The organism is Pseudomonas sp. 20-5 (assembly GCF_056782835.1).
Genome location: NZ_CM165584.1, coordinates 4,164,063 through 4,219,508, shown reverse-complemented (window position 1 = coordinate 4,219,508; position 55,446 = coordinate 4,164,063). Strand labels below are relative to the sequence as shown.

The following is a 55,446-nucleotide window of genomic DNA, read 5'->3' as shown; positions in this document are numbered from 1 at the left end:
TCGGACTGATTACCGTTCCGCCATTGTGCATTGATCGAGGCATCAACGGGTCCCAGACGAATACGCCGCCACCGGTTGTAATGCCTGGGCGATGCTCACGAACATGGTACGTATGAGTCGTTTTCCGAGGCGATCCGACGAGATCGGCAAGTGACTCAACTACAACTGCGGACCGGCCGACAACCGCCGCGCCAAGCGCCAGGTCGGTCTCATTGACCAGCTCAGCGCGTAGCGCGCGATCAACCTGGTTCACAAGTAGCGGCTCGTCGGTAGCCCAGTTCCCGCTCAGGCTGACCGGGAAATCTGCTGGCAGTTGAACGCTATACAGGTTCCCGTCACGCTGAATCAGTTGAGTCGGGCGATCAACAATCAGCGGAGAGCCGTCGACATATTCAAGGAAAGCCTGGTTCGAATCCTTGAGCATCCAGCCAGTCTTAGAACTGTTCCGCATATCCTTTCATCGTTGGGCGCATAACGCCGAAACGATCACTCCACGTGGTGTTTACTCGGTCGTTCATCGCCGCGTCGAAGTTCTCGGCGTTATCGTACAGATCAGGCGGGTCTTTGGAGCCAAGCGGGTTACCGGTGGCGTATGTAGTCATGCAAGTTCTCCGGGCATGAGAAAGCCCACTCTATGGCGGGTTATGGTTTTCGTGTGGTGTTCCCCACATGCGTGGGGATGAACCGTAGAAGTACGCTCGCGCAGCGGCATGGATAGAGCAGTCCCATAGGGCGAACGACGCCACCGGCGTCATTCGCCATGGTCGGGTCAACCGGAACGTCGAGCGGCTACCAGGCGCTGCTGCAGGCGCGTCAGGAAGGCCACTTCGAAGGCGGTCTTCTGCATCGGTGTGGGCAGGCTGTCGCGGCCGAAGGCGAAGGCGGTCCAGAGCTGGCCTTCGATCTGGTCGGCAAGCCAGTTCTCGGCCTGGCGGACGCCCTTGTCGATGGCGGGCTGGGCGGGAACCGGCCAGAGCAGGGAGAGACCGGGTTGCCGGTCGGCGGGGGGAATCTCGACCATCAGGTCCTTGTAGCGTTCGATGATTGCGTCGACGTGGGTCTTTTCCTTTTCATCCTTCGTCATGCTGGGTACTCCGTTTCTGAGAGTCACATGACCTGCCGCCTTCGCTGTCAATCGATGGAGGCAGGATCGCGCAGGGTTGACAGACCGGGAAACGGAACCGGCAGACCACGAGGGTCTCCCCACGCGATCCGCCATGAAGGCCCGCAGTTGGAAAACTGCGGTCGAGCCGATGCCTGCAAAAGCATTCGCTGCTTTCGCATGCACCGCTCGGCGCATCGCGCCGTCTCTTCGGGCTGTCAAACCCGGTCACGGATTTGGCCGTGACGGGCGCAGGATAGGGGCAGGCAAGGCGGGGAGCAAGGGCGGGAATGGGTGACGGCAGAGGCTATCGGCAGGCAAGGCGTTGGCTGAAGCGATTCATGGAAATAACCCGGCGTTGGGAGCGCGCCGTTAATCATCGTTTACCAGGAGAAAACAATCCGCCTGGACTGTTCGATTCAATATTTTGTGATGCGCTTCACGCAATAAGAGTATTCCTTATGAGCCACGCAAAAGTGTCATTCGCTTCTTCGAAGAGGGCGCTGCCGAAGTTGCACGCTAGTTGGGCACGCCGCGAGGGCGGCTTGGCACTTTGGTGCATAAGGATATAACCCTTTCTTCATTTCTGATTTTCGTCAGAGTTCGTGCCGGGGCGACCGTCCGTCATTCGATATTAATTAAAAGCGTCAATAATCCGTTTAGGAATCAGGGGCTTGGAAATCCACCTGGCAGAACTGACAGGTCGGTATGCCCAACCAAAGTATTGAACTGATTTAAGTGGTGGTACAAATTTGCCTTTCCCATGTTAGTCCTACTTAACAGGCGAAGCGGTGGAGAGCGCTCTGTTGCGGGCTGCTCGGGATTAAATGGGTTTCGCCCTCGGGGGCTCCTGTCTTCCAATAAAAACAAGTTGTCGCCAGGCCTGATGAACTTTCAGGTACCCGCGTTCCGTTTTCTCGCGGAACTCACTGACTGCGCTTAACCGCGTGACCGGTTCGGTCGGTAAACAGCGACCTGCGCCGGAAACGCGATAACCGAGACAACTCAATCGAGGAACAGAAGATGGGATTATTCAATGCAGCCGCGAACCTGTTCGGCCAGGTCTACGAGCGTGCGACGCAGGTGGCCGCCACCGCCGTCACGGCGGTGGCGGACGTGGCCAGGACATTGGTGGGCTCCACCGTCGACGCCGTGGAGCAGCAGGTGCACGAAGCGCTGACATCGGTGCATGACGCCGTTGCCAGCGTGGAGCAGGCGCTGGAGGGTACGGTCGGCGCGGTGGCCGGCACGCTCGGCGAGATCGCCGGCGACGCCCTCGACACCGTAGGCTCCGCGGTCGGCACGCTGGGCGGGCTGGCCGGCAACTCGCTGGCGATCGCTGACGACTTGTTGCACGGGCGCGTCGAGCCGGAGGATTACCTGAAGCTGGTCGGTGACCTGGGGCAGGGCGTCGGTGCCACCGTCGGCCATGCCTGGGAATTCGGCAGCGACAGCCTGAAGGCCGCCAACGATCTCTACCACGCCGCCTACCAGGGTGGCTCGCTAAGCCTCGGCAATAGCGACGGCCTGCTCGGGGTCAATGTGATCGGCTCGCTGCTCGGCGGCAATCACGACCAGGGCGTGATTCCCGATAGCCGCGGCATCCTCGGCCCGCTGCCGATCAACGTCTCCTTCACCGAGCAAGGCCTGACCTTCGGCGGCGAGACGCCGCTGACTCCGCTGGTCACCGCAGCCCTGGCGCTGAATCCGATCACCGCGCCGCTGGTGCCGGTGCTGGCGCCGCTCAACCTCGGCGGCCTGGGAGTGGTCGGCTCGGTCGACAAGGAAGGCTTCAGCGCCAAGTTCTACGGTATCGCCGGACCCAGCTACAACCTCGGCGTGGCCAATCTCGGCGGCACCCTGGAGCTGGGTAGCTACAACGAGGTCAAGCTGCTGAGCTGGAACGAGGTGACCCTCAAGGACCTGCCCATCGTCGGCGGCATCCTCGGCTACGTGCCGGTGGTCAAGGACATCGGTGTCTCGCTGCCGACGCTGGACCTGCACTTCGACAGCAAGCTGTATGCGCAAACGATTGCCGGTGTCAATGTCGCCGGGGTCGGGCCGAAGGGCCAGATCGAGCTGGTGCATGACCTCGACAATGACCTGTCGATCGTCGCCGGTATCGCCGGGGATACCGCGCACAGCGCACTGGACGGGGCCGGCAAGGTGCTCGCGGCGCTGCTCGGCCACGGCGACGAAGCGGCGCCGCCGACAATCCAGCTGATCGGCGCCGACCCGGCGCCGGAGCATCAGGCCCTGGCCGCCTGACGGCGAGGGAACGCCCGGCACAGGGAGGTGCCATCCGGGCTCATTCGGGATTCCAGCGGCAGTCGTGGCAGAAGTGAGCGCGCTCGATGGCAAGGCTCGGTTCCAGCGTTACCAACGAAATCAAACAGGCCCTGGCGGCCAGCCGCGGCGCATTGCGCAGCGTGGCGGCGTTCTCCGGGGTGATCAACCTGCTGATGCTGGTGCCCTCGCTGTACATGCTGCAGGTGTACGACCGCGTGCTGTCCTCGGCCAACGAAGTCACCCTGTTGATGCTGACCCTGATGGCGCTTGGCGTGTTCGTCTTCATGGGCGCGCTGGAGGCGCTGCGCAGCTTCGTCCTGGTGCGGGTCAGCGAACGCTTCGACGGCCAGTTGCACGGGCGGATCTACGCCGCCGCCTTCGAACGCAACCTGCGCGCCGGCGGCCAGGAGGCCAGCCAGGCGCTGCACGACCTGACCACCCTGCGCCAGTTCATCACCGGCCAGGCGCTGTTCGCCTTCTTCGACGCACCCTGGTTCCCGGTCTACCTGCTGGTGATCTTCCTCTTCGACCCCTGGCTCGGCCTGCTCTCGCTGGTCGGCGCGCTGGCCCTGATGGCCCTCGCCTGGTTCAACGAACGCGCCACCCGTGCGCCGCTGGCCAAGGCCGGCGAGTTGTCGATCAAGTCCGGCCAACTGGCCAGCAACAACCTGCGCAACGCCGAGGTGATCGAGGCGATGGGCATGCTCGGCAGCATGCGCGGGCGCTGGGAACGGCTGCACCAGGCGTTCCTCGACCAGCAGAGCCTGGCCAGCGAGCGCGCGGCGCGGATCAACGCGCTGAGCAAATACCTGCGCATCGCCCTGCAATCCCTGGTGCTCGGCCTCGGCGCCTGGCTGGCGGTGGAGGGACGCATCACCCCGGGGATGATGATCGCCGGCTCGATCCTGATGGGCCGTGCGCTGGGGCCCATCGACCAACTGATCGGCGTGTGGAAGCAGTGGGGCGCGGCGCGCGATGCCTATCGCCGGCTGAGCGGCCTGCTCGACGAATTCCCCGCCCGCGAGCGGCGCATGGAATTGCCCGAGCCGCGTGGCCACCTGCTGCTGGAATCGCTGGACGCGGCGCCGCCCGGCAGCGAGGCGCGCACCCTGCGTGGTCTGACCCTGGCGATCCCGGCCGGCTCGGTGGTCGGCGTGATCGGTCCGTCCGGCTCCGGCAAGTCGAGCCTGGCGCGGGTAGTGCTGGGCATCTGGCCGACCCTGCACGGCAGCGTGCGCCTGGACGGCGCCGAGATCCGCCAGTACGAGCGCGAGACCCTCGGCCCGCGCATCGGCTACCTGCCGCAGGACATCGAACTGTTCGCCGGCACGGTGGCGGAAAACATCGCCCGCTTCGGCGAGGTGCAGGCCGACAAGGTGGTGGAGGCGGCGCGCCTGGCCGGGGTCCATGAACTGGTCCTGCGCCTGCCGCAGGGCTACGACACCGTGCTCGGCGTCGGCGGCGCCGGGCTTTCCGGCGGCCAGCGCCAGCGCATCGCCCTGGCCCGGGCGCTGTACGGCGCGCCGACCCTGGTGGTGCTCGACGAACCCAACTCGAACCTCGACGACAGCGGCGAGCAGGCGCTGCTGGCGGCGATCCAGGCGCTTAAGGCGCGTAGCTGCACGGTGCTGCTGATCACCCACCGGGCCGGCGTGCTGGGTTGCGCCGACCGCCTGCTGGCGCTGAACGCCGGCCAGTTGCACCTGTACGGCGAGCGCGACCAGGTGCTCGCCGCCTTGAACAACCAGCGCGCCGCGTCGGCGTCGCAGCAGCGCGCGGACTACCGGGTGGCCGGCTACGGCGCGCCGCAGGTGGTGGCCGCGCCGCGCCAGGGAGGTGTGGAATGACCCGCACGGTGAAACGCGACGAGAACGCCTATGCGCGACTGGGCTGGCTGCTGGTCCTGTTCGGCTTCGGCGGCGCGCTGCTCTGGGCCGCCTTCGCGCCGCTCGACCAGGGCGTGGCGGTGCCGGCCACGGTGATCATCTCCGGCCAGCGCAAGTCGGTGCAGCATCCGCTGGGCGGGGTGGTCAAGCACATCCTGGTGCGCGACGGCCAGCATGTGGAGGCGGGCGAGCCGCTGATCCGCATGGAACCGACCCAGGCCCGGGCCAACGTCGATTCGCTGCTCAACCGGTACGCCAACGCGCGGCTCAACCAGGCGCGCCTGCAGGCCGAATACGACGGCCGGCGGACCCTGGAGATGCCCGCGGGGCTGGCCGAGCAGGCCCCGCTGCCGACCCTCGGCGAGCGCCTGGAGTTGCAGCGGCAGTTGCTGCACAGCCGCCAGACCGCGCTGGCCAACGAACTCTCCGCATTGCGGGCGAACATCGAGGGGCTGCGCGCCCAGCTCGAAGGGTTGCGCCAGACCGAGGGCAACCAGCGCCTGCAACAACGCCTGTTGAACAGCCAGTTGAGCGGTGCGCGCGACCTCGCCGAGGAAGGCTACATGCCGCGCAACCAGTTGCTCGAACAGGAGCGCCAACTGGCCGAGGTGAACGCCCGGCTATCGGAGAGCAGCGGTCGCTTCGGGCAGATCCGCCAGAGCATCGCCGAGGCGCAGATGCGCATCGCCCAACGCGAGGAGGAGTACCGCAAGGAAGTCAACGGGCAACTGGCGGAAACCCAGGTCAATGCGCGGACGCTCTGGGAGGAGCTGTCCTCGGCGCGCTACGAACTGCGCCACGCCGAGATCCGCGCGCCGGTCAGCGGCTACGTGGCCGGCTTGAAGGTGTTCACCGATGGCGGGGTGATCGGCCCCGGCGAATTGCTGATGTACATCGTGCCCAACAGCGACAGCCTGGAAGTGGAGGGCCAGCTCGCGGTGAACCTGGTCGACCGGATCCACAGCGGGCTGCCGGTGGAGATGCTGTTCACCGCCTTCAACCAGAGCAAGACCCCGCGGGTCACCGGCGAGGTGACCATGGTCAGCGCCGACCGCCTGCTCGACGAGCAGAACAAGCAGCCCTACTACGCGCTGCGCGCCCAGGTCGACGCGGCCGCGATGGGTAAGCTGAAGGGCCTGCAGATCCGCCCGGGGATGGCGGTGCAGGTGTTCGTCCGCACCGGCGAGCGCTCGCTGCTCAATTACCTGTTCAAGCCCCTGTTCGACCGCGCCCACGTGGCGCTGGCGGAGAACTGACCGATGACCATGCGCCGCCTGATGACCTGGCTGTTCGGCGCCTTCCTGTTGCTGCTGCGCGAGGACGCCTTCGCCCTCGGCCTGCTGGACGGCTATCACCTGGCCCTGGAGAACGACCCGCAGTTCCAGGCCGCGATCCAGGAGCACGAGGCCGGCAGGCAATACCGTGCGCTCGGCCGCGCGGCGCTGCTGCCGCGCCTGGTGTACAGCTACAACCGTGGGCGCAGCTGGTCCGATGTGACCCAGACCACCACCCGCGGCGATTTCAAGGAAGACCGCGACTACGACAGCTACGTCTCCACCCTCAGCCTGCAACAGCCGTTGTTCGACTACGAGGCCTTCAGCCGCTACCGCAAGGGCGTGGCCCAGGCGCTGCTGTCCGACGAGCGCTTCCGCAGCCAGAGCCAGGAACTGCTGGTCCGGGTCCTGGAAGCCTATACCGGCGCGCTGCTGGCCCAGGACCAGATCGAACTGGCGCGGGCGCAGAAACGCTCCTACCGCGAGCAGTTCCAGCTCAACCAGCGCCAGTTCGAGCGCGGCAACGGCACCCGCACCGACACCCTGGAGACCCAGGCCCGCTTCAACCTGGCCCAGGCCCAGGAAATCGAGGCGCGGGACAGCCAGGATGCCGCCCTGCGCGAGCTGGAGCGGCTGGTCGGGGCGCCGCTGGAGATCGCCGACCTGGCGCCGCTCGGCGAACGCTTCCAGGTGCGCCCGCTGAGCCCCGCCAGCTACACCGCCTGGCGCGACCTGGCGCTGGCCGAGAATCCCGAGCTGGCCTCGCTGCGCCACGCGGTGGACGTGGCCCGCTACGAGGTCGAGCAGAACCGCGCCGACTTCCTGCCGCGCCTGGGCCTGTACGCCAGCACCGGCAAGTCCAAGTCCGGTTCGGAGAACACCTACAACCAGCGCTACGAGACCGACAGCGTCGGCATCCAGTTGAGCGTTCCGCTGTTCTCCGGCGGCGAGACCCTGGCGGCGACGCGCCAGGCCACGCATCGCATGGAGAAGAGCCATTACGACCTGGACGACAAGGTCCGCGAGACCCTCAACCAGGTGCGCAAGATGTACAACCAGAGCAGCAGCAGCGCGGCGAAGATCCGCGCCTACGAGATGACCGTGGATTCGGCGCGGACGCTGGTGATGGCCACGCGCAAGAGCATCGCCGCCGGGGTGCGGGTCAACCTCGACCTGCTGAACGCCGAGCAGGCGCTGTACAGCGCGATGAACGAGCTGTCCAAGGCCAAGTACGACTACCTCACGGCCTGGGCACGCCTGCGTTTCTACGCCGGGGTGCTGGACGAAGCCGACCTGGAACTGGTGGCGGCGAACTTCGTTTCCGGCGAGACGCCGGCGCGCCGCCGCGACTGCGCGACGACGGATTGCCCGGCGCCGCTGCACACCCTGTCGAAGACCGATACGGAGGAAAACCGGAGCGCGCTCAATTGAGACCGCGAAGGACGTGCAGGCAATTGTTCGCCTGGCGTGAAGTCGATGTCCCGGGCGGGTCGACAGAGGTCGAACAATACGCATGGAATTGTTTTTTCAATAAGGCGCTATTTATATGAAACGGTTTTTATAATATTCCAGTGTCTTCGGTAGTTTATCTTTCCTGCATGATTTCATATATGCGGAATTCGTTCGTGCATATGCTTTAAGTGCAGCTTAATTTTTTTCGTGAAACCTGTGGACATTGGAAAATGAGCTGTGTCAGTTTGGACTTCGGCCTGATCTGGCCGATAACTGCAATTATCCATCCGATAATTGTATCCGAGTTATTTCCTTTACAACTTAAAGGGATATGACAATGTCCAGCAATTCTCTTGCATTGAAAGGTCGTAGCGATGCGTATACCCAGGTAGACAACTTCCTGCATGCCTATGCGCGGGGCGGGGACGAATTGGTCAATGGCCATCCGTCCTATACCGTCGACCAGGCGGCGGAGCAGATCCTCCGCGAACAGGCGTCTTGGCAGAAAGCGCCGGGCGACTCGGTGCTGACCCTGTCCTATTCGTTCCTGACCAAACCGAACGACTTCTTCAATACGCCGTGGAAGTATGTCAGCGATATCTACTCGCTGGGCAAGTTCAGCGCCTTTTCCGCGCAGCAGCAGGCCCAGGCCAAGTTGTCGCTGCAATCCTGGTCGGACGTCACCAATATCCACTTCGTCGATGCCGGCCAGGGCGATCAGGGCGACCTGACCTTCGGCAACTTCAGCAGTAGTGTCGGCGGTGCGGCGTTCGCCTTCCTGCCGGATGTACCGGATGCGCTCAAGGGGCAATCCTGGTACCTGATCAACAGCAGCTACAGCGCCAACGTCAATCCGGCCAACGGCAACTACGGACGCCAGACCCTGACCCACGAGATCGGCCATACCCTGGGCCTGAGCCACCCCGGCGACTACAACGCCGGCGAGGGCGATCCCACCTACGCCGACGCTACCTACGCCGAGGACACCCGCGCCTATTCGGTGATGAGCTACTGGGAAGAGCAGAACACCGGCCAGGACTTCAAGGGCGCCTATTCCTCGGCACCGCTGCTGGACGACATCGCGGCGATCCAGAAGCTCTACGGGGCCAACCTGACCACCCGCACCGGCGACACGGTGTACGGCTTCAACTCCAACACCGAGCGCGACTTCTACAGCGCCACCTCGTCCAGTTCCAAGCTGGTGTTCTCGGTGTGGGACGCCGGCGGCAACGACACCCTGGACTTCTCCGGCTTCAGCCAGAACCAGAAGATCAACCTCAACGAGAAGGCGCTGTCCGATGTCGGCGGGTTGAAGGGCAATGTGTCGATCGCTGCCGGGGTCACCGTGGAAAACGCCATCGGCGGCTCGGGTAGCGACCTGTTGATCGGCAACGACGTGGCCAACGTGCTCAAGGGCGGCGCCGGCAACGACATCCTCTACGGCGGCCTCGGCGCGGACCAGTTGTGGGGCGGCGCGGGGGCCGACACCTTCGTCTACGGCGATATCGCCGAGTCCTCCGCGGCGGCGCCGGATACCCTGCGCGACTTCGTCAGCGGCCAGGACAAGATCGACCTGTCCGGGCTGGATGCCTTCGTCAACGGCGGGCTGGTGCTGCAATACGTCGACGCCTTCGCCGGCAAGGCCGGCCAGGCGATCCTGTCCTACGACGCGGCGAGCAAGGCCGGCAGCCTGGCGATCGACTTCAGCGGGGACGCCCATGCCGATTTCGCGATCAATCTGATCGGCCAGGCGACCCAGGCCGACATCGTCGTCTGACGCGCTGAAGCGGGCGCGGTTCGGTGCGGCGGTACGAACCGCGGCCCTTCGGCCGGCCGGGCACTGTTCGAATTGATAGGTGTCTTCCACAGGAGCGAAGTTGTGAACTGTGGCGCGCCCGTCGGCCGGCGGCCTGGCGGACGAACGGAGGCCCGCGGCGCCTGGCGCGCGCTGGCGTTCGAAGCGAGGATGGCGGGCGGCGTTCGCCGTGTTATCCGATGTTCCAGGCTTGAAGGAGATCTCTCGATGTCGGCAAGCGCGAAGCTCTCCAGGATGGTTTGCTTGCTCTGCGGTTTTTTCAGCACAGGTATCAGTATGGCCAGCAGTCTGATTCTTCTCAGCGCTTCCGATCTCGCCGGGCAATGGACCCTGCAGCAGGACGAGGCGCCCGCGATCTGCCACCTGGAGCTGCGCGACAGCGAAGTGGCGGAAGCCAGTGGCTACGACCTGGGCGGCGATACCGCCTGCCTCACGCGCTGGCTGCCCAGCGAGCCGCGCGCCTGGAGGCCTACCCCGGCCGGGATCGCGCTGCTCGAACGCGGCGGCCTGACCCTGATGCTCCTCGGTCGCCAGGGCGAGGGCGACTACCGGGTGCAGAAGGGCGACGGCGGGCAGTTGGTGCTGCGCCGCGCGACGCCCTAGCTCGCCTGCGGGTCAGACCACGAAGCGACCGATCATGCCCTTGAGGTCGTTGGCCAGGCGCGACAGCTCGTGGCTGGCGCCGCGGGTCTGCTCGGCGCCCTGGGTGGTCTGTACGGCAACGTCGCGGATGTTCACCAGGTTGCGGTCGACCTCGCGGGCGACGTGGGCCTGCTCTTCGGCAGCGCTGGCGATCACCAGGGTGCGCTCGTTGATCCGCGTGGCGTGCTCGGCGATCTCGCCCAGGGCGTGGTCGGCGGCCTCGGCCTCGTCGAGCATCTGCCGGGCGCGCTGGTCGTTCTCGCGCATCGCGGACACCGCGGTGTCGGTGCCCTCGCGGACGCTGGCGATCATGCCTTCGATCTCATGGGTCGATTGCTGGGTGCGGTGGGCGAGGGCGCGCACCTCGTCGGCGACCACCGCGAATCCGCGGCCCTGCTCGCCGGCGCGGGCGGCCTCGATGGCGGCATTGAGGGCGAGGAGGTTGGTCTGCTCGGCGATGGCGCGGATCACGTCGAGCACCTTGCCGATGTCCTGCGCCTGGCTGGCCAGGCCTTCCACCAGGCGCGCGGTCTGGCCGATCTCGGCGTTCATCTGGCGGATCGAGCGGACGGTCTGTCCGACCCGTGCGCGGCCGTTGCCGGCGGCCCGTTCCGAGAGACTGGAGGCCTCGGCGGTGGAGCTGGCGTTGCGCGCGACCTCCTCGACCGCCGCGCTCATTTCGTTGACCGCGGTGGCGGCCATCTCGATCTCATCGTTCTGCCGGGCCAGCGACCGGTTGCCTTCCTCGGTCACCGCGTTCAGTTGCTCGGCAGCGGCGGCCAGCAGCGCGGCGGAATCGCCGATCTGCTCGATGGTGTCGTGCAGGCTGGCCTGCATGCTGCGCATGGCCTTCATCAGTTGCGCCGGCTCGTCGTCGCCCTCGCTGGCGATCTCGCCGGTCAGGTCGCGGGCCGCGATGCGGTCGGCGCAGGACACCGCCTGGCGGATCGGCACGACGATGCTGCGGGTCAGCAGCCAGGCGATCGTCACGCTGGCCGCCAGGGCCACCAGCAGCACCGCGAGGATCGCGGTGGAGGCCCGGGAGTAGACATCGGTGGCTTCGGCGGTGGAGGCGCGGGCGGCCTCGCGGTCGAGGGCGATGAGTTGCTTCAGGGTCCGCTGCACCTGCTCGTAGCGCTGCAACTGGGCCCCGCCCATCAGCACGCTGGCTTCGTCGGTACGGTTGTCACGGGACAGCGCGAGCAGGGCGGCGTGTCCTTCGAGGTATTCCTGCTGGCGCTGGACGAACTGGTCGAGCAACGCGCGCTCCTCGTCCAGGACCAGCAAGGGGCGGTATTCCCTTTCCACCCTGGCGAGGGTAGCGATGACCTCGTCCATCCGTTGTTCCTGCTGGCGCATGCGCGTGGCGTCGTGCAGCAGCACGTGGTTCATCTCGCCGAGGCGCAGTTCGCTCATCAGGCCGCTGAGCTGGGCCGAGGCTTCGACGCTGGGCAGCCAGACCTCGCCGATATCCTTGGCGGCGCGGTTCAGCGAACCCATGCGGTTGTGCGCGAAGAGGCCGAGCGCCACCAGCAGCGAGGCGAGGATGGCGAAGCCGATGACGGCGCGTGGGGTGATGGCGATACGACGAAGAAGCATGGGGTGGTCTCCGACCGGGCTGTGGGAAGGTGCTTGGTCCTGTAGCGGGGCGCGGAAGGGTTTCTTGATGGTCTGCGGGGCTATTTGGAATTGCCTTACATGATTGCTAGGAATTTTCTGTAAGTTTTCGATGTGCTCGAGCCGGTTGTGCCGTTTTCGGCATGCTCCGGGTCGATTGAGGTCAAGAGAAGGCTGTCGCGGCAGGCCACCCTAGGGATTGGTCGAACAAGGAGAAGCCCGTGATCCGAATGACGCTGGACGAGGTCCGCGAGCTGGCCGTGCGCATCCTGCGCCGGCACGCTTTCAGCGAAGCCCATGTACAGGCGGTGGCCGATACCCTGGTGGCGGGGGAGCGTGACGAATGCGCGTCCCACGGTATCTGGCGGTTGCTCGGCTGCATCGCCACCCTGAAGGCCGGCAAGGTATCCGCCGACGCCGAGCCGGAACTGCACGACATCGCTCCCGGCCTGCTGCGGGTCGACGCCCATGGCGGGTTCTCCCAGTGCGCATTCCGGCTGGGGCTGCCGCATCTGCTGGAGAAGGCCCGCAGCCAGGGTATCGCGGCGATGGCGGTAAACCGCTGTGTGCATTTCTCCGCGCTATGGGTTGAGGTCGAGGCACTCACCGAGGCGGGCCTGGTGGCCCTGGCGACCACGCCGAGTCATGCCTGGGTGGCGCCGGCGGGCGGACGCAAGCCGATCTTCGGCACCAACCCGATCGCCTTTGGCTGGCCGCGTCCGGACGGCCCGCCGTTCGTCTTCGACTTCGCCACCAGCGCCGTGGCGCGTGGCGAGATCCAGTTGCACGAACGCGCCGGCAAGCCGATCCCGCTGGGCTGGGGGGTGGACGAGCAGGGCGAGCCGACCACCGATGCCAGCGCCGCGTTGCGAGGCGCCATGCTCACTTTCGGCGGGCACAAGGGCTCGGCCCTGGCGGCGATGGTCGAACTGCTCGCCGGTCCGCTGATCGGCGACCTGACCAGTGCCGAGTCGCTGGCCTACGACGAGGGCAGCCGTTCTTCTCCCTACGGTGGCGAACTGCTGATCGCCATCGATCCGCGGCGCATGCTCGGCGCCTCGGCGGAGGAGCACCTGGCGCGCGCCGAGACGCTGTTCGAAGGCATCGTCGAACAGGGCGCGCGCTTGCCCTCGCAGCGACGCTTCGAAGCGCGCGAACGCAGCGCCAGGGACGGTGTGACGATTCCCGAGGCGTTGCACCGGGAGCTGCTGGCGTTGCTGGAGTGAGCGCAAGGCGAGGGGCCGACCGGACAGCGTGGCGCAACGAGGACGACTGCGTAGGGCGGATAGCGCCAACGGCGCTATCCGCCATCCAGGCTCCCAGGCGTGCTCAATCCAGCGCCTCGCGCGTGCTCCGGCCATCGACCAGGCGCAGCAGGCCCAGCGGGTTGGCGTTCTTCAGGGCGTCCGGGAGCAGGCTGTCGGGGTAGTCCTGGTAGCACAGCGGGCGCAGGAAACGCTCGATGGCCAGGGTTCCCACCGAGGTGCCGCGAGCGTCGGAGGTGGCCGGGTAGGGGCCGCCGTGGACCATGGCGTCGCACACCTCGACGCCGGTCGGATAGCCGTTGAATAGCAGGCGCCCGGCCTTGCGTTCGAGCAGCGGGACCAGCCCGGCGAACGCCGCGAGGTCGTCCGCTTCGCCGATCAGGGTCGCCGACAACTGGCCGTGCAGGTTGTCCAGCGCGCGGGCAAGCTGTTCCTCGTCGGCCGCCTCGACGACCACGGTGGCCGGGCCGAACACCTCTTCCTGGAGCAGTTCGTCGCCTTCCAGCAACAGGCCCACGTCGGCCTTGAACAACTGCGGATGGGCCTGCCGCCCTTCCTGTGGCGCGCCGGCCAGGCGCCGGATGCTGGGGTGGCGCTCCAGGCGTTGCAGTCCTTCGACATAGCTGCGCAAGGTGCCGGCGTTGAGCATGCTCTGTGCCGGCCTGGCGGCCAGTGCCTCGCCCAGGGCCGCGACGAAGGCGTCGAAGCCGGGGGAGCGCAGGCCAAGCACCAGGCCCGGCTTGGTGCAGAACTGGCCGCAGCCGAGCGTCACCGAGGCGGCTAGCTCCTCCGCCACCTGCCGGCCGCGCCGGCGCAGGGCTTCGGGGAGCACCACCAGCGGATTGATGCTGCTCATCTCGGCGAACACCGGGATCGGCTGCGGCCGCGCCGCTGCCAGGTCGCACAGTGCGCGCCCGCCCTTGAGCGAACCGGTGAAGCCGACCGCGCGGATGGCCGGATGGCGCACCAGCGCCTCGCCGACGCCGCTGCCGTAGACCATGTTGAATACCCCGGCCGGCATGCCGCTGTCGGCCGCCGCCTGGAGGATCGCGTCGGCCACGCATTCGGCTGTGGCCATGTGTCCGCCGTGTGCCTTGACCACCACCGGGCAGCCGGCGGCCAGGGCGGCGGCGCTGTCGCCGCCGGCGGTGGAAAAGGCCAGCGGGAAGTTGCTGGCACCGAACACCGCCACCGGGCCGAGACCGATTCGCCACTGGCGCAGGTCGGGGCGCGGCGGGGTACGCCCGGGTTGTCCACGGTCGATGCGCGCGCCGTGGAAGTCGCCACGCCGCAGGACTTCGGCGAACAGCCGCAACTGGTTGGCGGTACGTATCCGTTCGCCCTGGATGCGTGCGGCGGGCAGCGCGGTCTCGCGACGGACCAGGGCGACGAAGTCGTCGCCCAGGGCGTCGAGGCGCGAGGCGATCGCCTCGAGGAATCCGGCGCGGCGCGTGGCGGACAGTTGCCGGTAGTGTGGATAGGCGCGTTCGGCGGCGCGGGCGGCGGCGTCGACCTCCGCCTCGGTGGCCTGGACGAAGGCGTAGGGCAGCGCTTCGCCGCTGTCGGCGTCGAGGCTGCGCAGGATGAGGTTGCCGGCGGCGCTGCGAGCGCCGCCGACATAGTTGTGACCGAGGATGCTGGGCATGGGGCCTCCCAGGGGACGGTGGACGGAATGCTCTGCCGCTGGCCCTCGCCGGCCGCTCCCCGGGGAGCGAGGCGGCGAGGGCGGGGCGTCGGCTACAAGCCGACGTCCGGCAGCGCCGGCCGGCTGGCCAGGGCCTTGGCCATGATCCGCTCGACGTGCTCGCGATCGGCGCCGCGCAGGGCCAGGCGCGGTGGACGGGTGAGGGCGCTGCCGCGACCGGCGAGTTGCTCGCAGAGCTTGATGCACTGCACCAGGTCGGGACGGGCGTCGAGATGGAGGATCGGCATCAGCCACTCGTAGATCGGCATCGCCTCGGCGAAGCGCCCGGCCCTGGCCAGGCGGAAGATGGTCTCGCCTTCCTTCGGGAACACGTTGGACATTCCCGAGATCCAGCCCTGGGCACCCACCGCCACGCTTTCCAGGACCACGTCGTCGAGGCCGGCGAAGAGGATGAAGCGCTCGCCCACCTGGTTGCGTACGTCGATGAAGCGGCGGGTGTCGCCGGAGCTGTCCTTGAAGCAGACGATGTTCTCGCAGTCGGCCAGGGAAACCAGGATGTCCGGGGTGACGTCGTTCCGGTAGATCGGCGGGTTGTTGTAGACCATCACCGGCAGGTCGGTGCCGCTGGCCACGCTGCGGAAATGCTCGGCGGTCTCGTGCGGCTTGGAGGAATAGACCAGCGCCGGCATCACCATGATGCCGTCGACGCCGGCCCGCTCCACCGCCTTGGCCACCTTCGCCGCGCCGGCGCTGGTGAACTCGGCGATCCCGCAGATCACCGGCACGCGGCCGCCGGAGGCATCCTTGGCGACCTCGGTGACGGCCATCTTCTCCTCGATGGTCAGCGAGGTGTTCTCGCCGACGCTGCCGCATACCACCAGCCCGGACACGCCGTCGCGCACCAGGTTGGAGATGACCGTGTGGGTTTCCTCCAGGTTCACCGAGAAATCGGCGTTGAATTGGGTGGTGACCGCGGGGAATACGCCGCTCCAGTTGACGTGCTTGCTCATGGTTTCTCCTTTGTTCGTATTTCGTATACGAATTCAATCGGACCGCTGCGGTCCGAGTCACAGGGCGACGGCAGCGTTCGCCGTCGTGGGCGATCCGGTACGCGCCGGATCGGTTTCCGCCCGGCCGCTGCCTGCGGTCGGGCGGGGTGGTCAGCAGTGGCCGCCGGGCCAGGTGTCGGACAGCCGATAGCCTTGCGGCCAGGGATCGTCCGGGTCGAGCAGGTACTGGTGGATGCCGGTGATCCAGGCCCGCCCGGACAGGCACGGGAGGATCGCCGGACGGCCGCCGAGTTCGGTCAGCGACTCGATGTGGCAGTGGAATTCCGAACCGATGATGGAGCGCCCGACGAAGCGTTCGCCGACCCGCAGCTGGCCTTTCGCCTGGAGCACCGCCATCCGCGCCGAGCAGCCGGTGCCGCAGGGCGAGCGGTCGATCTTGCCGGGGCGGATGACCACCGCGTTGCTCGCGCCGAGGACACCGTCGCGGCGCTCCGGCGGCGCGGCCAGCTGGCAGAAGGACAGATGGTCCCAGTCCGGGTTGGTCGGGTGGCGGAAGCCCAGTTGTTCGTTGGCCGCGTGGGTGATCTTCAAGCCGGTGGCGACCAGCTCGGCGGCCTCGTCGGCGCGCAGGGCGAAGCCCAGGCGCCGGGCGTCGGCGATGACGAAGCTGTCGCCGCCGTAGGCGGTGTCGACCTGTAGCGAGCCGAGGCCCTCGACTTCGATCCAGGCGTCGAGGCGGTCGGCGAACGACGGCACGTTGCGGATTTCCACCCGCTCGGCCTTGCCGTCGCGGCATTCCGCGCGGGCCTCGATCAGCCCGCCCGGCGCTTCCAGCAGCAGCCGGGTCAGCGGTTCGCGCATCGGCAGGATGCCGCTGTCGAGCAGTACGGTGGCCACGCACAGCGAATTGGAACCGGACATCGGCGGGGTGTCGGCCGGCTCCATGATGATCCAGCCCATCTGCGCGCGCGGGTCCTTGGCCGGCACCAGCAGATTGGCGTGGCGGAACACTCCGCCGCGCGGTTCGTTGAGGACGAAGTTGCGCAGGTCCTGGTCTCTGGCGATCCAGCGCGACTGTTCCCAGAGGGTGGCGCCGGGCGGCGCGGCGACGCCGCCGACGATCACGTCGCCGACCTCGCCTTCGGCATGGCAACTGACGATGTGGACGATCCGCTGCGAACGCATGGCTATCTCCTGTGCGGGGGCGGGCTCAGAGCACCGAGCGGAGGAATTCCACCGTCTCCGGCCGCTGCGGGTTGCCGATCACCTGGTCGGGGGTGCCGATCTCGTGGACCAGGCCATTGCGGAAGAACGCCACCCGGTCGGACACGTCGCGGGCGAAGCGGATCTCGTGGGTGACCAGCACCATGGTCATGCCTTCCTCGGCGAGCAGGCGCATGGTGTCCAGCACCTCGCCGACCAACTGCGGGTCGAGCGCCGAGGTGGCTTCGTCGAACAGCATGTAGTCCGGCGACATCGCCAGCGCCCGGGCGATCGCCATGCGCTGTTGCTGGCCGCCGGAAAGGCGCTGGGGGAAGACCTTGAGCTTGTCGCCGAGACCGACGTGGGTGAGTTGCTTCAGCGCCATCGCCTCGGCTTCGGCGCGGCTCTTGCCGAGCACCTTGCGCGGCGCGAGCATGACGTTTTCCAGCACGGTCAGGTGGGGGAAGGCGTTCCACTGCTGGAAGACGATGCCGATCTTCCGCCGCAGGCGGTTGAGGTCGGTACCGCGGGCATGCACGTCGATGCCGTCGACGCGGATGCTGCCGCGCTGGATCGGCTCCAGGCCGTTGATGCACATCAGCAGGGTCGACTTGCCGGAACCGGAGCCGCCGATGATCGACAGCACCTCGCCCTTGTCCACCCTCAGGTCGACACCCTTGACCACCTCGAACTGGCCGTAGGCCTTGTGCACGTCGCTGATCTCGATCATTGCTGCCATCTCCGTTCCAGCCGGGCGCCGAGTCGCGCGATCACCCAGCTCATGAGGTAATAGACGAGCCCCGCGATGCAGAGCACGAAGAGCGGTTCCTGGATGCGCGTGACGATGGTCTGCGAGGCGCGCAGCAGTTCGACGATGCCGATCCAGAGCACCAGCGAGGTGTCCTTCATCACCGACAGGGTCAGGTTGACCCAACCGGGGAAGGCCACCCGGGCGGCCATCGGCAGGACGATGTGGAACAGGTCCTGGCGATAGCTCAGGCCCAGCGAACGCGCCGCCCGGCGCACGCTCGGCGGTACCGAGAGGACGCCGCCGCGGACCACCTCGGTGCAGTAGGCGGCGGCGTACACGCCGAGCACCAGGCAGGCCACGGCGAAGGCGCTCCAGTCGAGGCCGAGGATGCTCTTGAAGGAATTGAGCAGGACGAACTGGATCAGCAGCGGCACGCTGCGGAATACGTCGAGCAGCGCCGCCAGCGGCAGGCTGGCGCGTGGCAGCAGGGCGCGGAGCAGGCCGAAGACGACACCCAGCAGGGTGCCGATCAGCATCGCCATGGCGGTGATGGCGAGGGTGGTCCAGGCGCCTTGCAGGAGGAACAGCAGGTCGTTGGCGGTGAGGCTGGTGGTGAACACGGCATTCCCCTCAGTAACGGAACAGGCGCCAGCCCAGCAGGCGGGCGGCCAGCACCAGCAGCTTGGCCATGGCGAAGTAGAGGACGGCGGCCAGGGCGAAGTATTCGAAGGTGCGGAAGGTCTTGACGTTGAGTGCCTGGGTGACGCCGGTGAGGTCGTCGGTCAGGCCCACCACCACGCCGAGGGAGGTCATCAGCATGGCCCAGACCAACTGGTTGGTCAGCGGGTAGAACACCACCCGCAGCAGCTGCGGGATCACCACCAGGCGATAGGCCTGCGGCGCGCTCATGCCCAGCGAGCGGGCCGCCCGCAACTGGGTCTCGGGCACCGCCTGGAGGCCGCCGCGGAAGGTCTCGGCGAGGTAGCCGGCGTTGTTGAAGGTGACCCCGGCGAGCAGGGCGAACCAGGAACTGACGTGCAGGCCGAAGGAGCCCAGGCCGAAGTAGAGGATGTAGATCTGGAACAGCGCCGGGGTATTCCGCGCGATGGAGATCCAGGCTCCGGCGGCGGCGCGCAGCGGGCGGTTGCCGCCGAGCCGGGCGAAGGCCAGGAGCAGGGCGATGAGGATGCCGAAGAGCATCGACAGCGCGGTGACCTGGAGCGTCACCAGGCTGCCGGCGAGCATCTCCGGCAGGGCGTTGAACGCCGAGCGCCAGTGGAAGGTGTAGTCGAACATCAGCAGTCCTCGCTCAACCAGGCGGGCAGCCCGGCGGGGGCCCGCCCGCCGACGGCGGCCTCGACGCAGCCGGCGAGGCCGGCGAAGCGCACCTGGCGGCCGACCAGTCCGGGGGCGTAGTGGGCATACTTGGCGGAGTTGGTCATCAGGGTGCGCGCGCCCGGCGGCACCAGCGGTTCGTCGAGCATGCACCAGCAGGTGTCGGTGACCAGCCGCGCGCCGAACGCCTGCAGCGTCGCCAGGTGCCCGGCCGCTTCGGCCTGGGCGACGACCTGCCGGCTGCTGGTGATCACCAGCGCTACCTCCGGGTGTCTGCGGCGGCCGTGGCAGAGCGCGGCGAGCTGGGCGAATTCGCTGGCGGAGAAGTGCGGGTTGCCCAGCGCCACCAGGTCGATCCGCGTCTCGCCGGCGCTGTCCAGCTCGCGCCAGGCGTCGCGCAGGCGCTCGCGTCCGACCCGCAGGGTCCGCCGCGGCGCGCGGCCGCCGAAGGCGCTGGCCAGGTCAGGGGCTTCCGGGGTGACGCCGATGACGTGGAACATCGGCACCGAGGAACTGGTGCCCAGCGCCGCGCCGAAGGCCTTGAGCGCGTCGTGGTCCGGCTGCCGCTGCCGCAGGCCGTCGATCGCCGGGATCTGCCCGTCGCAGAGCAGGCCGCAGAGGTAGCCGAGGGTCGGGTAGAAGGCATCGTCGACGCTGCCGAGGTCTTCCACTTCGATCAGTACCCGCGCCTGGCGCTGCTCGTCGAGGTGGCAGCCGGCCAGCGGCGCGCGACCGGTGAGGGCGCAGCAGATATCCATGAAGTCGGCGTACTTGTTGGTGCGTGCGCCGAGCACGCTGTTGGCGAAGAGCACCGCGTTGGACTCGGCCCAGACGATCTGTTCGCCGGCCCGCGCGCTGTCGTCGAGCAGGTAGGGCGCGCAGGTGAAGCTGGGCTGCGCGCCCATGTCGAGATAGGCCTGGGCCAGGGCCGCGGCTGGCTCGCCGAGGGCGGCGGGTACGCCCTGTTCGCGCCAGCGGCGCTGGTCCACGGAGATGGCGTTGAGGGTGGTCGGTACCCGCACCCGGGCACCGAGGTCGCGCAGGGTCTCGGCGAAGCGCAGGCCGGCCGGGCCGGTGTAGATGCAAGCGTCGATGTGCGCGCGCTGGATGTCGATCAGCCGTTGCGCGCCCTGCAACGCCGCCATGCGCAGGACGATGCGCATCGCCAGGCGTGCGGCTTCGCCGTGTTCGCCGGCGAGCAGGGCCTGGTCGAAGGCGTCCAGTCGCGGGCCGGCATCGGTCGCCAGCGCTTCGGCGGGTCGGGCCTCCAGCGGCGGCGGGGCATCGCGGTGGAGTTCCAGGCGTCCGTCGGCCAGGCGCGCCCAGGGATAGGCGGTGAGTTCGTCGAAGCGCTCGCCGAGACAGGCGATGGGTAGCGAGCGGCCGAACAGTTCCTCGGCGACGATCGCGCCGAGGGCGAGGATTTCGTCCGGTTCGCGCAGGAGGATCGCCGCCGGCGCACGTCCGCCGAGGATCAGTTCCAGCAGTACGCTGCTGCCGGTACAGGAGCCGCGCCCACCGGGAATCGCCAGCAGCCTGCCGTGTAGATGGCGGCCGCTGAGCGGGTGGTGACGGTCGATCACTTCCGCGCTGCGCGGGTCGACGCCGCCCCAGAAGCTCAGGCCGGTCGGGGCGTACAGCAGTTCGCCGGACGCGCTGCCGGCGACCAGGGTACGGGGAACGATGAGGTGTGCGTGCTTCATCGGCGCATCCAGGACGGGGGGAAACGGCGCGGCCCGGCGGCGGACCGCGCCCTCGGCTTCAGCGGTAGACCGCGCTGGTGGTCAGCTCCGGCGCCGTGCCGCCGACCCATTTCTGCGCCAGCTCGGCGTAGCGGCCGGTGCGCACCTGCTGGTTGATGAACAGGTTCAGGTAGTTGAGCAGGCCGTATTCGTTGCGCTTGGCGCCGAGGGCCACGTAGTCGATGTCATAGGGCGCGTCGCCGGCGATCTTCAGGCCCTTGTACTTGCCCGACTTGATCCACGAGGCGGCGACGGTGGAAGAGACGACCGTGGCGTCGATATGCCCCTGGCTGATCGCCAGGGCGGTGTCGGCCTCGGACTGGTAGGCGCGGAAGCTGCCCTTGGCGTCGCCCCAGGCCTTGCTGTCCTTCTCCAGGGCCAGCGCCTCGAAGGTGCCAGCGGTGCCGCCGACCGGGCGGCCCTTGAGGTCCTCGTAGCTGGCGATGCCGGTGTCCTCGCGGGTCAGTACCACCTTGACGAAGGCGAAGTAGGGGATGCTCATGCCGATGGTCTTGGCCCGCTCCAGGGTGTCCGAGGTGGATGCGACGATCACGTCGGCGCGACCCGACACCAGCGCCGGGATGCGGTCGGGAAAGGGCGTCTCGACGATCTCCGCCTTGACGTCCAGGGCCTTCGCCAGGTCGTTGCAGTAATCGACGTCGAAGCCCACCGGGTTGTTCTGTGCATCGCGCGAGCCCATCGGCGGAAAGTCCAGGGTGACGGCGCAGCGCAGCTTGCCGGACTCGATGATGTCGTCGAGCTTGTCGGCCTGGGCGAGACCGGCGAGGGAACAGCCCAGGGCAGCGGTGAGGGCTAGGGCAAGGGTCTTCTTGGTATTCATGGGGGCCTCTGGCGATGCGGTTGAGTGGGAGGGCGGCAAATCCCGTATTTGTGATTTCGTATACGATATTTTAAGTGAGCAATGGCTGTGCCAGAACCTCGTCCGACGGCGATAAAAAACCTTTCGCTGGAGCGCGACCGCTTTGGCTGGCGCGTCGCTGTGCCAGGCCGCGCCGGACTGCGCCCCGCTCGGGCGCGGCCGGCGGTGTTACAAAAGGGAGCAGGATTGCTACCGCCGCCCCGTGGCGGGGCGAGGCGTTACGCTTTTCGGGGCTGGCGATGGGTCTCGCGGTACTGGCTCGGCGAGAGTCCGGTGAGCGCCTTGAACTGGCGGCTGAAGGCGCTGTGGTCGGTGTAGCCGCAGCGCAGGGCGATCTCGGTGATCGGCGCGTCGCCGGCGAGCAGTTGCGAGGCGGCGCCGAGCCGCGCCTTGTGGATCATCTGCCGTGGGGTGAGCTGGAAGATGCGCTTGCAGTGACGTTCCAGTTGCGCCACCGAGAGCCCGGCGATGGCAGTGAGATCGGCGAGGCTGAGCGGCTGGTCGTAGTGCTCGCGGATATGCGCGTCCACCGCCGCCAGCCGCCCGTAGGCCGGGTGCGCCGACTGCGCCGCCGGCAGGTCGTGGGAGATGCCGGCCATGCCGATGATCGCCCCGTCGGCATCGCGCAGCGCCTGCTTGTGGGTCAGGCACCAGCCCGGCTGGCGACCGGGATAGAGGTGCAGCTCCAACTGGTTCTCCAGCGTCGCGCCGCCGCGCAGCACGCGCCGATCCTGCTCGGCATAGAGCGGACCGAGGCTGGAAGGGAAGACCTCGTCGGCGCTGCGGCCGAGCAGTTCGGCCTTGTCCTTCACGCCGCAGCGGCGTGCCAGGGTGCGGTTGACCAGGACGTAGCGGGCGCGCTCGTCCTTGACGAAGAACACCACGCCGGGCATGGCGTCGAGCAGCGCCTCGACCTGGCGCAGGCTGGCCAGCAGGCTGGCGAGGTCGGCGGGGGGCGGGGCGGCGAGCAGGTCGTGCATCGGGGCGAAGGCCTGGCTGGGGGACCGCGCCAGCATACGGGGCGCCGGCGGCCGGGAACAGGGCCCGGCCGCGCGCCTCAGTTGCCCGGCGAGTCGCAGCGCAATGGCACCGTGCGCACGCGGCGCAGGTAGAAGAGGCAGGTGGCGCCGAGCAGCAGCGTCATCAGGACGAACTCGACGGCCAGGGTCGTCTGCGTCGCTTCCAGGTAGTCGCCATGGCGCTCCAGCCTGTGCGCGAACACCGCGCCGAGCAGCGCCGAGCCGAGGCCGAGGGAGGCCTGCTGGACGGTGGCGAGCATGGCGCTGCCGGCGCCGGCCTGGGCGGCCGGCACCTCCGAGAGGCCGATGCGGAAGAAGCTGCTGACGATGAACGCCTGGCCGAAGCCGATCACCAGGGTCGCCGGCGCCAGGTTGAGGATGCCCGGCTGCGGCCAGACCCGTTGCAGGGTCAGCATCAGGCCGAGCAGGCCGCACATCTGGATGACGCAGCCGAGCAGCAGCAGGCGTACCGGGCCGATCCGCGCCGCCACCCGGGCGGTGAGCAGCGCCGAGACGAAGTAGGAGGCGCCGAGGGCGATGAAGGCATTGCCGGCCTGTACCGGCGAGAGACCGGCGCCGGCCTGCAGGGCCAGGGCGAGGGCGAACATGAAGCCGCTCCAGCAGGCGAAGAACAGGATCGCCAGTAACAGGCCGAAGCGGATGCTCGGCAGGCGCAGCAGCGACGGCGGCAGCAACGGCCAGGCCTGGCGGCGTTCCTGGCGCAGCTCGGTGCGCCACAGCCAGGCCAGCAGCGGCACCGCCGCCGCCAGCAGCAGGGCGCAGGGCCAGGACCAGTGCAGCGATGGGCCGAGAGCCAGCGGCAGCAGCAGGCAGAGGATCAGCGCGGCGAGCAGCAGGGTGCCCGGCGCGTCGACGCGGGCGGCATGCTCGGCGCGGGTCTCCGGTACCCAGCGGCGGCTGCAAAGGAGAATGCCGAGGCAGATCGGCAGGTTGATCAGGAACACGCTGCGCCAGCCGAGGCCGCCGATGTCGGCGGAGACCAGGAAGCCGCCGAGCACCTGGCCGACGACGAAGGCCAGGCCGCCGATGGCGCCGTAGGCGGCCAGCGCGCGGGAATGCGCGTGGCCGCTGAGGCTGACATGCAGGGTGGCGAGAATCTGCGGCACGACCAGCGCCGCGCCGACGCCCTGCAGGGCGCGCGCCACCAACAGCAGCCAGACCGAACCGGCCAGCCCGCAAAGCAACGAGGCGACGGCGAACAGGGCGACGCCGAGATCGAACAGGCGGCGACGGCCGTAGTTGTCGCCAAGCCGGCCGCCCATCGCCAGGCACACGGCGAAGGCCACGCCGTAGACGGCGACGATCAGTTCCAGTTCGGTTTCGCTGGCGCCGAGGGAATGGGCGAGGGCGTCGAGGGCGACGTTGACGATGGAGAAATCGATCATCGGCAACAGTTGCCCCGCCAGCAGGATGCAGAGCCCGGCGAGGCCGAGCCGCGACGACGAGACGGTGCTGGGCATGGGCGGAGTCCTTGTGCGGAAGGGAGTGGGCTGGCAGCATGCGCTTCTGGCTAACCCGGTACCAGTTCTTGCTTATCCTGGTATTGGCGCTACCCGTCTGCCCTTCGGAGGACTTCGCCATGCCCCTCGACGCCCCTGCCAGCCACGCTGCGGAAAGCCCCGCGCAGCCATCCCGCGCCGAACAGCTGGGGGCCTTCCTGCGCCGCCGGCGGGAAAGCATCGAGCCGCAGCGGGTCGGCATTTCCCGCCTCGGCCGCCGACGCACGCCGGGCCTGCGTCGCGAGGAGGTGGCGCAGCTCGCCGGGGTCGGCGTGACCTGGTACACCTGGCTGGAGCAGGGCCGCGCGGTACGCGCTTCGGAGCAGGTGATCGGAGCCATCGCCCGGGCCCTGCTGTGCAACGAGACGGAAACCCACCACCTGTTCAACCTCGCCGGGCTGGCCGCGCCGACCTCGGCGCGGCGGGCGGTCTGCGAGAAGCCCTCGGCCGCCACCCAGGCCATCCTCGATGCCCTCGACCCGTTGCCGGCCATGGTGCAGAACGCCCGTTTCGACATCCGCGGCTACAACCGCGCCTATTGCCGGCTGGTGGGCATCGACCTGGCGGAGATCCCCGAGGAAGACCGCAACTGCATCTACCTGGCGCTGACCCACGAGCGCTGGCGCTACTGCATGGCCAACCGCGAGGAGGCGTTGCCGCGGATGGTCGGCTTCTTCCGCGCGGCAATGGTCGAGCGCATGGGCGATCCGCTGTGGGAGCGGCAGTTGCAGCGCTGCCTGGAGGCTTCGGCGGAGTTCCGCGAGATCTGGCGGCGCAACGAGGTGATGGGTATCGAAAACCAGCTCAAGCGCTTCCGTCATGCGCGCTGCGGCGAATTCGAACTGCAGCAGACCAACTGGTGGTCGGCGCCGAAGAACGGCGATCGCCTGCTGGTCTTCGTCCCCCTCGACGACCACGCCCGCGACTGCCTGGAGCAACTGTGAGTCGGCGCCCTGTCCCGTAGCCAGCGCCTGCTCGACCTGCTGCAGATTCTGCGCCGGCACCGTTACCCGGTGGCCGGGCATGTGCTCGCCGGCGAACTGGGGATCAGCCTGCGCACCCTCTACCGCGATATCGCCACCCTGCGACAGCAGGGCGCGCACATCGAGGGCGGCGCCGGCGCCAGGCGTTGCTGCGCGAGTGGCGTGAACGGGAAAGCATCGCCGCGCAGTGAGCGACTGCTGCCGGAAACTGACAGACGGCCACCGCCTGCGGGTCTAGCGCCCGGCGCTGTAGCGGCTCAGAGCCGGAACTCCTCGGCGATCAGTTCGCCGAGGCGCTCCAGCGCCGGCGGCCGCTCTCCCGGGGCGAAGGCCAGGCGAATGCGGTGGGCGGGCAGTTCGGCGAAGCCCTCCGCCGGCCCCAGCACGCGCATCGTCGGGCCGACCCGCGCACGGTCGATCACGCCGATCGCCAGGCCGCCTTCGATGGCCGCTTCCAGCGCCGTCGCGCCGGGACTGCTAACCACCGTGCGCCAGCGCCGGCCCGTCGCGCCGAGGGCTTCCAGCAGCGCCTGCCGATAGGGACAACCCTGGCCGTGCAGGGCCAGCGGCAGCGGGCGTTGCGGATCGATCCGCAGGCCGTGGCCGGCGACCCACACCGGCTGGGTGCCGCCGATCTCGCGGGAGTGCCCGTCGTACGGGGTTTCGTCTTGCGCTTGCACCAGCAGGGCGAGGTCCAGCTGGCCGCGCCGCAGGCGTCCGGCCAGCCTGCCGCTGGCGTCGGTGAGCACCTCCAGCTCCAGCGCCGGCAGTTCCGCGCCGAGGCGTGGCAGGAGGCGGCCGAGCAGCTTGCCGGCGTATTCCTCGGAAATGCCGAAGCGCACGCGCAGCGGCTCTTCCCGTCTGCGCAACCCGGCGAGCACGCGGTCGTGGGTCTCCAGCAGCTCGGCGGTCTGGCGCTGGAACCGCTGCCCCAGCGGGGTCAGCCGCACCGACTGGTTGTCGCGCTCGAACAGCCGGCCGCCGGCCAGTTCCTCCAGGCGCCGGACGTGGGTGCTCACCGCCGAGGGGCTGCGGTTGAGGTGGCTGGCCGCGGCGAGAAAGCGGCCGAAGCGCAGGATGGCATGGAAGGTACGCAGCAGCTCGATATCCAGGTTGGCGCTCATGGTTCCGATTTCCTGCATGACTGGTGCAGATAGTTTCGTTTGATAGTAGCGGCGGAGGCCGCCTAGCCTCGACTCGAACCTGACCGACGGAGGCGAGCGATGCGCGCGACCACCTGCACCCCGCGAGCGATGCCCGGGGCGACCCGCCTGCTGGCCGTGCAACTGGGCATGGTACTGGCCTGGAGTTCCGGCTTCGTCGGCTACCGCTATGCCATGGAACAGGCGCCGGTGTTCCTCACCAGCTTCTGGCGCTTCGCCGTTTGCCTGGCGCTGCTGCTGCCCTTCGCCTGGGCCGGGCTGCGCCGGTTGTCGGCGCGCCAGTGGCGGCGCCAGGCGCTGATCGGGGCGTTGGCCTACGCGGGCTACATCGCGCCGATCGCCAAGGCCATCGAACTCGGCGTCTCGCCGGGCGTGGCGGCGCTGATGGCCGACCTGTTGCCGCTGCTGGTGGCCTTGCTGGCGCTGGTCCTGCCGGGGCAGCGAACGCGGCCGGGGCAGTGGCCGGGGATCGCCCTGGGCGTCGCCGGGGTGCTCTGGGCCGGGCATGCGGCGTTGGCGCTGGGGCGGGCGCCGGGCTGGGCCTACGGCCTGCCGCTGCTGGGCATGCTGGCGCTGGCCCTGGCCACCCTGTTGCAGAAGCGCTGGGACGATGCGCCGGGATCGCTGGTCGTGGTGCTGTTCGTGCAGATCGGCGCCGCGCTGCCGGCGTTCGCCGGCCTGGCGCTGGCGGAGGGTAGCCTGCGGCCGCCGCTGTCCGGCGGATTCCTGTTCGGGCTCGCCTGGCTGGTGCTGCTGCCCACCTTCGGCGGCTACGGCCTGTACTGGCTGGGCCTGCGCCATCTTTCCGCACAGGGTGGCAGCGCGGCGCTGTACCTGAGCCCGGCGCTGACCCTGCTATGGGCGCACTGGATGTTCGCCGAGCCGCTGACACCCATGCTGCTGGGTGGCCTGCTGCTGTCGCTGGCCGGCCTCGGCTGGCTGTATCGCGCCGAGCGTCGCTAGCCGGCGTCGCCCTGCCAGCGGGCCAGGGTCTCCAGGCGCGCCGGGCTGAACGGCGGACGCGGCGCCGGAGGCGTCCAGCCGAACAGGAATTGCGCGGCGCTGCCGCATATCCGCCCCTGGCAGGCGCCCATGCCGCAACGGCTGTGCAGCTTGGCCTCGGTCCAGCCGGCATGCCCGGCCAGCGCGGCCAAGGGGACGTCTTCGCAACGGCAGACCAGGGTATCCGCCTCCGCCAGTTGACGCAGTTCGGCACGCAGGGCGAAGTGTCGCGCCAGGGTGTCGGCGAAGCCCTGCCAGCGTCGCCGTCGTGGCCACAGGCGGCGAGCCGCGTCGCGCTCGTCGACGGCGGCATGGCCGGCGATGGCGCCTTCCACCAGGGCCAGTTCGCTGCCGCCGAAGCCGGTGCATTCGCCGGCGGCGTAGTGGTCGGGCAGGCTGCCGGCCTGCCATTCGTCGACGGCGAGCGCCGGGCCGTCGAGGCGATAGCCGAGGGCCTGGCCGAGTTGCACGTTGGGCACCAGGCCGAAGCCGCAGGCCAGGCGTTCGCAGGCGATCTCGCGGACCCGACCGCCTTCGCGCAGGCGCACGGCTTCCAGGCGCTCCTCGCCGAGGGCGGCGAGCACGTAGCTGTCGGCGCGGTAGCTACGGGCGAACAGGCCGGCGGCCTGCCACAGCTTGCCGGGCCAGCGCGGGAGGCGTACGGCGAAGGCGGCCAGGGTTCTCGCCGGCGCCTGTTCGGCGACGCGCAGCAGGCGCGCCCCGCACTGGCTGGCGCTGGCGGCGCTGGCCAGCAGCAGCGGGCCGGAGCCAGCCACCACCAGGCGCTGGCCGGCCAGTGGCAGGCCGCCCTTGGCCAACGCCTGCAGGCCGCCGGCGCCGGTGACGCCGGGGAGGGTCCAGCCGGGAAAAGGCAGCAGCAGTTCGCGGGCGCCGGTGCAGAGGACCAGGCGTCGGTAGCCGACCTGCCAGCCACGTTGCGGGTCTTCCAGCAACAGGCGCCTGCCGGGACCGCAGGCGACCACCCGGGTCGCCGGGAAGTGCTCGACATTGGCCTGCCCGGCCAGGCGTTGACGCATCTGATGGGCACGCGGCGGCAGGCTGGCACGCGGGCCGTCGCGCCAGATCTGTCCGCCGGCGGCCGGGTTGTCGTCGACCAGGGCGATGCGCGCGCCGCTCGGCGCGGCGGCCAGCGCTGCGGCCAGGCCGGCGGGGCCGGCACCGACGATCAGCAGGTCGTAGTCGGCGCTCATGCCTGGGTCTCCACGCGCATGCCGGATTGGCAGACGGTCTGGCAGGCCAGGCGTCGCCGACCGTCGATCAATACCCGGCATTCCTGGCACGCGCCCATGCCGCAGAACGGCGCGCGCCGCCCGCCGCCGACCGCGCTGCGGGAGCAGCCGTCGCCGCCGAGGGCGAGGGCGGCCGCCACGCTGGTACCGACGGCGACCCGCAGCGGACGCCGGTCGATGAACAGTTCGATCATGGACGGGCACTCCCGGAGCTGGAGAGGAAGCGTTGCGGCAGATAAGGCGTGGCATCCAGCGGCGGCGTTTCGCCGAACAACTGGGCGGCGAGCAGGCGCGCGCTGCCCGGCGCGGTGGTCACGCCCAGGCCCTCGTGGCCGACCGCCAGCCACAGGCCCGGCTGCGCCGGGTGCTCGCCAAGCAGCGGCAGGCCGTCCGGAGTGGCGGCGCGGAAGCCGGTCCAGGCGCGGATCGCATTGAGGCCGGCGAGCCCCGGCAGGTAGTCCAGGGCACGCCGCAGCATGCGCGCCAGCACCGGGCCTTCCACCTGCGGGTCGAGCGTGTCGAACTGCCGCGAGGAGCCGAGGAAGACCTGCCCGGTGGGGCGCGGCTGGGCGTTGAAGGCTACCGAGGTACCGCTGCTGGCATGGGCGCTGCTGACATAGCCGAGTTCCACCAGTTGATGGCGGAGGGTGCCGGGATAGCGGTCGGTGATCAGCAGGTGGCCTTTCTTCGGGCGGATCGGCAGCTCCGCGCACAGCTCGCCGGCATGGATGCCGTTGGCCAGCACCAGCGCCTCGGCGCTCAGCCAGCGGCCGTCGGCCAGGCGCAGGCGGCTGCCGTCCACTTCGCTGACTTCGGCGTACAGCCGTCGCAGGCGCGGCCCGGCCTGGTCGAGCAGCCAGCGCGCGGCGTTGGGCGCGTAGAGGATGCCGTCGCCGGACACCTCCAGGGCGCCGGCCAGGCCCGGCCGCAGGGCCGGTTCGAGGGCGTACAGGCGCGCGGCGCCAAGCATCCGGCAGGCAACGCCGGCGGCTTGCAGCGCCTGGCGCTTGCGTTCGGCCTCGGCGAGTTCGCTGGCATCGGCGGCCAGCCAGAGGGTGCCACAGCCGCGATAGGCGCAATCCTCCGGCAACTCCGCCGCCCAGGCGCGCCAGGCCTGGGTCGAGTAGTCGCTGAGGGCCAGTTCGGCCGGGTTGTCGTCCATCGCCACCAGATGGCCCATGCCCACCGCGGTGGCACCGCCGCGGCGGCTGTCCAGCACCAGTACGTCGAGGCCGCGACGCGCCAGTTCATGGGCGCAGGCGCTGCCGACGATGCCGGCGCCGACCACGATGACCTCGGCGTTCACCGGCGGATGCCCCAGGCGAACGGATCGTCGTCCGCCAGCAGCAGGGTGGCTTCCGCGCTGACGTGGGCGCGGCCGCGGATGGTCGGCACGATGGGCCCGCCGGGCTGGCCGTCGAGCCATTCGTAACGCCCCTCGAACTGGCTGCCGATCACGCTCGCCTGGCGCCAGGGCTGGCCGGGCAGCAGCTTGCCGTCGGCGGCCAGGCAGGCCAGCTTGGCGCTGGTGCCGGTGCCGCAGGGCGAGCGGTCGTAGGCCTTGCCGGGGCAGAGCACGAAGTTGCGGCTGTCGGCGTGGGGATCGTCGGCGAACAGTTCGATGTGATCGATGGCGCCGCCGTCCTCGCCGCGGATGCCCTGGTCTTCCAGCGCCTGCTGGACGGCGACGGTGTAGGCGGTGAGGGCGTCGAGGTTGTCGCCGGCGATGCGCTGGCCGTGTCCGGCGACCAGGAAGAACCAGTTGCCGCCCCAGGCGATGTCGCCGCTGACCCGGCCGATGCCGGGCACTTCGACGCTGACCTGGCGACGGTAGCGGTAGGCCGGCACGTTGCGCACGCTGACCGAGCCGTCCTCGTGGAGGGTCGCCTCGACCTCGCCGACCGGCGTCTCGATGCGGTGCACGCCGGGACCGATCCGCCCGAGGTGTGCCAGCGAGGCGACCAGGCCGATGGTGCCGTGGCCGCACATGCCGAGGTAGCCACTGTTGTTGAAGAAGATCACTCCGGCACAGGCTTCGGGATCGACCGGTGCGCAGAGCAGGGCGCCGACCAGTACGTCGCTGCCGCGCGGTTCGAGGATGCAGGCGGCGCGCCAGGCGTCATGGCGCTCGCCGAGCAGGCGCCGGCGCTCGGCCATGTCGCCCTGGCCGAGATCGGGAAAACCGCCGATGACCAGGCGGGTGGGCTCGCCGCCGGTATGCGAATCGATGATGCGGATGCGTTGCATGGTGGCCCTCGCCTGTGCCGGGGAATGCGCCACAGGGTGGCGTTTCGGCGGGGCGGGGCGCTTGAGGGTTTTCACTCAGGCGGATGACGAAAGCGGCATAGCCGGGATGGCCCGGCTCAGGTGCTGGCCGGGCGGTTCGGCAGGTGTTCGTAGAGGGTCCGGCAGACCCCGACGATATGTGCCTCGATCAGTGCCGCGGCCCGTTCGGCATCGCCGGCGCGACAGGCGGCGACGATCTCGCGGTGTTCCTGGTCGGCGCGCTGCTTGCCTTCGGACAGGCTCATCTGCATGCGCAGGTAACGTTCCAGCTTGTCGTGGATGGAGCGGATCAGGTTGACCAGGAACGGCCGCTGTGCCGGTTCGTAGAGGCAGGCGTGCAGTTGCCAGTTGAGTTCGGCCCAGCGGCCGACGTTGTCTTCGCCGACGAAGTCGGCGCAGATCGCCTCGGCGCGGGCGAAGGTGGTCTCGTTCATGTTCGGCACCGCCAGGCGGATCGCCTGCGCCTCGAGCAGCACCCGCACTTCGAACATCTGCGCCAGTTCCGGTTCGGAAATACGCGTCACCACCGCGCCCTTGTTGCGCTGGAACAGCACCAGGCCTTCCGCCTCCAGGCGCTTGAGGGCCTCGCGGACGGGAATCTTGCTGACATTGAAGAGTTGCGCGATGTCGTCCTGGCGGATCGGTTCGTCCTCGGCGAAATGCCCGGCGATGATCGCTTCGCGCAGGTGCTTGGCGATGATCTCGGAGGCCGAAGGGGCGATGCCCAGGTTAGGGGCGTTGAGCATGGAGAGAGGCAAGCGGGACAACCTGCATGGCATGGGATACGTGCGGGATATTGTATACGAACGCTTGGCGCGTGCTGCTGCCAGTTGGCGCCTTCTGCGCAGGCGTGTTGGTCGGCTCCAGTGGGCCTCCGTGGCGCATGTTTCGCAGGGCGAAACGCTCTTCCGGAAAGTTCGCGGAGAGGCTGGACAATAGAAATTAGCTTGCTAATAATTCGCTCGCTCATGTATTTCGGGGCGTCCGCGATGGCCAAGCCTTCCTTCTTTTCCTCCGACCTGGTGCAGGTGCTGCTGTGCCCGCGCCTGCACGAACTGCAGTTCGCCGTGAAGGCCCTGCTGGCCGGCGGGTTGGCCCTGTACCTGGCCTTCAGCCTGGAGCTGGAGCAGCCGCAATGGGCATTGATGACGGTGTTCGTGGTCAGCCAGCCCTATAGCGGCATGGTCCTGGCCAAGGGCATGTTCCGCCTGATCGGCACCTGCGCCGGTGCGCTGGTGTCCATCGGCATGGTCGCGCTCTATGGCCAGGCATCGCTGCCCTTCCTCCTGCTGATGGCGCTCTGGCTGGCGTTCTGCACCGCCGGCGCGTCGCTGCTGCACAACCATGCGTCCTACGGTTTCGTCCTGGCCGGCTACACCGCGGCGATCGTCGCCCTGCCGGCCAGCGCCGATCCGGCGACGGTGTTCGACCAGGCGGTGGCCCGCTGCTCGGAGATCGGCCTGGGCATCCTCTGCGCGGCGCTGGTGAATGTGCTGCTCTGGCCGCGGCGCCTGGAACGCCAGTTGGCGAACCAGGGCAAGGCGGCCTGGGAGGCCGGCTTGCAGGCGGCCGCGGCGGAGCTGCGCGGCGCCGACGAACGCGGCGAGCTGCTTGCGGCGCTGGGGCGGATCGCCGCGGCGGACGCCCAGCGCGACCACGCCTGGTTCGAGGGCGCGCTCGGCCGCGCCCGTTCCCAGGCCTTGCGCGTGCTTGGCCTCGACCTGCTCGGCCTGCTGCGCGCGGCGCGCAAGGTGGCTCGCGAGCGGAGGCTGCTCGATCCGGCCAGCGCGCACGCCTTGCAGCCCTGGCTGGAAGAACTCGAGGCACTGTTGCGCGAGGGCCGCCAGGCCGAGTTCGAGGCCTGCCGGCAGCGCTTGCGCCTGGCGCTGGACGCGGCGCACGGACAGTTGCACCTGTGCCTGGTCTGCCTCGAACGCCTGCTCGGCGAGGCGAGGGCGGCCGGGCGCAGCGTCGAGGCGCTGGTCTATGGCGCGCCCACCCGCCAGGCGCCGGGCGCCATCGCCTGGCACCGGGACATCGAGCGCGGCGTGCTGTTCGGCCTGCGCAGCGCCCTGGCGTTCCTCTGCGTAGCCGCGTTCTGGCTGGCCAGCGCCTGGCCGAGCGGGTTGGGCGCGGTGTCGATCACCGGCGTGGTGCTGAGTCTCTTCGCCAGCCGCGACAACCCGGCCCAGGCCGGCCTGAACTTCCTTCGCGGGATTCTCCTGTCGATCCCGCTGGCCGGCTTCGTCGCACTGTTCTACCTGCCCGGCGTGGACGGCTTCCCGCTGCTTTGCCTGGGCCTGGGCGTACCGCTGTTCTTCGCCGCGCTGTGCGTGAACCGGGCGAGCCTGGCCGGGATCGCCTCGCCGTTCTGCATCTTCTTCGTGAAGAACGTCGCGCCGAGCAACAGCATGAGCTACGACCTCGCGCACTTCCTTAACAACGCCCTGTCGACGGTGCTCGGGGTGGCCTTCGCCGTGCTGGTGTTCAACCTGGTCAGCCTGCGGCCGGGCGAACGCCATTACCGGCGCATGCTGCAGGCCACCCTCGGCGACCTGGCGCGGCTCACCCTGCGCTCGCCGGCGCAGGCCGAGGCCTGGTTCGGCGGGCGCACCGCGGATCGCCTGATCCGCCTGGCGCAGCGCTACGACCGTTTGCCGGAGGGGCGCCGCCAGCCCTGGTCGGACGGCCTGATGGGACTCGACTTCGGCGACGAGCTGCTCTACCTGCGGCAGTGCCTGGAGGAGGTCCCGGCGTCCCTGGCGCAGGCCCGCGACCGTTACCTGCGGCGCCTGCGCCTGGCGCTGCTGGGCGATGGCCCGCGGGCCGAGCGTGAACACGCCCTCGACCCGCCGACCGCGCGCCTGCTCAAGGCCCTGGCCGCCAGCCCGCTGGCCGGCAGCGAACGCGGCGAGCTGGCCGGCGCCGCGCTGGTGCAGTTGCAGGCCACCTGGCGGCAGTGGTGCCGCAGCCATGCTCCGGCCGGGACGGCGCTGCGCACGGACCCGCTCCCCGGAGCCGGGCGCTAGTTCTGCGGTGGCCGCCCACATTGACCGCGCAAGCCCCGAACCACTAAGCTGCGCGCCTTGCGACAGGTGCCCCGCAAGGGGTGAAACAGGGAAGCTGGTGCGTTCCGTCGGAACCAGGCCAGCGCTGCCCCCGCAACGGTAGGCGAATCAGACAGCCGCTCGATGACCACTGTGCTCCGGCATGGGAAGGCGCGGCTGGAAGCGTCCAGCGCTTCGCTCGCGAGCCCGGAGACCGGCCTGACGCACCCACGGCATCGCGGAGGGCGCTGTCGGACGTCTCCTGCCGTCGCTTCGTCCTCCGTCTGCCTCAACCCAGGTCGCGCGGGTGAGAGCGACGGAGCAGCGCAGAGCATGAACAGAGTTTTCCTGACCCCGGCAGCCGTGGCGCTGTGCGGCGCGTCTTCCCTGAGCCTGGCCGAACCGGTCAGCCTTGCCGACCAGGTGGTGACCGCCACCCGTACCGCCCAGACCGCTTCCCAGAGCCTGGCGGCGGTGAGCGTCATCGACCGCGAGGATATCGAGCGCAGCCAGGCGCGCAGCGTGCCGGAGCTGTTGCGCCAGGTACCCGGCGTGTCGCTGGCGAACAACGGCGGTTTCGGCAAGAACACCACGCTGTTCCTGCGCGGCACCGAGTCCGACCATGTGCTGGTGCTGATCGACGGCATCAAGGTCGGCTCGGCCAGCGCTGGCCTCACCGCGTTCCAGGACTTGCCGGTGGAGCTGATCGAGCGCATCGAGGTGGTCCGCGGGCCGCGTTCCAGCCTGTACGGCTCGGAGGCCATCGGCGGGGTGATCCAGATCTTCACCCGGCGCGGCGACGGCCAGGGCGCCAAGCCGTTCTTCTCCGCCGGTTACGGCACCCATCACACCCTGGAGGGCAGCGCCGGGGTCAGCGGCGGCGCTGGCAACGGCTGGTACAGCCTCGGGGTGAGCAGTTTCGATACGGCGGGGATCAACACCAAGCGCGCCAGTACTGCGGGCTATGAGCCAGACCGAGACGGCTACCGCAACCTGTCCGGCAACCTGCGCGGCGGCTATCGCTTCGACAATGGCCTGGAACTCGACGGCACGCTGCTCAGGGCCAAGTCGCACAACGACTATGACCAGGTTTTCGGCAACTCTGGTTTCAATACCAACGCCGACGGCGAGCAGAACCTGGTCGGCGGCCGTGCCCGCTTCACTCCGCTCGATCCCTGGCTGGTGACCCTCCAGGCAGGGCGCAGCGAGGAGAAGGCCGATGCCTATCAGGATGGCCGTTTCTACTCGCGCTTCGATACCCGTCGCGACAGCCTGTCCTGGCAGAACGACCTGACCCTGGCCGAAGGCCATGTGCTGACCCTCGGCTACGACTGGCAGAAGGACGAGATCAGCAGCAGCGAAGCCTTCAGCGTCGACTCGCGGCTGAACAAAGGCTGGTTCGCCCAGTACCTCGGCCGGTACGGTCGCCAGGATTGGCAACTGAGCCTGCGCCGCGACGACAACCAGCAGTTCGGCGTGCACGACACCGGCAGCGCCGCCTGGGGCTACGCGCTGAGCGACGCGCTGCGCTTCACCGTCAGCTACGGGACGGCGTTCAAGGCGCCGACCTTCAACGAACTCTACCTCCCCGACTACGGCAATCCCGACCTGGACGCCGAGACTTCGCGCAGCCTGGAGGTCGGTCTCAGCGGTACGCACGACTGGGGGCACTGGGCGGTGAATGCCTATCGTACGGACATCGACTCGCTGATCACCTATACAACCCGTCAGGGGCTTTATGTGCCGTTCAACATCGACGAAGCGCGCATCCGTGGCGTCGAACTGGTCCTCGGCAGCCAGTGGCTGGGCTGGGACTGGAACGCCAACGCGACCTTCCTCGACCCGCAAAACCGTTCCGGCGGCGTCAACGACGGCAACGAACTGCCGCGCCGGGCGCAGCGGATGTTCAACCTGGAACTGGACCGGCGCTTCGAGCGTCTTTCGCTGGGCGCCAGCGTGCACGCCGAAGGCCGACGCTATGATGACCCGGCCAACGAGGTGCGCCTGGGCGGCTACGCCACCCTCGACCTGCGCAGCGAGTACCGGCTGAACGACGAATGGCGCCTGCAGGGCCGGATCGCCAACCTGTTCGGTGCCGACTACGAAACCGCGTATGGCTACAACCAGCCTGGCCAGGCGGTCTACCTCAGCGTGCGCTACCAGGCTCTGTGAGGCCGGGTATTTCGAATGAACGAGGCGACGGCGCGGCCGCGTCGCCGCAAGGAGTGATCGACGATGAACGAATCCCCTGAGAAGGACCAGCGCCACCGCGAGCGGATGGAGCGCAAGAAGGCCGTGGTCGACGAGAAGATCGCCCAGGCCCGCGACGAACGCGGCGTGCTCCTGGTGCATAGCGGCAACGGCAAGGGCAAGAGCAGCTCGGCCTTCGGCATGGTCGCGCGGGCCCTGGGCCATGGCATGAAGGTCGGTGTCGTGCAGTTCATCAAGGGCGCCGCCAGCACCGGCGAGGAAGCCTTCTTCCGGCGCTTCCCCGAGGAAGTCAGCTACCACGTGATGGGCGAGGGCTTCACCTGGGAGACCCAGGACCGCCAGCGCGACATCGCCAAGGCCGAGGCAGCCTGGAAGGTCGCCGCGCAATTGCTGGCCGACCCGGACGTGGGCCTGGTGGTGCTGGACGAATTGAACATCGCCCTCAAGCACGGCTACCTGGAACTGGACAGGGTCCTCGCCGACATCCAGGCGCGCCCGGCCATGCAGCATGTGGTGGTGACCGGCCGCGGCGCGCAGCCGGGGATGGTCGAGGCCGCCGACACGGTGACCGAGATGAGCCTGGTCAAGCACGCGTTCAAGGCCGGGATCAAGGCGCAGAAAGGAGTGGAATTCTGATGCCGGCGCCATGCGCGGAGACGCTTCGCCCATGACCCAGGCACGCTGTCCGGCCCTGCTGATCGCCGCCCCGGCCTCCGGCCAGGGCAAGACCACCGTCACCGCCGCCCTGGCCCGCCTGCATGCGCGCCAGGGGCGGCGGGTACGGGTGTTCAAGTGCGGGCCGGATTTCCTCGACCCGATGATCCTCGCCCGCGCCTCCGGCGCGCCGGTCTACCAGCTCGACCTGTGGATGGTCGGCGAGGCCGAAGCGCGACGCCTGCTGGCGCGGGCCGCCGGCGAGGCCGACCTGATCCTCATCGAAGGGGTGATGGGCCTGTTCGATGGCAACCCCTCGGCGGCAGACCTGGCGCGGCGTTTCGGCGTGCCGGTGCTGGGGGTGATCAACGGCGCGGCGATGGCCCAGACCTTCGGCGCGCTGGCCTACGGCCTGGCGCATTTCCAGCCGGACCTGCCGTTTTCCGGAGTGCTCGGCAACCGCGTCGGCAGCCAACGCCACAGCGACATCCTGCGCGATTGCCTGCCGCCTGGCATGCGCTGGTTCGGCGGCCTGCCGCGCTCGGCCGAATTCGAACTGCCGAGCCGCCACCTGGGCCTGGTCCAGGCCGAGGAACTGGCCGATCTCGATGCGCGCCTGGACGCCGCCGCCGATGCCTTGCGGGCCAGCGCCGAGACCGACCTGCCGGAGCCGGTGACCTTCGAGGTGCCCGCTCCGGCGCCGCTGCAACGCAGCCTGGAAGGCGTGCGCATCGGCGTGGCCCGCGACGCCTCGTTCGCCTTCCTCTACCAGGCCAATCTCGACCTGCTGCGCGAACTCGGCGCCGAGCTGGCGTTCTTCTCGCCGCTGCAGGACCAGGCGTTGCCCGCCGTGGACAGCCTGTACCTGCCGGGCGGCTATCCCGAACTGCACCTGGGGCGCCTGCAGGGCAATCGCGCCATGGCCGAGGCGATCCGAGCCCACCATGCCGCCGGCAAGCCGCTGCTGGCCGAGTGCGGCGGCATGCTCTACCTGCTCGACTGCCTGGAAGACGCCGACGGCGAGCGCGGCGAACTGCTCGGCCTGCTGCCGGGCCGGGCGCGCCTGCAGAAGCGCCTGACCGCCCTGGCCTTGCAGGAGGTCGAGCTGCCGGAAGGGCGGCTGCGCGGGCATACCTTCCATCACTCGACCCTCGACTGCGCCGTCGAGCCTCTGGCCCGTGGCGTCTGCCCGAACGGCCGGAACACGGCGGAGGCGGTGTTCCGTCTTGGCCGGCTGACGGCTTCCTATATCCATTTCTACCTGCCTTCCAACCCGCAGGCCGCCGCCGCGTTGCTGGCGCCCGCGCGAGACGCCGACTGACATGTCCGATTCTTCTCACGCCTTCAGCGCCACGGAACGCGCCGCCGTCTACCGGGCCATCGCCGAGCGCCGCGACATGCGCCACTTCAGCGGCGGCAGCGTGGCGCCGGAGCTGCTCGCGCGGCTGCTGGAGGCCGCGCACCAGGCGCCCAGCGTCGGCCTGATGCAACCCTGGCGCTTCATCCGTATCACCGAGCCGGCGTTGCGCCGGGCCATCCACGGGCTGGTCGAGGAGGAACGCGGACGTACCGCCGAAGCCCTCGGCGAGCGCTCCGACGAGTTCATGCGGCTCAAGGTCGAGGGCGTGCTGGATTGCGCCGAACTGCTGGTCGCCGCCCTGATGGACGACCGCGAACGCCATGTGTTCGGTCGCCGGACCCTGCCGCAGATGGACCTGGCGTCGCTCGCCTGCGCGATCCAGAACCTCTGGCTGGCCAGTCGCGCCGAGGGCCTGGGGATGGGCTGGGTATCGTTGTTCGATCCGGCCGCGCTGGGCGAGTTGCTCGGCCTGCCGCCCGGCAGCGAGGCGGTGGCGGTGCTCTGCCTGGGCCCGGTGGCGGAGTTCTACCCGGCGCCGATGCTGGCGCTGGAGGGTTGGAGCGAACCGCGTCCGCTGGCCGAGCTGGTCTACCAGAACCGTTGGGGCGAGCGAGCATGAGCGCACTGCTGGGTATCCTCGGCGTGGCGCTGGATGCGCGCTTCGGCGAGCCGCAGGGCTGGCACCCGCTGGTCGCCTTCGGCCGCCTGGCCGAGCGCCTGGAGCGCCGTTTCAACCGCTCGCGCCTGGCCGGCGAGGGTGATCCCGGGGTCGGCTGGCGCAGCCACGGGGTGACCGCCTGGGTCCTCGCGGTACTGCCGCTGACCCTGCTGGCCTGGGCGCTCGCTGAACTTCCCTACCTCGGCTGGCTGGTCCAGGCCCTGGCGCTGTACGCCGCGCTCGGCCTGCGCAGCCTCGGCGAGCACGCCGAACCGGTGGCGCTGGCCTTGCGCGCCGGCGACCTGGACGAGGCGCGGCGACGTGTCGGCTACCTGGTCAGCCGCGATACCCGCGAACTGGACCAGGCCGGGGTCGCCCGCGCGGCCACCGAATCGGTACTGGAGAACGGCAGCGACGCGGTTTACGCCGCCCTGTTCTGGTTCGCCGTGGCCGGCGCGCCGGGGGTGGTGCTGTATCGCCTGAGCAATACCCTGGACGCGATGTGGGGCTACCGCAACGCGCGCTTCGAGCGCTTCGGCTGGGCCGCGGCGAAGATCGACGACATCCTCAACTACCTGCCGGCGCGGCTGGTGGCGCTGACCTACGCGCTGCTCGGTGACACCCGCCAGGCCCTGCGCTGCTGGCGCGAGCAGGCGCCGCAATGGGACAGCCCCAACGCCGGCCCGGTGATGGCCGCCGGCGCCGGTGCGCTGGGGGTTTCCCTGGGCGGCGCGGCGATCTACCACGGCGAGCTGCACCAGCGGCCGCTCCTCGGCAGCGGCCCGCAGCCGCAGGGCCGCGACATCTATCGGGCCCTGGCGCTGGTGCGCCAGGGCGTGCTGCTCTGGCTGCTGGTGCTGGCCGGACTCTGGGCCATGGGGTGGCTGCATGCTTGAACACGGAGGGCGGTTGCGCGAGGCGGCGCGCCGCTACGACATTCCGCTGGCGGACTGGCTGGACCTGTCCACCGGCATCGCGCCCTGGCCGTTTCCGCTGCCGGCGATCCCCGAGCAGGCCTGGACCCGCCTGCCGGAGAGCGACGACGGCCTGGAAGCCGCCGCCTGCCTCTACTACGGCGCCGAACGGGTATTGCCGCTGGCCGGCAGCCAGGCGGCGATCCAGGCCCTGCCAAGGTTGCGGCGGGGCGGGCGGGTCGGCGTCCTGTCGCCGTGCTACGCCGAGCACGCCCACGCCTGGCGCCAGGCCGGGCACCTGGTGCGGGAGATCGGCGAGGCCGAGGTCGAGCCCTATCTCGACAGCCTCGACGTGCTGCTGGTGGTCAACCCGAACAACCCCACCGGGCGGGTCTTCGAGCCCGCCGAGCTGCTGGCCTGGCATGCCCGCCTGCAACGTCGCGGCGGCTGGCTGCTGGTCGACGAGGCGTTCATGGACTGCACCCCGCAGTCGAGCCTGGCGGCCTGCAGCAACCGGCCCGGATTGATCGTGCTGCGCTCGTTCGGCAAGTTCTTCGGCCTGGCCGGCGCGCGGCTCGGCTTCGCCCTCGGCGAACGGCCGCTGTTGCAGGCGCTGGCCGAGCAGCTCGGCCCGTGGACGGTCAATGGCCCGGTGCGCCATGTGGCCCAGAGTGCCTTGCGCGACCGCCAGCAACAGCGCCAGCAGCGCGAGCGCCTGCTGGCCGCCAGCCAGCGCCTGGAGGAACTGCTGCGCCGCCACGGCTGGCCGCCGGCGGGCGGCAGCGCGCTGTTCCAGCGCCTGGTCGATCCACGCTGCGCGGCGTTGCACGACTACCTGGCGCGGCGCGGCATCCTCACCCGCCAATTCGAGCAGCCGGCCAGCCTGCGCCTCGGCCTGCCCGCCGACGAGGCCGCCTGGGCCCGGCTCGATGCCGCGCTGCTCGGCTTCAAGGAGCCTGCTCATGAGTGATCGCGGACGGACCCTGATGGTCCAGGGCACCACCTCGGACGCCGGCAAGAGCACCCTGGTGACCGCGCTGTGCCGCTGGCTGGCCCGGCGCGGCGTCGCGGTGGTGCCGTTCAAGCCGCAGAACATGGCGCTGAACAGCGCGGTCACCGCCGACGGCGGCGAGATCGGCCGCGCCCAGGCGGTCCAGGCCCAGGCCTGTCGGCTGGCGCCGCACACCGACATGAACCCGGTGCTGCTCAAGCCGAACACCGACATCGGCGCCCAGGTGATCATCCATGGCCGCGCGGTGACCAGCATGGACGCCGCCGCCTACCACGACTACAAGCGCGTGGCGATGGAAGCGGTGCTGGCTTCCCATGGGCGGCTCGCCGCCGCCTACCGGGTGGTGATGGTGGAGGGCGCCGGCTCGCCGGCGGAGATCAACCTGCGCGCCAACGACCTCGCCAACATGGGCTTCGCCGAAGCGGTGGACTGTCCGGTGATCCTGGTCGCCGATATCGACCGCGGCGGGGTCTTCGCCCACCTGGTCGGCACCCTGGAACTGCTCTCCGACTCGGAGCGGGAGCGGGTCAGGGGCTTCGTCATCAATCGTTTCCGCGGCGACATCGCCCTGCTGCAACCTGGCCTCGACTGGCTGGAGGCGCGCACCGGCAAGCCGGTGCTCGGCGTGCTGCCCTATGTCAGCGACCTGCACCTGGAGGCGGAGGACGCCATCGACACGCGCCAGGCGGCCAAGGTCGGGCCGCGCCTGAAGGTGGTGGTGCCGGTGCTGCCGAGGATCAGCAACCACACCGATTTCGATCCGCTGCGCCTGCACCCCCAGGTCGAGTTGAGCTTCGTCGGCCCCGGCCAGGCGCTGCCGTCGGCGGACCTGATCGTCCTGCCCGGCTCGAAGAGCGTGCGCGCCGACCTCGCGGCGCTGCGCGAGCGTGGCTGGGACGAGGCGATCCTCCGTCACCTGCGCTACGGCGGTCGCCTGCTGGGGATCTGCGGCGGCCTGCAGATGCTCGGCGAGCGCCTGCACGATCCGCTCGGCCTGGAAGGCGCGGCCGGCAGCAGCGCTGGCCTCGGCCTGCTGGCGTTGGAAACGACCCTGGAGGCGGACAAGCAATTGCGCAACGTACAGGGCCGCCTGAGCCTGGAGGATGCGCCGCTGTCGGGCTACGAGATCCATGCCGGAGTCACCCGTGGCGAAGCCCTGGCGCGGCCGGCGGTGGTGCTCGACGATGGCCGCGCGGATGGTGCCCGCAGCGTCGACGGGAACGTCATGGGCACCTACCTGCACGGCCTGTTCGAATCCACCGCGGCCTGTTCGGCGCTGCTGCGCTGGGCCGGCCTGCGCGAGGTCCAGGCGGTGGACTACCAGGCCTTGCGCGAACGCGACATCGAGCGGCTCGCCGACCTGGTCGAGCGCCACCTGGATACCGGGCGATTGCTCGCCCTCTGCGGAGAACCCCATGCGTGACCTGATCCTTGGCGGCGCCCGTTCCGGCAAGAGCCGCCTGGCCGAGCGCCTGGCCGCCGAGAGCGGGCTGGCGGTGAGCTACATCGCCACCGCCCAGGCCGGCGACGGCGAAATGGGCCGGCGCATCGCCGAGCACCGCGCGCGCCGCCCGGCCCACTGGCGAACCCTGGAAGAGCCCCTGGCGCTGGCGGCGACGCTGCGCAGCGAGGCCGAGGCCGGACGCTGCCTGCTGGTCGACTGCCTGACCCTGTGGCTGACCAACCTGCTGCTCTGCGACGATCCCCAGCGTCTCGACGGCGAGCGCGAGGCGCTGCTGGAATGCCTCGGCGAGCTGCCGGGACGGATCATCCTGGTCAGCAACGAAACCGGGCTCGGCGTGGTGCCGCTGGGCGAACTCAGCCGGCGCTACGTCGACGAGGCCGGCTGGCTGCACCAGGCCATCGCCGAACGCTGCGAGCGGGTGACCTTCACCGTCGCCGGCCTGCCCATGCCGTTGAAAGGAGAACCGCTATGAGTCTGCAATGGTGGCGCGACACCTGCCGCGAGGCGGACCCGCAGATGCGCCGTCGCGCGGCCGAACGCCAGGACCGGTTGACCAAGCCGCGCGGCTCGCTGGGCCGCCTGGAGCAGGTGGCGATCGACCTGGCGGCGTTGCAGGGGCGCGAACGACCGAGCCTGGAGAGGCTCTGGGTGACGGTCTTCGCCGGCGACCACGGGGTAGTCGCCGAGGGCGTCTCGGCCTATCCGCAGGCGGTCACCGGCGAGATGCTGCGCAACTTCGTCCGCGGCGGCGCGGCGATCAGCGTGCTGGCGCGCGAACTCGGCGCCGGCCTGGAGGTGGTCGACCTGGGCACCGCCGTCCCCCTGGAAGCCTTGCCCGGTGTGCGCCACCTGCGCCTGGCGGCGGGTACCGCGAACTTCGTCGAGGCCCCGGCGATGGGCGCCGAACAGTGCCTGCTGGCGCTCGAGGCCGGGCGCGAAAGCGTGCGCCGCGCCGAGCAGGCCGGCAGCCAGCTGTTCATCGGCGGCGAGATGGGCATCGGCAATACCACCGCGGCGGCGGCCATGGCCTGCGCGCTGCTGGATGCGCCGGCGAGCGCGCTGGTCGGGCCGGGAACCGGGCTGGACGCCAGCGGCGTGGCGCACAAGACCGCGGTGATCGAGCGCGCCCTGGCCCTGCACGGCGCCCATCGCGCCGACCCCTTCGAAACCCTCCGCCGTCTCGGTGGGCTGGAGATCGCCGCGCTGGCCGGCGCCTACCTGGCCTGCGCGCAGAAAGGCATGGTCGCCCTGGTCGACGGCTACATCTGCAGCGTCGCGGCGCTCTGCGCGGTGCGCCTGAACCCGGCCTGCCGCGACTGGCTGCTGTTCGCCCACAGTGGTGCCGAGCCGGGCCATCGGCATGTGCTCGAAGCCCTGGCGGCGCAACCGCTGCTCGACCTCGGCCTGCGCCTGGGCGAGGGCAGCGGCGCGGCGCTGGCGGTGCCGCTGCTGCGCCAGGCCTGCGCGCTGCACGCGGGGATGGCGACCTTCGCCGAAGCGGCGGTCTCGGACCGCCCGGCATGAGCCTGCGCCTGGACCTCCTGCGGCATGGCGAAACCGAGTCCGGCGGCGGTTTCCGCGGCAGCCTCGACGACGCCTTGACCGCGCGTGGCTGGGCGCAGATGCGCACGGCGGTGGAAGGCGGACGCTGGGACCTGCTGGTCAGCTCGCCATTGCAACGTTGCCGCGCCTTCGCCGAGGAACTGGCGCAGCGCCAGGGGATCGAGCTGGAACTGGAAAACGATCTGCGCGAACTGCATTTCGGCGCTTGGGAGGGGCGCTCGGCGGCCGCCCTGATGGACGGCCACAGCGAGGCGCTCGGCCGCTTCTGGGCCGATCCCTACGCCTTTACCCCGCCGGGCGGCGAGCCGCTGTCCGAGTTCGAGGCGCGGGTGCTGGCCGCCCAGCGACGCCTGCGCCAGCGTCATGCCGGCCGTCGTGTGCTGCTGGTGACCCATGGCGGCGTCATCCGTCTGTTGCTCGCTCGCGCCCGTGGCCTGCCGCGCGAGCACTTGCTGCAGGTGGACGTCGGTCATGGCGCACTGTTCGGCCTGCGCGCCGGAGAGGGCGACGATCGCTGGCACGAATGCCGGGAAGGGGAATAGCCATGCGCGAAGCCTTGCGCTCACTGCTGGTCGCCTTGCAGTTCCTCACCCGCCTGCCGGTGCGCCTGTCGGCGATGCCGACGCCGGAACAGTTCGGCCGCGCGGTGCTCTGCTATCCACTGGTCGGGGTGCTGATCGGCGTCGTGCTGTACGCCGCGGCGCGGTCGCTCGACGGTACGCCGCCGCTGTTGCAGGCAGCCTTGCTGCTGAGCCTGTGGGTGGCGCTGAGCGGCGCGCTGCACCTGGACGGCCTGGCCGACATGGCGGACGCCTGGGTCGGCGGGCTGGGCGACCGCGAGCGGACCCTGGCGATCATGAAGGACCCGCGCAGCGGCCCGGTGGCGGTGGTGGTCCTGGTACTGGTCCTGTTGTTGAAGTTCTCCGCCCTGGCGGCGCTGCTCGGCCAGGGCGAGGCCGGGTTGTTGCCGCTGGCCCCGTGGCTGGCGCGCAGCAGCCTGCCGCTGCTGTTCCTGACCACGCCCTACGCGCGCCCCGGCGGCCTCGGCCAGGCCATCGCCGAGCACCTGCCGGCGCGCAGCCTGCCGTGGGTGCTGGGGGTGAGTTTCGGCCTGGCCCTGGCGTTCGGCCTGGCCGGCCTGCTGGCGTTGCTGGTGACGCTGATGCTCTTCGCCTGGCTGCGCAGCCGTTTCCTCGCGCGCCTCGGCGGCACCACCGGGGACACCGCCGGCGCGCTGGTTGAACTTACCGAGTGTGCGGTGCTGGTGGCGCTGGCTCTGTAGCCGGACGCGGCTGGCGCAGGACCGCCATGGCGCTGAGGAAGAGCAGCGCGGCGGCGGCCAGTAGCACGGCGACGAAGGCCTGGTCGAAAGCCTGCCGGGCAAGCTCGACGAGCCGCGACGCGACCTCCGGCGTCAGGCCCTCGGCGACCAACAGGGCGTCGTCGAGGCTGTCGCGGACCCGCGCCGGCAGCTCGGCCGAGGGCAGCCTCAGCGACATCCCGTAGACGAAACTCATCAGGCTGCCGAGCAGGGTCACGCCGATCACCCCGCCCAGTTCGTAGGACACGTCTTCGATGGCGGCCGCCATTCCGGAACTCTGTTCGTCCACGTTGAGCATCACCGCGGTGGAGGCGGCGGTCATCGCGCCGCCGAAGCCGACGCCGAGCAGCACCAGGCTGGCCAGTTGCGCTCCGGTGGCGGACTGGTAGGACAGGGCCAGGCCGAGCAATCCGGCGCTGCCGAGCAGCAGGGAGGCGCACATCACCCGGTTCTCGCCCCAGCGCGGCACCAGCCAGCCGGCCAGCGGCCCGACCACCAGCGAGGCCAGCGGGATCGGCAGGACGAACAGGCCGGCCTTCAGCGGCGTCAGGCCCTGCACCAGTTGCAGGTGCTGGCTGAACACCAGTTCCATGCCGACCAGCGCCATGGTCGCCACCAGGGCCACCGCGACGCCGCGGGCGAAGCGCCGGTTGCGGAACAGCGCGAAGTCGATCATCGGTTCGCGGGCGCGGCGCTGGCGGCGGACGAACAGGTACAGGCAGAGCATGCCGCCGAGCGCGGCGAGGACGGCCAGCCCGAAGTCCGGGGCGCGTGTGCTGAGTTCCTTGATCGCATACACCACCCCGACCAGGCCGAACATCATCTGCAGCGAGCCGAGGGCGTCCCATGGGCGCCGCGACTGGCCGCCGCAGGCCGGGATGGCCGGCAGCGCCAGCAACAAAGCGACGACCACCACCGGGACGTTGATGAGGAACACCGAGCCCCACCAGAAGAACTCCAGCAGCACGCCGCCGACCACCGGCCCCAGCGCCGCGCCGGCAGAGGCGACGGAGGCCCAGATGCCGATGGCCAGGGCGCGTTCGCGTTCGTCCTGGAAGACATGGCGGACGATCGACAGGGTCGCCGGCATCATCAGTGCCGCGCCCACCGCCAACCCGGCGCGGGCGGCGATCAGCGCCGCGGCGCTGGGGGCGAAGGCGGCGCACAGCGAGGCCAGGCCGAACAGCGGCAGGCCGGCGAGGAACAGCCGCTTGTGGCCAAGGCGGTCGCTGAGCAAGCCGGCGCCAGGCAGCAGGCCGGCGACCACCAGCGGATAGGCGTTGACGATCCAGAGTTTCTCCGCGGCCGTCGCGCCGAGGTCGTGGGTCAGGCGCGGCAGGGCCGTGTAGAGCACGGTCATGTCGATGATGATGAGGAACAGGGCGCTGGAGACGATGGCCAGGACCAGCCAGCGGTTCTGCCGGAACATGGGATAACCTCTGTGGCGAACGGTTCATCGCTCGCCGTGGATAACGGGAATTGCGCGCCACGGGCGGGCGCGTGAAAATATAAATACATACGTATGGATTTAAACTCAAGAGGTAGCCATGGGACGCCGACGAACGATCGACCGTGACCAGTTGCTCGATGCCGCCGAGGCGGTGATCGCCCGCGAAGGCGCGGCCGGCCTGACCATCGATGCGGTGGCGAAGGAAATGGGCATTACCAAGGGCGGCGTGCAGTACTGCTTCGGTACCAAGGATGCGCTGATCGACGCGATCTTCGAGCGCTGGGGCAAGGCCTACGACAGCCTGTTCGAAGCGGTGGCAGGGAAGCAGCCGACGCCACTGACGCGGGTTCGCGCACATGCCGAGGCGACCCAGCGTTCGGACGAGCTGTCCAGCAGCAAAGCGGCGGCGCTGATGGCGGCGCTGATCCAGGCTCCCGAGCACCTGGAGGGCAGCAACCAGTGGTATCGCAGCCGGTTGGAAGGCCTGGACCTGTCCGCACCTGAGGGACGCCGTGCGCGCCTGGCGTTCCTGGCGGTGGAGGGCGCTTTCATGTTGCGCTACTTCCGCCTGATGGACATTGGCCAGGAGGAATGGGACTCGATGCTCGACGACGTTCGTGCGTTGTTGCTGACCCCGACTGGCGCCAGCGGAGACTGAGGCTCCGCTGGCGCGCGCTGCGGGTGGTCGCCTCAGTCGAAGGCGAAGTGCTCGCTCTTCAGGTCCATGATCGAACCCGTCGGCTTCGCCATTGCCGCCGCGTGGCCCTTGGCGCGCGGAAGCAGGCGGGCGAAGTAGAACTCGCTGGTGGCGATCTTGGCCTTGTAGAAGTCCGCCGACTCGCTGCCGCCCTGGCGCAGTCGCCGGCGCGCAGCGGCTTCCTGGAGGGCCCAGGAATAGGCCAGCGTGGCGTAGCCGGAGAACATCAGGTAGTCGTGGCTGGCGGTGCTCACCAGATCGCGTTGCTTGCGCGCGGTGAGGGCAATGCGCAGGGTCAGCAGGTTCCATTGGGCGCAGAGCTTGAGCAGCACCAGGGCGCGGCCGCGCATGCGCGGCTCGTTCTTCAGCAGGTCGACGGCGAACCGGGCCACACCCCTGGTGAAGTCGCGCACGGCCTTGCCCTGGGTCATCAGCAGGACCTTGCGGCCGAGCAGGTCGAGGGCCTGGATGCCGGTGGTGCCTTCGTAGAGGGTGGCGATCCGCGCGTCGCGGACGATCTGCTCCATGCCGTGTTCGCGGATATAGCCGTGGCCGCCGAACACCTGCATGCCGAGGTTGGCGCTTTCCAGGCCGAGTTCGGTCAGGCAGCCCTTGAGGATCGGCGTGAGGAAGCCGAGCTTGTCGTCCCAGCGTTCGTATTCGGCGTCGTCGTTGCTGAGGATGCCCTGGATCATCCGGTCGGCGTACTGGGTGGCCAGGTAGACCAGCGCCCGGCCGCCTTCGGCGATAGCTTTCTGGGTCAGCAGCATGCGCCGCACGTCACCGTGGTGCATCAGGCTGTCGGCGACCTGGTCGGGTTCCTTGGTCCCGGAGAGCGCGCGCATGGAGCGGCGTTCGCGGGCGTAGGCGAGGGCGCCCTGGTAGGCCAGCTCGGCGGTGGCCACGCCCTGGATGGCGGTGCCGATGCGGGCGCTGTTCATGAAGGTGAACATGCATTCCAGGCCCTTGTTCGGCGGTCCGATGAGGAAGCCGGTGGCGCCGTCGAAGTTCATCACGCAGGTGGCCGAGGCCTTGATCCCCATCTTCTTCTCCAGCGCGCCGCAACTCACGCCGTTGCGCGGGCCGAGCGCGCCGCCTTCGCCGGGAAGGAACTTGGGCACGATGAACAGGGAAATGCCGCGGGTGCCCTTCGGTGCGTCCGGCAGGCGGGCGAGGACGATGTGGACGATGTTCTCGGTCAGGTCGTGTTCGCCGGAAGAGATGAATATCTTCGTCCCGCTGATGGCGTAGCTACCGTCGGGGTTGGCCTCGGCGCGGGTCTTCACCTGGCCGAGATCGGTGCCGCACTGCGGCTCGGTGAGGCACATGGTGCCGCCCCAGCGGCCCTCGGTGAGCGGAACCAGGTAGGTCTGCTTCTGTTCCTCGGTGCCGTGCTGCATCAGGGTGTTCATCGCGCCGAGGGAGAGGCCGGGATACATGGAGAACGGCCAGTTGGCGGTGCCCATCATCTCCTGCTTGAGCGCGCCGAGGCTCATCGGCAGGCCCTGGCCACCGTACTCCACCGGGTGCGAGAGGCCCTGCCAGCCGCCGGCGACGTAGGCCTCGTAGGCTTCCTTGTAGCCCTTCGGCGTCCGTACTTCGCCGTTCTCCAGGTGGCAGCCTTCCTCGTCGCCGCTGTGGTAGAGCGGGGCGATTACTTCCTCGCAGAGCTTCGCGCATTCGCCGAGGATCGCATCGACCATGTCCGGCGTGGCTTCGGCTCCGTTGACCAGGTTGCGGTAATGCTCGGGGAAATCGAAGACTTCGTTGAGCAGGAAGCGCGTGTCGCGCAGCGGGGCTTTGTAAACGGGCATGGCTACCTCGGCGATGGATGGAGGGCGCCGGGTGCTCCCGGTCGCCGCTGACAGCGCGAGTTATAGGCCAGCGCCCGGCGTCCGGCCTTGGCAGGGGCAACAGACGGCGTTGGCAGTTCGGACAATCCGCTTGACCGTCGAGAAGTACGGGTATATACACGCATCCATGCTACCGACCCAATGCCTCTGTACCAAACTGCGTCGCGCCGCCCGCAGCGTTTCCCGCTTCTACGACGAGGCGCTGGCCGATACCGGCCTCAAGGTGGCGCAGTTTTCCCTGCTGCGGCACCTGCGGCGCCTGGACCGGCCGAGCATTTCCGAACTCGCCGAAGCCATGGGACTCGACCGCAGCACCCTCGGTCGCAACCTGCGGGTGCTGGAAGGCGACGGCCTGCTGCGCCTGACCGGTGGCGAGGACCAGCGCAACCGCCTGGTCGAGCTGACGCCTGCCGGGCTGGATGCCCTGGAGCGCGGAACGCCGGCCTGGGAAGATGCGCAGCGGCGTCTCGCCGGGCGCCTTGGCGAGGAGCGCAGCGGCGCCTTGGCGGCGTTGCTGGCGGAACTGGAGCGACTGGACTGACAACCGACGAAGCCTCTCGCCGAGGCGCTTCGTTCACGATAAAGCGGGTATATACCCGTAGATGGAGCGACCCATGCCGCGTGCCGCCTTCTGGATCCTGCTGTCCGGAGCCCTGATCCTCGCCCTGTCCCTCGGCGTGCGACATGGCTTCGGCCTGTTCCTCGCGCCGATGAGCGCCGACTTCGGCTGGGGCCGCGAAGTCTTCGCCTTCGCCATCGCCTTGCAGAACCTGGTCTGGGGCCTGGCCCAGCCGTTCACCGGGGCGCTCGCCGACCGCTACGGCGCGGCGCGGGCGGTGCTGGTGGGGGGCCTGCTGTACGCCCTCGGCCTGGTCCTGATGGGACTCTCGCAGTCGGCCACCGGGCTGTCGCTGAGCGCCGGCCTGCTGATCGGCCTGGGCCTTTCCGGCACCTCGTTCTCGGTGATCCTCGGCGCCGTCGGCCGCGCAGTGCCGGCGGAGCAGCGCAGCATGGCGATGGGTATCTCCAGCGCGGCCGGCTCCTTCGGCCAGTTCGCCATGCTGCCCGGTACCCTCGGCCTGATCGGCTGGCTGGGCTGGTCCTCGGCCCTGCTCGCCCTGGGCCTGCTGGTGGCGCTGATCGTGCCGCTGGCCGGGCTGATGAAGGATCGCCCGTTGCCGCCGCAGGGCCATGAACAGAGCCTCGGCGAAGCGCTGCGCGAGGCCTGCGCGCATTCCGGGTTCTGGCTGCTGGCGCTGGGCTTCTTCGTCTGCGGCTTCCAGGTGGTGTTCATCGGCGTACACCTGCCGGCCTACCTGGTCGACCAGCACCTGCCGGCGCAGGTCGGCACCACGGTGCTGGCGCTGGTCGGGCTGTTCAACGTGTTCGGCACCTACATCGCCGGCTGGCTCGGCGGGCGCTGGTCGAAGCCGCGCCTGCTGACCGCGCTGTACCTGGTGCGCGGGGTAGTGATCGTGCTGTTCCTCTGGCTGCCTCTGAGCGTCTACAGCGCCTACGCCTTCGGCGTGGCCATGGGGCTGCTGTGGCTGTCCACGGTGCCCCTGACCAACGGCACCGTGGCGACCCTGTTCGGCGTGCGCAACCTGTCGATGCTCGGCGGCATCGTGTTCCTCTTCCACCAGTTGGGCGCCTTCCTCGGCGGCTGGCTGGGCGGGGTGGTCTACGACCGCACCGGCAGCTACGACCTGGTCTGGCAGTTGTCGATCCTGCTAAGCCTGCTCGCGGCGCTGCTCAACTGGCCGGTGCGCGAGCGTCCGGTGGCGCGCCTGCAGGTGGCCGGAGGCGCGGCGTGAAGCTGGCCTGGCTGCTCGCCGCCGGGGCGCTGCTGGGACTCGCCTGGTGGGGCTGGCAGCGTGGCGGACTGGCGCTGCTGGAACTGGGCATGGGCGCATGCTGATAGGTGGCGATAGGCGCGGGGAAGGGTAAGCTGGGACATTCGTCGCCAAGGAGCCATTCCATGAAACCTCGCGTGCTGTTGTCCGTCCTGGCGCTCGCCGGGCTGCCGCTGAGCGGCTGGGCCGCCGATTGCCCGGAACTGTTGCAGGGCCAGTTGACCAAGCTGCGTTCCAAGGAAAGCATCGATCTTTGCCAGCGTTACGCCGGCAAGCCGCTGGTGGTGGTCAACACTGCCAGCCACTGTGGCTTCACCCCGCAGTTCAAGGGGCTCGAGGCGCTCTACCAGCGTTACAAGGGGCAGGGCCTGGAAGTGCTCGGGGTACCTTCCGACGACTTCAAGCAGGAAGCCGCGGATACCGCCGAGACCGCGAAGATCTGCTATGGCAACTACGGCGTGACCTTCGCCATGACCCAGCCGCAGCACGTGCGCGGCGACGAGGCGATCCCGCTGTTCCGCCAGTTGGCCGAGCAGAGCGGCCAGGCGCCGCGCTGGAATTTCTACAAGTACGTGGTGGATCGCCAGGGCAGGGTGGTCGCGCAGTTCTCCAGCAAGACCACCCCGGACGATCCGCAGCTCCAGGCCGCCATCGAGAAGGCCATCGCCAGCCAGCCCTGAGGGTCGGCCAGGCATGAAAAAGCCGGGCATTGCCCGGCTTCTTCGTTGGCGCGTGCGATCAGAAACGATAGGTGACCTGGGCGGTCAGGCCATGCGCGCTGTTGTCGTACTTGGCGCTGTAGGCCGGCTGCAGGGCGCTGCCTTCCTGGTTGACGCCGGCGGTGGTTTCCCACAGGTAGGCGTAGGCCACGTCGACGGTCAGGTCCTGGTTCGGCGACCAGCCGGCACCGACGGTGAAGACCTTGCGGTCGCCCACCGGGATACGCACGTTGCGGTCCTCGTTGGAGGTCGGCGACGGCTCGTAGGCAAAGCCGGTGCGCAGCACCCACTCCGGGGTGGCCTGGTAGGAGGTACCTACCGAGAAGGACCAGGTGTCGCGCCAGTTCAGGTCTTCGCCGATGGTGTTGAAGCCCAGGGCCTGGCCGAGCGCCGGTACGCCGCTGTTGCGCACCTCGATCTTCTCCAGGCGGCTCCAGCGGGTCCAGACGGCGCCCAGGTAGCCCGTCCACTTGTCGTCGAACTTGTGGGTGATGGAGGTATCCACCGATTCCGGCAGGGTGATGTCCAGCTTGGCATCGTACTTGCCGTTCAGGCCCAGGGCACCCGGAGCGTTCTTCACTTCGGTGTTGCCGCCCAGGTGGTACTTGACCTTGGAGTGGTAGGTCAGGCCCCAGGTGGTGTCGTCGGTCAGGTCGACCATCACGCCGACGTTATAGCCGATGGCGGTGTCGTCGCCCTTGATGTTGATCTTGGTATCGCCGTTGCTGCCGAGCAGGCCATTGGTGGCCAGGGTGTTCTTCAACTGGCCGTCGATGCGGTTGAAGGTCGGACCGAAGCCGACGGAAACCTTGTCGTTGATCTTCCAGGCGATGGTCGGCTGCACGGTGATCACCTGCACCTTGCTATAGGAGCCGTGGGAGCTGCCCATGAAGCCGTTTTCGTAATCGTTGATGATGCCGTAGGGCACGTAGATGCCCAGGCCGAAAGTGAAATCTTCGTTGATCGGCGTGGAGAAGTAGCCGAACGGTACGGCGGCCAGCGGTACCGAGTCGCCCTTGTTGCTGCCCTGGGCGGTGCTGTGGGCCTGGCTGATGTCGTCCTTGGCCTTGACGATGGCCAGACCGCCGCTGACTTCGGTGCGTTTCAGCTTGGACAGGCCGGCCGGGTTGCCGTAGATGGTGCTGGCATCGAGCGCGGACGAGGCGCGGCCGGCGTAGGCGGTGCCGGCGCCGCTGGCGCTCTGTTCGTTGATGGCGATGCCGTTGGCGAGGGTGTAGGTGGAGACAGCGCTAATGGTCAGTGCGAGAGAGGTTTTAAACCATATTGTTTTCATTGTTGGAGCAACTCCTGTGTATAACGGCGCGCAAACTACCAAGATTCCCAGACCGGCGCCAGTGTTCCGAAGTTCCGCAGGGTGCGGAACAGAGCGGTTGGCTCCGGTGCCAGTGAAGCGAAGGTAGCGCAACCGTTCGTGTCTGTATGTAAAAAATTTTCTGACCGGTTGGTCTGTTTCGGACGCGGGATTTTTCCATTCGCCGTCAGGCGACCTGGCTGAGGCTGCCGATGCAGCGTTGCCAGGCGTCGATGAACTCGTGCAGGCGACCGTGCGGCTGGAATACCTGGCGCCACACGCGAGCCTGGGCGAGGTGGTCGTGCTGGTCGGGCAGTGGCAGTCGCGCGGCTTCCACCAGCGACCAGGCGATGGCCGTGCTGTAGCGCAGGTTCACCGTCAGTTCCAGGTGCGGCGCGGCGAGGAAGGCATGCTGGCTGGCCAGGCCGCGGACCCGGCTGGCGCGCTCCGGGTCCAGCGCCAGGTACTGGTCCCAGAGCTGCTGGTGGCGTTCGCTGGCGATCCGGTACAGGCCGTGGCCACGGCGGTCGTCGAGGGCGCTCCCCAGCGCCGACTGGCAGGCCGCCGCGCCCAGCAGCAGCGCTTCGGCGGCGGGGCTGTGGCAGGACAGGTAGTCCAGGGTCGGGCGTATCACGTGCTGGCAAAGATCGTTGGCGGAAATACCCATGACGGCCTCGCGCAAGGTGGATCGGCGGGGCCGGGCAGTTTGGCAGCTTCTATTCCGATGGCCCCGCCGATAGCGGACTTAGCCGCTTGATTTGAAGTGTAGTGAAACAAGTCAGCTGTAAAGGACTGTTTTTAAATTGTTTCCAGCTTTAGAGAACAGCTGATATGCCCGCTGGAAATTAAACCGGCGCGTCCTTGCTTCGCTTGTGCTGGGCGGCATTCTCAGCCCCTGCGCAGGCTGTAGAGGAAGTCGCGGATGATGGCTTTCACTTCATTGGCCGCTTGCCGCTTGCTGCGTGCATCGCGAAGACTCATCGCGGCCTGGGTAAGGAAGCCGTAGAGCTGGCCGACCAGGGTTTCCCGGCGGTAGTCCTTGAGTTCGCCACTGGCCGCCAGTTCGTCCACCAGGCGCCCGACGTAGCGCAGCGTGTGGCGCGAGTCGATGCGTTTCCATCGCTCCCAGCCGACGACCGTGATCACCTCCTGCAGCGACAGTTGCCGCTTGCCGCGCGCCATCACGCTGTCGATGAAGGCCTCGGCCAGTGCGGCGGCCTCCGCCCACTTGTCGACATGCGCCGGCACCCTGTCCAGGTCCTCGGCGATCGTCCGTACCTGGCGTTCGTAGCATTCGGCGAGCAGTTCCTGCTTGCTGCCGAAGTGGTGGTAGAACGCGCCCTTGGTCACGCGCGCCTCGCGGGCGATGGCGTCGATGGAGACGCCGCCATAGCCATGTTCGATGAAGGCGGAGAGGGCGCTTTCCAGCAGCGCCTCGCGGGTCGCCTCGGCATTTTCCTGCTGCCTGCTCTTGACATTCATACTGCTGCCTTCTTACATACCGTCGGTATGTTCATGCTAGCACGCCTGGCGATCCGTCGAGCATTGCGTCCGTCCCGGCTGCTCGAACCCGCACGGCAAAGGAGGGAGCGAATGAGTACCGCAGTGGAGATCGCCTGCCGTGACGGTGTGCGCCTGGCCGGCGACCACTTCCCGGTCGTCGGCCAGGCGCAGGGGAGCATCGTGGTGGCCTGCGCGCTCGGCGTCAGGCGCGCCTTCTACCAGCGCTTCGCCGTCCTGGCCGCGGCTTCCGGCTATGAGGTGCTGTTGTTCAGCTACCGCGGCAGCGAAGGCGACGACCCTGCCGTGGCTAGCTATCGCCTGGCCGATTGGGGACGCGAGGACATCGATGCGGCGCTGGCCTGGTGCCGAGCGCGCGCGCCGGAGCTACCGCGCTATTTCGTCGGCCACAGCATCGGCGCGCAGTTGCTCGGTCTGGCTGGTCAGGCCAGCGGATTGAGCGGCGCCGCGTTCGTCGCCGGTTCGTTTCCGTACTGGAGGCGCTGGCGAGGCAGGCAACGCTGGCAGATGTTCGGCCTGTTCTGCGTGGCGGTGCCGCTACTGACCGGACTGCTCCGACGCTTTCCCAGCCGTTTCTTCGGCCTCGGCAGCCTGGATATGCCGAGTCATTTCATGCGCGACTGGGCGCGCTGGGTGCGGCAGCCGGACTACCTCCTGGCACCGCGCTTCGGATTGCAGCGGCAGGGTTACGAGGCGCTGGACAT

51 protein-coding genes, 1 pseudogene and 1 riboswitch (2 of these 53 running past the window's edge) are annotated in these 55,446 nt (G+C 69.1%); of the genes and pseudogenes, 27 read left to right on the top strand and 25 right to left on the bottom strand.

Annotation, left to right across the window (positions count from 1 at the left end; all coding sequences use genetic code 11):
- From AC1RB9_RS19385 to AC1RB9_RS19375, 3 genes are all read right to left on the bottom strand, one after another.
- A protein-coding gene (locus tag AC1RB9_RS19385) for a right-handed parallel beta-helix repeat-containing protein (protein ID WP_023086479.1) crosses the window boundary here: on the bottom strand, window positions 1–424 show its 5' end (the start). The gene continues 1,640 nt to the left of window position 1, outside the view; the window shows 424 of its 2,064 coding nt (coding positions 1–424); it begins with the start codon at window positions 422–424; its stop codon lies off the left edge, out of view.
- A gap of 10 nt (window positions 425–434) precedes the next feature.
- Complete coding sequence (locus AC1RB9_RS19380) at window positions 435–602, bottom strand: hypothetical protein (RefSeq protein WP_003449350.1); 168 nt, start codon at window positions 600–602, stop codon at window positions 435–437.
- Window positions 603–769: 167 nt separating this feature from the next.
- The gene (locus AC1RB9_RS19375) at window positions 770–1,084 is read right to left on the bottom strand and encodes a LasR-specific antiactivator QslA (RefSeq protein ID WP_003086723.1); all 315 of its coding nucleotides are present in this window, start codon (window positions 1,082–1,084) and stop codon (window positions 770–772) included.
- 1,041 nt (window positions 1,085–2,125) lie between these two features.
- Between AC1RB9_RS19375 and aprX the strand changes: the two genes are divergently transcribed.
- From aprX to aprI, 6 genes are all read left to right on the top strand, one after another.
- The gene (gene aprX / locus AC1RB9_RS19370; protein WP_003449353.1) at window positions 2,126–3,370 is read left to right on the top strand and encodes a type I secretion system-dependent protein AprX; all 1,245 of its coding nucleotides are present in this window, start codon (window positions 2,126–2,128) and stop codon (window positions 3,368–3,370) included.
- Between the two features lie 86 nt (window positions 3,371–3,456).
- The gene (gene aprD / locus AC1RB9_RS19365) at window positions 3,457–5,238 is read left to right on the top strand and encodes an alkaline protease secretion ATP-binding protein AprD (RefSeq protein ID WP_003105063.1); all 1,782 of its coding nucleotides are present in this window, start codon (window positions 3,457–3,459) and stop codon (window positions 5,236–5,238) included.
- Window positions 5,235–6,533: an alkaline protease secretion protein AprE gene (gene aprE / locus AC1RB9_RS19360; RefSeq protein WP_003082540.1), complete on the top strand. Its 1,299-nt coding sequence runs from the start codon at window positions 5,235–5,237 to the stop codon at window positions 6,531–6,533. The genes aprD and aprE overlap by 4 nt, the downstream gene beginning before the upstream one ends.
- Before the next feature lie 3 nt (window positions 6,534–6,536).
- Window positions 6,537–7,982: an alkaline protease secretion protein AprF gene (gene aprF, locus AC1RB9_RS19355; RefSeq protein ID WP_003110827.1), complete on the top strand. Its 1,446-nt coding sequence runs from the start codon at window positions 6,537–6,539 to the stop codon at window positions 7,980–7,982.
- A gap of 358 nt (window positions 7,983–8,340) precedes the next feature.
- Complete coding sequence (gene aprA / locus AC1RB9_RS19350) at window positions 8,341–9,780, top strand: serralysin family metalloprotease AprA (RefSeq protein ID WP_003082542.1); 1,440 nt, start codon at window positions 8,341–8,343, stop codon at window positions 9,778–9,780.
- Window positions 9,781–10,026: 246 nt separating this feature from the next.
- Window positions 10,027–10,422 (top strand): alkaline proteinase inhibitor AprI, encoded by a 396-nt coding sequence (gene aprI / locus AC1RB9_RS19345; RefSeq protein WP_003082543.1) that lies wholly within the window; start codon window positions 10,027–10,029, stop codon window positions 10,420–10,422.
- Between the two features lie 12 nt (window positions 10,423–10,434).
- On the opposite strand, the gene AC1RB9_RS19340 is transcribed toward aprI, so the two are convergent.
- The gene (locus tag AC1RB9_RS19340) at window positions 10,435–12,060 is read right to left on the bottom strand and encodes a methyl-accepting chemotaxis protein (RefSeq protein ID WP_003449370.1); all 1,626 of its coding nucleotides are present in this window, start codon (window positions 12,058–12,060) and stop codon (window positions 10,435–10,437) included.
- Window positions 12,061–12,299: 239 nt separating this feature from the next.
- On the opposite strand from AC1RB9_RS19340, the gene lhpD reads away from it, so the two are divergent.
- Window positions 12,300–13,304, top strand: a complete 1,005-nt coding sequence (lhpD, locus tag AC1RB9_RS19335; protein ID WP_003082545.1) for a bifunctional delta(1)-pyrroline-2-carboxylate/delta(1)-piperideine-2-carboxylate reductase — start codon at window positions 12,300–12,302, stop codon at window positions 13,302–13,304.
- A gap of 103 nt (window positions 13,305–13,407) precedes the next feature.
- Here the strand turns inward: lhpD and AC1RB9_RS19330 are convergent, their stop codons facing one another.
- The 10 genes from AC1RB9_RS19330 to AC1RB9_RS19285 all read right to left on the bottom strand — a co-directional run bounded on the left by AC1RB9_RS19330 (window position 13,408) and on the right by AC1RB9_RS19285 (window position 24,409).
- A complete protein-coding gene (locus AC1RB9_RS19330; RefSeq protein WP_003449377.1) occupies window positions 13,408–14,988 on the bottom strand; it encodes an aldehyde dehydrogenase (NADP(+)) in 1,581 nt (526 codons plus the stop codon).
- Window positions 14,989–15,080: 92 nt separating this feature from the next.
- Window positions 15,081–15,998, bottom strand: a complete 918-nt coding sequence (locus tag AC1RB9_RS19325) for a dihydrodipicolinate synthase family protein (protein WP_003449378.1) — start codon at window positions 15,996–15,998, stop codon at window positions 15,081–15,083.
- Between the two features lie 150 nt (window positions 15,999–16,148).
- The gene (locus AC1RB9_RS19320; protein WP_003082552.1) at window positions 16,149–17,183 is read right to left on the bottom strand and encodes a trans-3-hydroxy-L-proline dehydratase; all 1,035 of its coding nucleotides are present in this window, start codon (window positions 17,181–17,183) and stop codon (window positions 16,149–16,151) included.
- A 25-nt stretch (window positions 17,184–17,208) separates the two neighbouring features.
- Complete coding sequence (locus AC1RB9_RS19315; protein WP_003082555.1) at window positions 17,209–17,931, bottom strand: amino acid ABC transporter ATP-binding protein; 723 nt, start codon at window positions 17,929–17,931, stop codon at window positions 17,209–17,211.
- Entirely contained in the window at window positions 17,928–18,572 is a 645-nt protein-coding gene (locus tag AC1RB9_RS19310; RefSeq protein WP_003449379.1) for an amino acid ABC transporter permease, read from the bottom strand. The genes AC1RB9_RS19315 and AC1RB9_RS19310 overlap by 4 nt, the downstream gene beginning before the upstream one ends.
- Window positions 18,573–18,582: 10 nt before the next feature.
- A complete protein-coding gene (locus tag AC1RB9_RS19305) occupies window positions 18,583–19,248 on the bottom strand; it encodes an amino acid ABC transporter permease (protein ID WP_003082559.1) in 666 nt (221 codons plus the stop codon).
- On the bottom strand, window positions 19,248–20,990 hold the full coding sequence (gene lhpI / locus AC1RB9_RS19300) for a cis-3-hydroxy-L-proline dehydratase (RefSeq protein ID WP_003449380.1): 1,743 nt from the start codon (window positions 20,988–20,990) through the stop codon (window positions 19,248–19,250). The genes AC1RB9_RS19305 and lhpI overlap by 1 nt, the downstream gene beginning before the upstream one ends.
- A gap of 58 nt (window positions 20,991–21,048) precedes the next feature.
- Entirely contained in the window at window positions 21,049–21,870 is an 822-nt protein-coding gene (locus AC1RB9_RS19295) for an ABC transporter substrate-binding protein (protein ID WP_003082561.1), read from the bottom strand.
- 257 nt (window positions 21,871–22,127) lie between these two features.
- A complete protein-coding gene (locus AC1RB9_RS19290) occupies window positions 22,128–22,925 on the bottom strand; it encodes an AraC family transcriptional regulator (protein WP_003110834.1) in 798 nt (265 codons plus the stop codon).
- 41 nt (window positions 22,926–22,966) lie between these two features.
- A complete protein-coding gene (locus AC1RB9_RS19285; RefSeq protein ID WP_003145342.1) occupies window positions 22,967–24,409 on the bottom strand; it encodes an MFS transporter in 1,443 nt (480 codons plus the stop codon).
- 38 nt (window positions 24,410–24,447) lie between these two features.
- Here AC1RB9_RS19285 and AC1RB9_RS19280 point away from each other — a divergent pair, with 38 nt between their 5' ends.
- Window positions 24,448–25,392, top strand: coding sequence for a helix-turn-helix transcriptional regulator (locus AC1RB9_RS19280; RefSeq protein ID WP_003082569.1), 945 nt, complete (start codon window positions 24,448–24,450; stop codon window positions 25,390–25,392).
- 9 nt (window positions 25,393–25,401) lie between these two features.
- Window positions 25,402–25,551 (top strand): annotated as a pseudogene (locus tag AC1RB9_RS19275) (HTH domain-containing protein); the annotation flags it as partial.
- A gap of 137 nt (window positions 25,552–25,688) precedes the next feature.
- Here the strand turns inward: AC1RB9_RS19275 and AC1RB9_RS19270 are convergent.
- Window positions 25,689–26,555, bottom strand: a complete 867-nt coding sequence (locus AC1RB9_RS19270) for a LysR family transcriptional regulator (protein WP_003114959.1) — start codon at window positions 26,553–26,555, stop codon at window positions 25,689–25,691.
- A gap of 99 nt (window positions 26,556–26,654) precedes the next feature.
- On the opposite strand from AC1RB9_RS19270, the gene AC1RB9_RS19265 reads away from it, so the two are divergent.
- Window positions 26,655–27,557 (top strand): DMT family transporter, encoded by a 903-nt coding sequence (locus AC1RB9_RS19265; RefSeq protein WP_003123104.1) that lies wholly within the window; start codon window positions 26,655–26,657, stop codon window positions 27,555–27,557.
- Here AC1RB9_RS19265 and AC1RB9_RS19260 read toward each other — a convergent pair.
- The 5 genes from AC1RB9_RS19260 to AC1RB9_RS19240 all read right to left on the bottom strand — a co-directional run bounded on the left by AC1RB9_RS19260 (window position 27,554) and on the right by AC1RB9_RS19240 (window position 31,878).
- Window positions 27,554–28,807 carry an NAD(P)/FAD-dependent oxidoreductase gene (locus AC1RB9_RS19260; RefSeq protein WP_003114957.1) on the bottom strand — a complete coding sequence of 418 codons (1,254 nt, stop codon included), beginning with the start codon at window positions 28,805–28,807 and terminating at the stop codon, window positions 27,554–27,556. The genes AC1RB9_RS19265 and AC1RB9_RS19260 overlap by 4 nt on opposite strands.
- On the bottom strand, window positions 28,804–29,040 hold the full coding sequence (locus AC1RB9_RS19255) for a (2Fe-2S)-binding protein (RefSeq protein WP_003114956.1): 237 nt from the start codon (window positions 29,038–29,040) through the stop codon (window positions 28,804–28,806). The genes AC1RB9_RS19260 and AC1RB9_RS19255 overlap by 4 nt, the downstream gene beginning before the upstream one ends.
- Window positions 29,037–30,152 carry a D-hydroxyproline dehydrogenase subunit beta LhpB gene (lhpB, locus tag AC1RB9_RS19250; protein ID WP_003449381.1) on the bottom strand — a complete coding sequence of 372 codons (1,116 nt, stop codon included), beginning with the start codon at window positions 30,150–30,152 and terminating at the stop codon, window positions 29,037–29,039. The genes AC1RB9_RS19255 and lhpB overlap by 4 nt, the downstream gene beginning before the upstream one ends.
- The gene (locus tag AC1RB9_RS19245) at window positions 30,149–31,093 is read right to left on the bottom strand and encodes a 4-hydroxyproline epimerase (protein ID WP_003161795.1); all 945 of its coding nucleotides are present in this window, start codon (window positions 31,091–31,093) and stop codon (window positions 30,149–30,151) included. The genes lhpB and AC1RB9_RS19245 overlap by 4 nt, the downstream gene beginning before the upstream one ends.
- Window positions 31,094–31,209: 116 nt before the next feature.
- Entirely contained in the window at window positions 31,210–31,878 is a 669-nt protein-coding gene (locus AC1RB9_RS19240) for a GntR family transcriptional regulator (protein WP_003082581.1), read from the bottom strand.
- A 243-nt stretch (window positions 31,879–32,121) separates the two neighbouring features.
- On the opposite strand from AC1RB9_RS19240, the gene AC1RB9_RS19235 reads away from it, so the two are divergent.
- From AC1RB9_RS19235 to AC1RB9_RS19180, 12 genes are all read left to right on the top strand, one after another.
- On the top strand, window positions 32,122–34,161 hold the full coding sequence (locus AC1RB9_RS19235; RefSeq protein ID WP_024099999.1) for an FUSC family protein: 2,040 nt from the start codon (window positions 32,122–32,124) through the stop codon (window positions 34,159–34,161).
- A gap of 47 nt (window positions 34,162–34,208) precedes the next feature.
- Window positions 34,209–34,416: riboswitch (cobalamin riboswitch) on the top strand.
- Between the two features lie 96 nt (window positions 34,417–34,512).
- A complete protein-coding gene (gene btuB / locus AC1RB9_RS19230; RefSeq protein WP_003449456.1) occupies window positions 34,513–36,351 on the top strand; it encodes a TonB-dependent vitamin B12 receptor in 1,839 nt (612 codons plus the stop codon).
- 63 nt (window positions 36,352–36,414) lie between these two features.
- Window positions 36,415–37,026, top strand: coding sequence for a cob(I)yrinic acid a,c-diamide adenosyltransferase (gene cobO, locus AC1RB9_RS19225; protein ID WP_003082589.1), 612 nt, complete (start codon window positions 36,415–36,417; stop codon window positions 37,024–37,026).
- A gap of 31 nt (window positions 37,027–37,057) precedes the next feature.
- The gene (locus tag AC1RB9_RS19220) at window positions 37,058–38,365 is read left to right on the top strand and encodes a cobyrinic acid a,c-diamide synthase CobB (RefSeq protein ID WP_003082590.1); all 1,308 of its coding nucleotides are present in this window, start codon (window positions 37,058–37,060) and stop codon (window positions 38,363–38,365) included.
- A 1-nt stretch (window position 38,366) separates the two neighbouring features.
- Window positions 38,367–39,023, top strand: a complete 657-nt coding sequence (gene bluB, locus AC1RB9_RS19215) for a 5,6-dimethylbenzimidazole synthase (protein WP_003082592.1) — start codon at window positions 38,367–38,369, stop codon at window positions 39,021–39,023.
- Window positions 39,020–39,958, top strand: a complete 939-nt coding sequence (gene cbiB / locus AC1RB9_RS19210) for an adenosylcobinamide-phosphate synthase CbiB (protein WP_003449457.1) — start codon at window positions 39,020–39,022, stop codon at window positions 39,956–39,958. The genes bluB and cbiB overlap by 4 nt, the downstream gene beginning before the upstream one ends.
- Complete coding sequence (cobD, locus tag AC1RB9_RS19205; protein WP_003133501.1) at window positions 39,951–40,946, top strand: threonine-phosphate decarboxylase CobD; 996 nt, start codon at window positions 39,951–39,953, stop codon at window positions 40,944–40,946. The genes cbiB and cobD overlap by 8 nt, the downstream gene beginning before the upstream one ends.
- A complete protein-coding gene (locus tag AC1RB9_RS19200; protein ID WP_003449458.1) occupies window positions 40,939–42,411 on the top strand; it encodes a cobyric acid synthase in 1,473 nt (490 codons plus the stop codon). The genes cobD and AC1RB9_RS19200 overlap by 8 nt, the downstream gene beginning before the upstream one ends.
- Window positions 42,404–42,925 carry a bifunctional adenosylcobinamide kinase/adenosylcobinamide-phosphate guanylyltransferase gene (gene cobU, locus AC1RB9_RS19195; RefSeq protein WP_003082599.1) on the top strand — a complete coding sequence of 174 codons (522 nt, stop codon included), beginning with the start codon at window positions 42,404–42,406 and terminating at the stop codon, window positions 42,923–42,925. Before AC1RB9_RS19200 ends, cobU begins: the two co-directional genes overlap by 8 nt.
- Window positions 42,922–43,977 carry a nicotinate-nucleotide--dimethylbenzimidazole phosphoribosyltransferase gene (cobT, locus tag AC1RB9_RS19190; protein WP_003449459.1) on the top strand — a complete coding sequence of 352 codons (1,056 nt, stop codon included), beginning with the start codon at window positions 42,922–42,924 and terminating at the stop codon, window positions 43,975–43,977. Before cobU ends, cobT begins: the two co-directional genes overlap by 4 nt.
- Window positions 43,974–44,558, top strand: coding sequence for an alpha-ribazole phosphatase family protein (cobC, locus tag AC1RB9_RS19185; protein ID WP_003112355.1), 585 nt, complete (start codon window positions 43,974–43,976; stop codon window positions 44,556–44,558). The genes cobT and cobC overlap by 4 nt, the downstream gene beginning before the upstream one ends.
- A gap of 2 nt (window positions 44,559–44,560) precedes the next feature.
- Window positions 44,561–45,298, top strand: coding sequence for an adenosylcobinamide-GDP ribazoletransferase (locus AC1RB9_RS19180; protein ID WP_003086787.1), 738 nt, complete (start codon window positions 44,561–44,563; stop codon window positions 45,296–45,298).
- On the opposite strand, the gene AC1RB9_RS19175 is transcribed toward AC1RB9_RS19180, so the two are convergent.
- Window positions 45,261–46,766, bottom strand: a complete 1,506-nt coding sequence (locus AC1RB9_RS19175; RefSeq protein ID WP_003449461.1) for an MFS transporter — start codon at window positions 46,764–46,766, stop codon at window positions 45,261–45,263. The genes AC1RB9_RS19180 and AC1RB9_RS19175 overlap by 38 nt on opposite strands.
- Before the next feature lie 118 nt (window positions 46,767–46,884).
- Between AC1RB9_RS19175 and AC1RB9_RS19170 the strand changes: the two genes are divergently transcribed.
- The gene (locus AC1RB9_RS19170; protein ID WP_003449464.1) at window positions 46,885–47,445 is read left to right on the top strand and encodes a TetR/AcrR family transcriptional regulator; all 561 of its coding nucleotides are present in this window, start codon (window positions 46,885–46,887) and stop codon (window positions 47,443–47,445) included.
- Window positions 47,446–47,477: 32 nt separating this feature from the next.
- Here the strand turns inward: AC1RB9_RS19170 and AC1RB9_RS19165 are convergent, their stop codons facing one another.
- On the bottom strand, window positions 47,478–49,298 hold the full coding sequence (locus AC1RB9_RS19165) for an acyl-CoA dehydrogenase C-terminal domain-containing protein (RefSeq protein ID WP_003109278.1): 1,821 nt from the start codon (window positions 49,296–49,298) through the stop codon (window positions 47,478–47,480).
- 130 nt (window positions 49,299–49,428) lie between these two features.
- On the opposite strand from AC1RB9_RS19165, the gene AC1RB9_RS19160 reads away from it, so the two are divergent.
- The 3 genes from AC1RB9_RS19160 to AC1RB9_RS19150 all read left to right on the top strand — a co-directional run bounded on the left by AC1RB9_RS19160 (window position 49,429) and on the right by AC1RB9_RS19150 (window position 51,870).
- Window positions 49,429–49,878: a MarR family winged helix-turn-helix transcriptional regulator gene (locus AC1RB9_RS19160; RefSeq protein ID WP_003123092.1), complete on the top strand. Its 450-nt coding sequence runs from the start codon at window positions 49,429–49,431 to the stop codon at window positions 49,876–49,878.
- 73 nt (window positions 49,879–49,951) lie between these two features.
- Window positions 49,952–51,151: an MFS transporter gene (locus AC1RB9_RS19155; RefSeq protein ID WP_003449467.1), complete on the top strand. Its 1,200-nt coding sequence runs from the start codon at window positions 49,952–49,954 to the stop codon at window positions 51,149–51,151.
- Between the two features lie 164 nt (window positions 51,152–51,315).
- Complete coding sequence (locus tag AC1RB9_RS19150) at window positions 51,316–51,870, top strand: glutathione peroxidase (protein ID WP_003082631.1); 555 nt, start codon at window positions 51,316–51,318, stop codon at window positions 51,868–51,870.
- Window positions 51,871–51,928: 58 nt separating this feature from the next.
- Here AC1RB9_RS19150 and AC1RB9_RS19145 read toward each other — a convergent pair whose 3' ends face one another.
- From AC1RB9_RS19145 to AC1RB9_RS19135, 3 genes are all read right to left on the bottom strand, one after another.
- Window positions 51,929–53,203 (bottom strand): outer membrane protein transport protein, encoded by a 1,275-nt coding sequence (locus tag AC1RB9_RS19145; protein ID WP_003082638.1) that lies wholly within the window; start codon window positions 53,201–53,203, stop codon window positions 51,929–51,931.
- A 205-nt stretch (window positions 53,204–53,408) separates the two neighbouring features.
- Window positions 53,409–53,888 (bottom strand): hypothetical protein, encoded by a 480-nt coding sequence (locus AC1RB9_RS19140; RefSeq protein WP_003082640.1) that lies wholly within the window; start codon window positions 53,886–53,888, stop codon window positions 53,409–53,411.
- Between the two features lie 221 nt (window positions 53,889–54,109).
- Window positions 54,110–54,703: a TetR family transcriptional regulator gene (locus AC1RB9_RS19135; RefSeq protein WP_003158260.1), complete on the bottom strand. Its 594-nt coding sequence runs from the start codon at window positions 54,701–54,703 to the stop codon at window positions 54,110–54,112.
- A gap of 111 nt (window positions 54,704–54,814) precedes the next feature.
- On the opposite strand from AC1RB9_RS19135, the gene AC1RB9_RS19130 reads away from it, so the two are divergent.
- Window positions 54,815–55,446: the 5' portion of an alpha/beta hydrolase family protein gene (locus AC1RB9_RS19130; RefSeq protein ID WP_003449471.1), read on the top strand. It continues 208 nt past the right edge of the window; 632 of the gene's 840 nt are visible here — the first part of the coding sequence; the start codon lies at window positions 54,815–54,817; the stop codon falls past the right edge of the window.

Coding starts and splice junctions, on each gene's coding strand:
- cobD (WP_003133501.1), top strand. CDS start 39,951: ATGCTTGAACACGGAGGGCGGTTGCGCGAGGCGGCGCGCCGCTACGAC.
- AC1RB9_RS19245 (WP_003161795.1), bottom strand. CDS start 31,093: ATGCAACGCATCCGCATCATCGATTCGCATACCGGCGGCGAGCCCACC.
- cbiB (WP_003449457.1), top strand. CDS start 39,020: ATGAGCGCACTGCTGGGTATCCTCGGCGTGGCGCTGGATGCGCGCTTC.
- AC1RB9_RS19270 (WP_003114959.1), bottom strand. CDS start 26,555: ATGAGCGCCAACCTGGATATCGAGCTGCTGCGTACCTTCCATGCCATC.
- AC1RB9_RS19200 (WP_003449458.1), top strand. CDS start 40,939: ATGAGTGATCGCGGACGGACCCTGATGGTCCAGGGCACCACCTCGGAC.
- btuB (WP_003449456.1), top strand. CDS start 34,513: ATGAACAGAGTTTTCCTGACCCCGGCAGCCGTGGCGCTGTGCGGCGCG.
- AC1RB9_RS19260 (WP_003114957.1), bottom strand. CDS start 28,807: ATGAGCGCCGACTACGACCTGCTGATCGTCGGTGCCGGCCCCGCCGGC.
- AC1RB9_RS19340 (WP_003449370.1), bottom strand. CDS start 12,060: ATGCTTCTTCGTCGTATCGCCATCACCCCACGCGCCGTCATCGGCTTC.
- AC1RB9_RS19235 (WP_024099999.1), top strand. CDS start 32,122: ATGGCCAAGCCTTCCTTCTTTTCCTCCGACCTGGTGCAGGTGCTGCTG.
- aprX (WP_003449353.1), top strand. CDS start 2,126: ATGGGATTATTCAATGCAGCCGCGAACCTGTTCGGCCAGGTCTACGAG.
- AC1RB9_RS19325 (WP_003449378.1), bottom strand. CDS start 15,998: ATGAGCAAGCACGTCAACTGGAGCGGCGTATTCCCCGCGGTCACCACC.
- AC1RB9_RS19380 (WP_003449350.1), bottom strand. CDS start 602: ATGACTACATACGCCACCGGTAACCCGCTTGGCTCCAAAGACCCGCCT.
- aprF (WP_003110827.1), top strand. CDS start 6,537: ATGACCATGCGCCGCCTGATGACCTGGCTGTTCGGCGCCTTCCTGTTG.
- cobT (WP_003449459.1), top strand. CDS start 42,922: ATGAGTCTGCAATGGTGGCGCGACACCTGCCGCGAGGCGGACCCGCAG.
- AC1RB9_RS19220 (WP_003082590.1), top strand. CDS start 37,058: ATGACCCAGGCACGCTGTCCGGCCCTGCTGATCGCCGCCCCGGCCTCC.
- AC1RB9_RS19180 (WP_003086787.1), top strand. CDS start 44,561: ATGCGCGAAGCCTTGCGCTCACTGCTGGTCGCCTTGCAGTTCCTCACC.
- AC1RB9_RS19285 (WP_003145342.1), bottom strand. CDS start 24,409: ATGCCCAGCACCGTCTCGTCGTCGCGGCTCGGCCTCGCCGGGCTCTGC.
- AC1RB9_RS19155 (WP_003449467.1), top strand. CDS start 49,952: ATGCCGCGTGCCGCCTTCTGGATCCTGCTGTCCGGAGCCCTGATCCTC.
- AC1RB9_RS19170 (WP_003449464.1), top strand. CDS start 46,885: ATGGGACGCCGACGAACGATCGACCGTGACCAGTTGCTCGATGCCGCC.
- AC1RB9_RS19320 (WP_003082552.1), bottom strand. CDS start 17,183: ATGCGTTCGCAGCGGATCGTCCACATCGTCAGTTGCCATGCCGAAGGC.
- AC1RB9_RS19145 (WP_003082638.1), bottom strand. CDS start 53,203: ATGAAAACAATATGGTTTAAAACCTCTCTCGCACTGACCATTAGCGCT.
- AC1RB9_RS19295 (WP_003082561.1), bottom strand. CDS start 21,870: ATGAATACCAAGAAGACCCTTGCCCTAGCCCTCACCGCTGCCCTGGGC.
- AC1RB9_RS19165 (WP_003109278.1), bottom strand. CDS start 49,298: ATGCCCGTTTACAAAGCCCCGCTGCGCGACACGCGCTTCCTGCTCAAC.
- AC1RB9_RS19175 (WP_003449461.1), bottom strand. CDS start 46,766: ATGTTCCGGCAGAACCGCTGGCTGGTCCTGGCCATCGTCTCCAGCGCC.
- cobC (WP_003112355.1), top strand. CDS start 43,974: ATGAGCCTGCGCCTGGACCTCCTGCGGCATGGCGAAACCGAGTCCGGC.
- AC1RB9_RS19305 (WP_003082559.1), bottom strand. CDS start 19,248: ATGTTCGACTACACCTTCCACTGGCGCTCGGCGTTCAACGCCCTGCCG.
- AC1RB9_RS19135 (WP_003158260.1), bottom strand. CDS start 54,703: ATGAATGTCAAGAGCAGGCAGCAGGAAAATGCCGAGGCGACCCGCGAG.
- AC1RB9_RS19315 (WP_003082555.1), bottom strand. CDS start 17,931: ATGATCGAGATCAGCGACGTGCACAAGGCCTACGGCCAGTTCGAGGTG.
- cobO (WP_003082589.1), top strand. CDS start 36,415: ATGAACGAATCCCCTGAGAAGGACCAGCGCCACCGCGAGCGGATGGAG.
- AC1RB9_RS19265 (WP_003123104.1), top strand. CDS start 26,655: ATGCGCGCGACCACCTGCACCCCGCGAGCGATGCCCGGGGCGACCCGC.
- AC1RB9_RS19140 (WP_003082640.1), bottom strand. CDS start 53,888: ATGGGTATTTCCGCCAACGATCTTTGCCAGCACGTGATACGCCCGACC.
- AC1RB9_RS19330 (WP_003449377.1), bottom strand. CDS start 14,988: ATGCCCAGCATCCTCGGTCACAACTATGTCGGCGGCGCTCGCAGCGCC.
- aprD (WP_003105063.1), top strand. CDS start 3,457: ATGGCAAGGCTCGGTTCCAGCGTTACCAACGAAATCAAACAGGCCCTG.
- AC1RB9_RS19150 (WP_003082631.1), top strand. CDS start 51,316: ATGAAACCTCGCGTGCTGTTGTCCGTCCTGGCGCTCGCCGGGCTGCCG.
- AC1RB9_RS19290 (WP_003110834.1), bottom strand. CDS start 22,925: ATGCTGGCGCGGTCCCCCAGCCAGGCCTTCGCCCCGATGCACGACCTG.
- AC1RB9_RS19280 (WP_003082569.1), top strand. CDS start 24,448: ATGCGCTTCTGGCTAACCCGGTACCAGTTCTTGCTTATCCTGGTATTG.
- lhpI (WP_003449380.1), bottom strand. CDS start 20,990: ATGAAGCACGCACACCTCATCGTTCCCCGTACCCTGGTCGCCGGCAGC.
- aprA (WP_003082542.1), top strand. CDS start 8,341: ATGTCCAGCAATTCTCTTGCATTGAAAGGTCGTAGCGATGCGTATACC.
- cobU (WP_003082599.1), top strand. CDS start 42,404: ATGCGTGACCTGATCCTTGGCGGCGCCCGTTCCGGCAAGAGCCGCCTG.
- AC1RB9_RS19375 (WP_003086723.1), bottom strand. CDS start 1,084: ATGACGAAGGATGAAAAGGAAAAGACCCACGTCGACGCAATCATCGAA.
- aprE (WP_003082540.1), top strand. CDS start 5,235: ATGACCCGCACGGTGAAACGCGACGAGAACGCCTATGCGCGACTGGGC.
- bluB (WP_003082592.1), top strand. CDS start 38,367: ATGTCCGATTCTTCTCACGCCTTCAGCGCCACGGAACGCGCCGCCGTC.
- AC1RB9_RS19240 (WP_003082581.1), bottom strand. CDS start 31,878: ATGCTCAACGCCCCTAACCTGGGCATCGCCCCTTCGGCCTCCGAGATC.
- aprI (WP_003082543.1), top strand. CDS start 10,027: ATGTCGGCAAGCGCGAAGCTCTCCAGGATGGTTTGCTTGCTCTGCGGT.
- AC1RB9_RS19255 (WP_003114956.1), bottom strand. CDS start 29,040: ATGATCGAACTGTTCATCGACCGGCGTCCGCTGCGGGTCGCCGTCGGT.